42 protein-coding genes and 1 other RNA gene (1 of these 43 only partly in view) are annotated in these 57,671 nt (G+C 43.4%); 25 read left to right on the top strand and 18 right to left on the bottom strand.

The features are described 5' to 3' along the window. The first annotated feature begins 590 nt into the window (after positions 1-590). Positions 591-1,553 (top strand): 6-phosphofructokinase, encoded by a 963-nt coding sequence (pfkA, locus tag ACVFI8_RS20300; RefSeq protein WP_457873837.1) that lies wholly within the window; start codon positions 591-593, stop codon positions 1,551-1,553. Between the two features lie 64 nt (positions 1,554-1,617). Here the strand turns inward: pfkA and ACVFI8_RS20305 are convergent, their stop codons facing one another. Next, positions 1,618-2,346, bottom strand: a complete 729-nt coding sequence (locus tag ACVFI8_RS20305; protein ID WP_457872490.1) for a DUF547 domain-containing protein — start codon at positions 2,344-2,346, stop codon at positions 1,618-1,620. Between the two features lie 122 nt (positions 2,347-2,468). Here ACVFI8_RS20305 and ffs point away from each other — a divergent pair. Then, an RNA gene (gene ffs, locus ACVFI8_RS20310) (signal recognition particle sRNA small type) lies at positions 2,469-2,565 on the top strand. Between the two features lie 467 nt (positions 2,566-3,032). On the opposite strand, the gene fruA is transcribed toward ffs, so the two are convergent. The 3 genes from fruA to fruB are packed head-to-tail and all read right to left on the bottom strand — an operon-like array spanning position 3,033 to position 6,886. Further along, positions 3,033-4,787, bottom strand: coding sequence for a PTS fructose transporter subunit IIBC (gene fruA / locus ACVFI8_RS20315; RefSeq protein WP_457872491.1), 1,755 nt, complete (start codon positions 4,785-4,787; stop codon positions 3,033-3,035). A gap of 19 nt (positions 4,788-4,806) precedes the next feature. Further along, positions 4,807-5,748 (bottom strand): 1-phosphofructokinase, encoded by a 942-nt coding sequence (gene pfkB, locus ACVFI8_RS20320; RefSeq protein WP_248711775.1) that lies wholly within the window; start codon positions 5,746-5,748, stop codon positions 4,807-4,809. Between the two features lies 1 nt (position 5,749). Continuing rightward, complete coding sequence (gene fruB / locus ACVFI8_RS20325) at positions 5,750-6,886, bottom strand: fused PTS fructose transporter subunit IIA/HPr protein (RefSeq protein WP_457872492.1); 1,137 nt, start codon at positions 6,884-6,886, stop codon at positions 5,750-5,752. Positions 6,887-7,123: 237 nt separating this feature from the next. Here fruB and cra point away from each other — a divergent pair, with 237 nt between their 5' ends. Then, complete coding sequence (gene cra / locus ACVFI8_RS20330) at positions 7,124-8,110, top strand: catabolite repressor/activator (RefSeq protein WP_248711773.1); 987 nt, start codon at positions 7,124-7,126, stop codon at positions 8,108-8,110. Between the two features lie 207 nt (positions 8,111-8,317). After that, on the top strand, positions 8,318-9,298 hold the full coding sequence (locus ACVFI8_RS20335; protein ID WP_457872493.1) for a bile acid:sodium symporter family protein: 981 nt from the start codon (positions 8,318-8,320) through the stop codon (positions 9,296-9,298). Between the two features lie 83 nt (positions 9,299-9,381). Here ACVFI8_RS20335 and ACVFI8_RS20340 read toward each other — a convergent pair whose 3' ends face one another. After that, complete coding sequence (locus ACVFI8_RS20340) at positions 9,382-9,825, bottom strand: dCMP deaminase family protein (RefSeq protein WP_248711771.1); 444 nt, start codon at positions 9,823-9,825, stop codon at positions 9,382-9,384. 212 nt (positions 9,826-10,037) lie between these two features. Beyond that, positions 10,038-10,763, bottom strand: coding sequence for a pseudouridine synthase (locus ACVFI8_RS20345; protein ID WP_457872494.1), 726 nt, complete (start codon positions 10,761-10,763; stop codon positions 10,038-10,040). Between the two features lie 236 nt (positions 10,764-10,999). Between ACVFI8_RS20345 and ACVFI8_RS20350 the strand changes: the two genes are divergently transcribed. Continuing rightward, positions 11,000-11,926: a dienelactone hydrolase family protein gene (locus ACVFI8_RS20350; RefSeq protein ID WP_457872495.1), complete on the top strand. Its 927-nt coding sequence runs from the start codon at positions 11,000-11,002 to the stop codon at positions 11,924-11,926. A gap of 68 nt (positions 11,927-11,994) precedes the next feature. On the opposite strand, the gene ACVFI8_RS20355 is transcribed toward ACVFI8_RS20350, so the two are convergent. The 4 genes from ACVFI8_RS20355 to imuA are packed head-to-tail and all read right to left on the bottom strand — an operon-like array spanning position 11,995 to position 17,748. Then, complete coding sequence (locus ACVFI8_RS20355; RefSeq protein WP_248711768.1) at positions 11,995-12,603, bottom strand: CDP-alcohol phosphatidyltransferase family protein; 609 nt, start codon at positions 12,601-12,603, stop codon at positions 11,995-11,997. Positions 12,604-12,651: 48 nt separating this feature from the next. Continuing rightward, positions 12,652-15,711, bottom strand: coding sequence for an error-prone DNA polymerase (locus ACVFI8_RS20360; RefSeq protein ID WP_457872496.1), 3,060 nt, complete (start codon positions 15,709-15,711; stop codon positions 12,652-12,654). Positions 15,712-15,713: 2 nt separating this feature from the next. Continuing rightward, positions 15,714-17,096 carry a Y-family DNA polymerase gene (locus ACVFI8_RS20365; protein WP_457872497.1) on the bottom strand — a complete coding sequence of 461 codons (1,383 nt, stop codon included), beginning with the start codon at positions 17,094-17,096 and terminating at the stop codon, positions 15,714-15,716. Positions 17,097-17,121: 25 nt separating this feature from the next. Next, a complete protein-coding gene (gene imuA / locus ACVFI8_RS20370; RefSeq protein WP_248711765.1) occupies positions 17,122-17,748 on the bottom strand; it encodes a translesion DNA synthesis-associated protein ImuA in 627 nt (208 codons plus the stop codon). A gap of 220 nt (positions 17,749-17,968) precedes the next feature. Here imuA and fbp point away from each other — a divergent pair, with 220 nt between their 5' ends. After that, positions 17,969-18,985 (top strand): class 1 fructose-bisphosphatase, encoded by a 1,017-nt coding sequence (gene fbp / locus ACVFI8_RS20375; protein ID WP_248711764.1) that lies wholly within the window; start codon positions 17,969-17,971, stop codon positions 18,983-18,985. A 13-nt stretch (positions 18,986-18,998) separates the two neighbouring features. Here the strand turns inward: fbp and ACVFI8_RS20380 are convergent, their stop codons facing one another. After that, complete coding sequence (locus ACVFI8_RS20380) at positions 18,999-19,805, bottom strand: DUF1853 family protein (protein ID WP_248711763.1); 807 nt, start codon at positions 19,803-19,805, stop codon at positions 18,999-19,001. 136 nt (positions 19,806-19,941) lie between these two features. Between ACVFI8_RS20380 and ACVFI8_RS20385 the strand changes: the two genes are divergently transcribed. The 3 genes from ACVFI8_RS20385 to ACVFI8_RS20395 all read left to right on the top strand — a co-directional run bounded on the left by ACVFI8_RS20385 (position 19,942) and on the right by ACVFI8_RS20395 (position 21,241). Then, positions 19,942-20,145: a DUF2517 family protein gene (locus tag ACVFI8_RS20385; RefSeq protein WP_248711762.1), complete on the top strand. Its 204-nt coding sequence runs from the start codon at positions 19,942-19,944 to the stop codon at positions 20,143-20,145. 79 nt (positions 20,146-20,224) lie between these two features. Further along, positions 20,225-20,977, top strand: a complete 753-nt coding sequence (locus tag ACVFI8_RS20390) for a Nif3-like dinuclear metal center hexameric protein (RefSeq protein WP_248711761.1) — start codon at positions 20,225-20,227, stop codon at positions 20,975-20,977. A 72-nt stretch (positions 20,978-21,049) separates the two neighbouring features. After that, complete coding sequence (locus tag ACVFI8_RS20395) at positions 21,050-21,241, top strand: bacterioferritin-associated ferredoxin (RefSeq protein WP_248711760.1); 192 nt, start codon at positions 21,050-21,052, stop codon at positions 21,239-21,241. A gap of 12 nt (positions 21,242-21,253) precedes the next feature. Here ACVFI8_RS20395 and ACVFI8_RS20400 read toward each other — a convergent pair whose 3' ends face one another. From ACVFI8_RS20400 to cdd, 3 genes are read right to left on the bottom strand one after another with little or no spacing between them, the layout of a single operon-like run. Continuing rightward, positions 21,254-22,615 (bottom strand): hypothetical protein, encoded by a 1,362-nt coding sequence (locus ACVFI8_RS20400; RefSeq protein WP_457872498.1) that lies wholly within the window; start codon positions 22,613-22,615, stop codon positions 21,254-21,256. A 2-nt stretch (positions 22,616-22,617) separates the two neighbouring features. Further along, positions 22,618-23,793 carry a formate-dependent phosphoribosylglycinamide formyltransferase gene (gene purT, locus ACVFI8_RS20405; protein WP_248711758.1) on the bottom strand — a complete coding sequence of 392 codons (1,176 nt, stop codon included), beginning with the start codon at positions 23,791-23,793 and terminating at the stop codon, positions 22,618-22,620. Positions 23,794-23,803: 10 nt separating this feature from the next. Then, positions 23,804-24,646, bottom strand: a complete 843-nt coding sequence (gene cdd, locus ACVFI8_RS20410; protein ID WP_457872499.1) for a cytidine deaminase — start codon at positions 24,644-24,646, stop codon at positions 23,804-23,806. Positions 24,647-24,807: 161 nt separating this feature from the next. On the opposite strand from cdd, the gene ACVFI8_RS20415 reads away from it, so the two are divergent. Beyond that, a complete protein-coding gene (locus ACVFI8_RS20415; RefSeq protein WP_457872501.1) occupies positions 24,808-26,541 on the top strand; it encodes a glycoside hydrolase family 36 protein in 1,734 nt (577 codons plus the stop codon). 18 nt (positions 26,542-26,559) lie between these two features. Here the strand turns inward: ACVFI8_RS20415 and ACVFI8_RS20420 are convergent, their stop codons facing one another. The 3 genes from ACVFI8_RS20420 to ACVFI8_RS20430 all read right to left on the bottom strand — a co-directional run bounded on the left by ACVFI8_RS20420 (position 26,560) and on the right by ACVFI8_RS20430 (position 29,129). After that, entirely contained in the window at positions 26,560-27,099 is a 540-nt protein-coding gene (locus ACVFI8_RS20420; RefSeq protein WP_248711755.1) for a hypothetical protein, read from the bottom strand. Positions 27,100-27,178: 79 nt separating this feature from the next. Further along, positions 27,179-28,591, bottom strand: coding sequence for an exodeoxyribonuclease I (gene sbcB, locus ACVFI8_RS20425; protein ID WP_457872503.1), 1,413 nt, complete (start codon positions 28,589-28,591; stop codon positions 27,179-27,181). Positions 28,592-28,934: 343 nt separating this feature from the next. Continuing rightward, complete coding sequence (locus tag ACVFI8_RS20430; RefSeq protein ID WP_248711753.1) at positions 28,935-29,129, bottom strand: endo-1,4-beta-xylanase; 195 nt, start codon at positions 29,127-29,129, stop codon at positions 28,935-28,937. A 197-nt stretch (positions 29,130-29,326) separates the two neighbouring features. Here ACVFI8_RS20430 and ACVFI8_RS20435 point away from each other — a divergent pair, with 197 nt between their 5' ends. The 6 genes from ACVFI8_RS20435 (at position 29,327) to ACVFI8_RS20460 (ending at position 42,092) form a co-directional block, all read left to right on the top strand. Continuing rightward, complete coding sequence (locus ACVFI8_RS20435; RefSeq protein WP_457872504.1) at positions 29,327-30,100, top strand: dienelactone hydrolase family protein; 774 nt, start codon at positions 29,327-29,329, stop codon at positions 30,098-30,100. A 224-nt stretch (positions 30,101-30,324) separates the two neighbouring features. Continuing rightward, positions 30,325-35,364: a PAS domain S-box protein gene (locus ACVFI8_RS20440; protein ID WP_457872505.1), complete on the top strand. Its 5,040-nt coding sequence runs from the start codon at positions 30,325-30,327 to the stop codon at positions 35,362-35,364. Between the two features lie 157 nt (positions 35,365-35,521). Further along, a complete protein-coding gene (pyrC, locus tag ACVFI8_RS20445) occupies positions 35,522-36,493 on the top strand; it encodes a dihydroorotase (protein WP_457873838.1) in 972 nt (323 codons plus the stop codon). A 952-nt stretch (positions 36,494-37,445) separates the two neighbouring features. Further along, on the top strand, positions 37,446-37,865 hold the full coding sequence (locus ACVFI8_RS20450; RefSeq protein WP_248711750.1) for a CBS domain-containing protein: 420 nt from the start codon (positions 37,446-37,448) through the stop codon (positions 37,863-37,865). 65 nt (positions 37,866-37,930) lie between these two features. Next, the gene (hrpA, locus tag ACVFI8_RS20455; RefSeq protein WP_457872507.1) at positions 37,931-41,791 is read left to right on the top strand and encodes an ATP-dependent RNA helicase HrpA; all 3,861 of its coding nucleotides are present in this window, start codon (positions 37,931-37,933) and stop codon (positions 41,789-41,791) included. Between the two features lies 1 nt (position 41,792). Continuing rightward, complete coding sequence (locus tag ACVFI8_RS20460; RefSeq protein ID WP_457872508.1) at positions 41,793-42,092, top strand: SelT/SelW/SelH family protein; 300 nt, start codon at positions 41,793-41,795, stop codon at positions 42,090-42,092. A gap of 63 nt (positions 42,093-42,155) precedes the next feature. Here ACVFI8_RS20460 and sodB read toward each other — a convergent pair whose 3' ends face one another. Beyond that, positions 42,156-42,737, bottom strand: a complete 582-nt coding sequence (sodB, locus tag ACVFI8_RS20465; protein WP_248711747.1) for a superoxide dismutase [Fe] — start codon at positions 42,735-42,737, stop codon at positions 42,156-42,158. 212 nt (positions 42,738-42,949) lie between these two features. Here sodB and ACVFI8_RS20470 point away from each other — a divergent pair, with 212 nt between their 5' ends. The 9 genes from ACVFI8_RS20470 to ACVFI8_RS20510 form a co-directional block, all read left to right on the top strand. Further along, positions 42,950-43,288, top strand: coding sequence for a Grx4 family monothiol glutaredoxin (locus ACVFI8_RS20470; protein ID WP_248711746.1), 339 nt, complete (start codon positions 42,950-42,952; stop codon positions 43,286-43,288). A gap of 165 nt (positions 43,289-43,453) precedes the next feature. Next, on the top strand, positions 43,454-45,181 hold the full coding sequence (locus ACVFI8_RS20475; RefSeq protein ID WP_248711745.1) for a DEAD/DEAH box helicase: 1,728 nt from the start codon (positions 43,454-43,456) through the stop codon (positions 45,179-45,181). A gap of 85 nt (positions 45,182-45,266) precedes the next feature. Next, entirely contained in the window at positions 45,267-46,643 is a 1,377-nt protein-coding gene (dacB, locus tag ACVFI8_RS20480) for a D-alanyl-D-alanine carboxypeptidase/D-alanyl-D-alanine endopeptidase (protein ID WP_457872509.1), read from the top strand. A 297-nt stretch (positions 46,644-46,940) separates the two neighbouring features. Next, the gene (locus ACVFI8_RS20485; RefSeq protein WP_457872511.1) at positions 46,941-48,320 is read left to right on the top strand and encodes a sodium-dependent transporter; all 1,380 of its coding nucleotides are present in this window, start codon (positions 46,941-46,943) and stop codon (positions 48,318-48,320) included. A gap of 133 nt (positions 48,321-48,453) precedes the next feature. Then, positions 48,454-51,075, top strand: a complete 2,622-nt coding sequence (gene pepN / locus ACVFI8_RS20490; RefSeq protein WP_457872513.1) for an aminopeptidase N — start codon at positions 48,454-48,456, stop codon at positions 51,073-51,075. Positions 51,076-51,091: 16 nt separating this feature from the next. Then, positions 51,092-51,310, top strand: coding sequence for a DUF2835 domain-containing protein (locus ACVFI8_RS20495; protein WP_457872514.1), 219 nt, complete (start codon positions 51,092-51,094; stop codon positions 51,308-51,310). Positions 51,311-51,469: 159 nt separating this feature from the next. After that, positions 51,470-56,302 carry an NAD-glutamate dehydrogenase gene (locus ACVFI8_RS20500; RefSeq protein ID WP_457872515.1) on the top strand — a complete coding sequence of 1,611 codons (4,833 nt, stop codon included), beginning with the start codon at positions 51,470-51,472 and terminating at the stop codon, positions 56,300-56,302. A 57-nt stretch (positions 56,303-56,359) separates the two neighbouring features. After that, positions 56,360-57,370, top strand: a complete 1,011-nt coding sequence (gene pyrD, locus ACVFI8_RS20505; RefSeq protein WP_248711739.1) for a quinone-dependent dihydroorotate dehydrogenase — start codon at positions 56,360-56,362, stop codon at positions 57,368-57,370. An 89-nt stretch (positions 57,371-57,459) separates the two neighbouring features. Further along, positions 57,460-57,671 carry the 5' end (the start) of a cell division protein ZapC domain-containing protein gene (locus ACVFI8_RS20510; protein WP_256469270.1) on the top strand. It continues 340 nt past the right edge of the window, so the window shows 212 of its 552 coding nt (coding positions 1-212); its start codon is at positions 57,460-57,462; its stop codon lies off the right edge, out of view.

Raw genomic sequence — 57,671 nt, forward strand, 5'->3', positions numbered from 1 at the left:
ACTAAGCCATTGCTTAGGGCTGAGCCTCATCGGAAAGATTACGCTCTTGCTGGCGTAACAAGTTATAGTTGATCACCGCTTGGCGGTTAGTTTTAATGTTACGTACGATTGCATATTGAAGGTCAGACTTCATTGAGTTCCCTTAAAATTCGATGAGCAAACTGTTATACCAAAATACCGGCTCAAGTTTGGAAGGGGGATGTTACATTAATGTGAATGTAAAGTGAAGTATTTGCTATGCTTATTCGCGGTGATTGATGTTTTAGTAGACGATTCTAACAGTTAGCTCATTTCTCTAGGTATTCCAAAGCAACTGTTTTGATTAACTTTGGACAAGGGTGATAATTTGTTTCAGAATGTGTGGGTTATCTGATTAGGGTCATAAAACAGTTATCTTGCGCGTGCCACAATGCGCGCATAAATTGTCAGTGTATATACCGCTATCCAACAGGCGGTCTGTTTATAATATTAAATTTTTTATTTTGAATGGATTGTTTAGCCATTTTGTTTGTAATGGTTCAAATGGTTTTTCAAGGTAATCGCTTAAATTATTTTGTAAGTTTTGGTCAGTTCAGCTTTGTGAGGGAATGATGGTTAAGAAAATTGGTGTTTTAACTAGTGGTGGCGACGCTCCTGGTATGAATGCAGCGGTACGCGCTGTAGTACGTAATGCTTTGTCTCAAGGCATTGAAGTATACGGTGTATACGATGGATACATGGGGTTACATGACGATAATATTAAGAAGTTAGATCGTTACAGTGTGTCTGATGTGATAAATCGTGGCGGTACTTTTCTGGGGTCTGCACGCTTCCCTGAATTTAAAGATCCAGCGGTACGTGAAGTCGCAGTTAAAAACCTAGAAAAACACGGTATTGAAGCCTTAGTGGTGGTAGGTGGTGATGGTTCATACATGGGCGCTAAAAAGCTAACTGAAATGGGCTTCCCCTGCATTGGCCTTCCAGGCACTATTGATAATGATATTGCTGGCACCGATTACACCATCGGTTTTGATACTGCGCTAAATGTAGTGATTGATGCCATTGACCGTATTCGTGATACGTCATCTTCGCATAACCGAATTTCTGTTATTGAAATTATGGGGCGTTACTGTGGTGATCTAGCCATGCAAGCTAGTATTGCTGGCGGTGCAGAATATGTGATTATTCCAGAGAAAGGTTTTAATCGCGAAGAGCTGCTTAACAGCTTACAAGATGGCCAGAAAAAAGGTAAAAAACACGCAATTATTGCTATTACCGAGCACATCACTAACGTGAACGAGTTGGCTGCTGGTATTGAAATGGCCACTGGTCGTGAAACTAGAGCAACCATTCTTGGTCATATTCAACGTGGCGGCACGCCCACTGGTCGTGACCGTGTTATGGCGAGTAGAATGGGTGCTTATGCCGTTGAGTTGTTAATGCAAGGCGAGGGTGGGCGTTGTATTGGTATACAAAATAACACCATGGTTCATCACGATATAATTGATTGTATCGAAAACATGAAACGTCCATTTAACGAAGAGTTATATAACCTATCTAAGTGCTTGTTTTAATAACTAAACAACTCTCAGGTAAAAAGCCCGGCATGCCGGGCTTTTTTGTTTCTGCTTTTAGCTTCTATGGGTAAGCGTTGAGAGACCAATCGTAATCTAAGTAGCTGACAGAAGCCTGCTCGATGATGTTGGCTTCAGCTCTAAAGTCTTCGGCATATTGGCTTAAATAAAGATTTAAGTCATTGCCAAAGTCATCCTTGTACCATTTAAATATCGACGATAACTTAAGCTTTTTGCTCGTCGGATCGTAATAGTTCTTGTTGCTGCGCAAAAATGCCCTAAAAGCTTGGCTGAGTTGCTGTTGAAGTTGTTCACCGGTGTAGGCAACGCTTTGTAAAGGCGGGCAGCTTATAGCCGCACATACTACAGCTGCATGAATTAGCGGGTTGTTATATACCGGTCGGATCAGCTGGTGCTCAATATGGTCTAGGCTGACTTGCTCACCAAACAAGGAAAAACGTTTTTTCTTCCATGGAGACTGAAATAAGTTACCCAAGTCACGTATTGAGTTGATGTTAGGGTAGGCGGTTAAAATGAATTGTACTGTATAGGCGTTATAAGCATTTATTAAAAAAGCCAATTGTTCATCATCACCCCAAGCAGTAAATTGTTGCTGGCGAATCGCGGCGACGGTATCTAAGTATTGCTCTAGCTTGGCTTGGTCAAAGTTCGCGTAATCAACTCGGCTTTCTTGGTTGGCTACTGGCCAATGGACATACTCGTTCAGTAAATTGTCCCAGTTTGAGTGGTCAAACGTTTCAGCAATCGCAACCGGCGAAGAAATTAAACTCATAAGGATTAAAACTTGAGCAAACAAACCTGATGCAGGTCGAAAAAAGCTTTTTAGCGATTGCAAAACATGAAAGCTTAGGCGAGAATGGCCTCGCTTCTTCGGAAGCTCATCTATGGTGGCCCTATTGGTCCTCCCGCATTGATACTCTGTGAACTCGGCCAGGCCCGGAAGGGAGCAACCGCAGCAGACGACTCGAGTGCCGGGATGTGGCTGGTAGGGTTGCCACCCAATCTTATAAGATATTAAATTACCCATACTTTTCATGTTGTTCCTTTTAATACTCTTAAATTATCTACCTTAAGATAACCCTTTTAAGTCTCTATTTATCGATGTTAAAAAATCATCAATGGTAAGCTCGTTATATTCACTTCGCGGCTATTTTAAGTGCATCTCTTAGTTTACATCGATAGTCAGATTCTCAGCCCTTGAGTGTTTTATTTCGCGCCTCGTGATCCTCTCACTCCTGCTTAGTTTACCGCTGATGTTATGCCTAAAGTCTATTATTAAGACAGTGAAACTTGCCAAATAATTTCATGCTGTTGACTTTACCTTCTCTTTTAAAACACCTCGGGTTGCGGGTCTAAGCCAAATGAATTGTATGGCGAGTCAACTATATGATATTCGTGCCTATTTCACATATAAAAAAGCCAACTCCTTGAGTTGGCTTGTTGTAAATAAATGTATAACTAATTGGTCACAGGCACGGCTTTATCAACAGCCTTATCAGACTTTTTGGTCAATGCATAGGCAAAACCGGTTATTGCTGTCCCTGCTGCGATGGCTGCTAGGTATAAAAACACCGGGGAAATCGCATTAGGTATAAATAGTACAAACAGCCCACCGTGCGGTGCCAATAACTCTGCTCCAAACAACATGGATAACGCACCGGTAACCGCACCGCCGGCCATACACGCTGGAATCACCCGCATTGGGTCTTTGGCGGCAAAGGGGATCGCACCTTCAGAAATGAAGCATAAGCCCAGCACAAATGATGCTTTACCAGCCTCTCTCTCACTTTCTATAAACTTGTTGCGCGCAAGGAAGGTTGCCAAGCCCATACCTAAAGCGGGTACCATACCAGCAGCCATTACTGCTGCCATTGGGCCATAAGTTTGAGTAGACAATAAGCCAACACCAAACGTGTATGCGGCTTTGTTTACCGGCCCACCAAGGTCGAAACACATCATACAACCAAGAATAATGCCTAGTAGTACGGCATTAGTAGAGCCCATGTTATTTAAGAAATCTGTTAAGCCACTCATGGCTGCCGCTACAGGGCTACCTACCACATAAATCATTATTAGACCCACTGCCAAGGTTCCTAAAAATGGCACAATGAGGATAGGCTTAAGAGCTTCCATCGAGCTAGGTAGTTTAATGTTATCTAATAACCACTTGGCTAAGTAACCGGCAATAAAACCAGCCAATATACCCCCTAAGAATCCAGCACCTGTTGAGCTGGCTAACATGCCACCAACCAAGCCAGGAGCAAGCCCCGGCCTATCGGCGATTGAATAGGCTATATAACCGGCTAATACGGGGATCATTAGTGCAAATGCAGACCCCCCACCTATGGTCATTAAGGCTGCAGCTAGCGTCCCTTCTTCTTTAAAGGCTTCGATTCCGAATATGAAAGACAACGCAATGCATAGGCCACCCGCCACGACGATAGGTAGCATATGAGAAACGCCAGTCATCAGGTGTTTATAAGCCCCGGTTTTTTCGTTGTTTGCCGCCGATGAGTTATTATTGGCTAAGTGCTGATAAATGGTGGCATCGCTAATAGCAGACTGGTAACAAGCTTTCGTTTTTTTAAGTGCAATACCGGTTGATGTTTTATACAGTTTCTTACCTTGAAATCTGGCCAAATCAACTTCGATATCGGCGGCAATAATCACTAAGTCGGCAGCCGCTATTTCAGCTTCAGTTAGTTGGTTCTTTGCTCCAATAGAGCCGCGAGTTTCAATTTTCACTCTATGACCTAGGCTTTTCCCTATATCTTCAAGGGCTTCAGCGGCCATAAAAGTATGAGCTACGCCAGTGGGGCAAGCAGTAATACCAACAATATTTAGCGACGAATTGGTGGCAGTAGGTGTTGCTGTAGAATGTTGTGGGGCAGAGAACGTAACTGCCTTTTCTTTGGCCAAATTCAAAAAGTTTTTTGGATCCGAGATAACTTCACTCGGTAATGCTTGGTAAACAAGCTTATCGTTAAAGCGCGATAGCCTTAGGTGCTGATAACACTGTGGATCAGCCACAATGATAACCAGTTCGGCGCCATCAATAGCTGTTTGCTTTAAGGGCGTGTTTTCTTTAATCGTAGAATGACATTCAATGACACTGGGCCAAGCGTGTTCTTTAGTGGCCTGTTCTAGTAGACCTGCTGTAATTATGCTGTTGGCAATACCGCTAGGGCAAGCTGTAACAATTACCGTATTCATATGCAATTCCTTGGTCTGTTTAAAGTTGCGTAATGATAGTTTGCTGCTGAACCTTTGCTAAGGCGTCTAAGGCAGGTAAACCAACATTGGTTTGAGCGACAGCCAATGCAGACATCGCACTGGCAAAATTTAGTTGTTGGATGGGGTCAAATTGCTGTATCAGTCCCCAGCAGAAACTTGCGACAAAAGTATCGCCAGCCCCCACGGTGCTTACCACTTTCATGCTCGGCGGCTGGGCTTGCATCCATCGTTCTCGGTGTAACCATAATGCCCCTTTTTCCCCGCGAGAAATGACAACGTGCTCAATGCCCTTGAGTGCTAAGTTAGCGCTAGGTAGTTTGATGTCATCGATGCTATTTAAAGCTTGTTGGCAAAGCTCTTCTAGCTCATCTTGATTGGGTTTTATCATGTGAGGTGCGGCCTCAATTGCTGCTATAAGCGCCTCTCCTGAGGTATCCACAAGTACTTTACAGCCTTTATTTTTGGCCAATTTAATCCATCCGGCTAATTGACTCGCTGGTAAGCCTTTAGGCAGGCTTCCTGCAAACACGACATACGCATAATGCTGACACAGTTGTTCTAGTTTGTTGTTAAACGCAGTAATCGTTTGCTCGGTTATAGAAAAACCAGGGAAATTGAGATCTGTCACTGCGCCACTGCATGCCACCACTTTCACATTGGTGCGAGTGGCTCCTGCAACTCTTACAAATTCGTCTGTAATATTGTGTTGGTCAAACAGGGCTTCAAAGGCCGAGGCGTTCTCGATACCAAGAAAACCAGATACACAGACATTTGCGCCTAGCTCTGCCAGTACTTTGGCCACGTTTACGCCTTTACCGGCAGGGTGTAAGTTGGCATCAGTGATGGCATTGACTTTACCTAACCGTATATTCTGTAAGTTGCCGGTAAGATCTAAAGCTGGATTAAGCGTAATACAAAGTACCGCGTTGTTTTTGTTCATTTTAGTTTTCTCCTAAACCGGCGGCGATGGCGTTGCCTAGCGCTTCTAGGGCGTGGGGGGCGTCGTCTCCGTCGGCAACAAATTGCAGTTTGTCTTTGTATTTCACGCCTAAGGTCATTACCTTCATTAAGCTTTTAGCGTTCACAGTTGCCGATTCGCTACTAATATTCGTGACGTTAATGGAGGATGAAAACTTCTTCGCTTCTGCGACGAGCAAAGCGCCGGGGCGAGCATGTAAACCATGCAGGTTGGTGATTTCGAATACTGCTACATTGTCTCCGCTGCTTGGCGTTGCGCTGGGTGTTTGTTGCTGAGTAAGGCAGTTGACTAAGTCTGTAGTGGTTAATTGAGCGAAACTAACTAACCCGTCCTCGAATAACTGCAGGCTAAGGGCTTCTAAAATCGATGCGTAACAGGGGTTAGCTGCGCTTACCATCAATAGCCCTTTGACCGGAAGGTTCTCGTGTTCAAATTCTTCAGCCACTTTAACTACACAAGCACCGCTGCGCAGAGCCCCTTCAGTTAAACAACTTAGCCAATAACCGTTGGCTAAGTAACCAGGGTTTATCTCAAGAGCTGCAGCAATCGCCTGTTGGTTGATCAGTTGTCTATTTTTTAATGTGCCAGCGGCTACAGCTTTAAGTTGTATTAAACTATTTACTGGAAAGTTATCCAAAACTAACTGGCTGTCGAACTCAACTTCTAGTTGAGTATCGCCGTTTAGTAAATTGATTAAAGTGTCAATGTTAGTCGCATTTCTAATCAGTTCATCTGCACCATCCATAGACAATACTTTGGTGAGTTGTTTTAAAATGACTAGGTGTTCAGCAGATTTCGCGGCGATGCCAATCGCTAAATAGACAGTATTACCATCGCCCCAATCCACACCTAAAGGGTAGTGGTGTACAGATACACCGGTAGACTTTACTAGGCTTCTGGTTTCGGTTGTTCCGTGTGGTATTGCGATACCATTACCTAGGTAAGTTGAATTTACTTGTTCTCTTTCAAGCATACCGTTTACATAATCGGCAGTAACCAGACCGTTCTCAAATAAGGCTTTAGCCAAAAACGTAATGGCTGATTGTTTGTTTTCGGCGCTCTGGTCGAGATGTATATCTTTAGGTACTAGCGTTAACATATTTAAGGTTCCTGTTAAATTACGCCACCTGTCTACCGGAGGTGACTATTGCTGAAACGATTCAGCAAATTGTCTTTAAAAAAAGTTTGAGGGCCTTAATATGGGCTTTATCAAACTATTAATGACATACTGAATCGATTCAGCTAATATTGCAAATGTTCTTATGAAAGTTGTAAACAAAAAGTGATCGCGATCACGAGTGATCCTTTTTAGTGGTGTTATCGGATAGGTGAAAAAATGAAATTGGATGAGATTGCCTTACTCGCTGGGGTATCAAAAACCACGGCAAGTTACGTCATAAACGGTAAAGCAGAGAAGTACCGAATTAGCCAAAAAACCCAGCAGCGTGTACTTGCTGTTGTTAATAAACATGACTATCAGCCTAACCATGCCGCCAGCCTACTAAGAGGTGGAGCCAGTAAAACCTTTGGCTTAGTAATACCCGATCTTGAGAATAGCAGTTATGCCAAATTAGCTAAATTGCTGGAACGTGATGCGCGCAAGCAAGGTTATCATTTCATTATTTGTTGTAGCGATGATGACCCTGCTAATGAGCAGGTGGTGGTGAATAGCTTAATCAGTCGTCACATTGATGTGTTGATTGTTGCGAGTTGCTTGCCTGCGTCTGATGGTTTTTATTTAGGCGTTCAACAACAAGGGATCCCCGTAATAGCGGTGGATAGGATGTTTAACGACGAGCATTTCTGTAGCGTCATTAGTGAAGATTTTGATGGTGCCGCTAGCTTAACTCAGTCTCTGATTGATCGGGGCTGTAATAGTGTTGGTTTGGTCGCTGCCTCCCGCGATTTAATCGTGTCAAAGGAGCGTGAGCAAGGTTATCAAGCAGCCATTGATAAAAGTCCAAGAAAACTCGATAATCGGATCAGTTATGGTGAGCGCTTTTCTCGAGAGCAAGCATCAAAAATAATTAGGCAATGGCTGGCAGACGATTGCCTACCAGAAGGCATCGTCACTACCTCGTATATTTTGTTCGAAGGGGTGATGGATGTTCTCGTTGAATACCCAGAATTGTCAAAACGAATAAGCTTAGCAACCTTTGGTGACCATGCTTTACTCAATATGCTAACCATAAAGGTGCAGTCACTACCTCAACAACTGGATATCATTGCAGATAAATCGTTAGCTCTAGCTTTGGCTGCTGCCAGTGGTAAGTATCAAACTGGGGTGGAGGTTATTCCTCGTAAATTGGTCACTAGAGCATAAACGGTCATTTATGCTTGGCTGGTACCGTTGATTAAGTTCAGGTTCCAACTAAGCAGAGATAACCAAATGCGCTATGTTTGGTTGCAAAAATACTCAGGCTTCGTGAGTTTGGCTTTATCGACCTGTCTCGTTCTTATCGCACTTAGCGACAGACTTAAATTCAGGTAACATGGCATTATTCCGTCAAATAGAAGAGTTTTCTAAATAATGAAGCTGTTAGCTGTTCTGAAAAAAGAATGGTTTTTACTGGGTATGCTGCTCGCCATATTTGCCGCATTATTGCTACCCAATTTAGGGCGTTCTGGGGGGGTATTGCAGCTCGATAGTGTGACTGGGATTGGCATAGCTATTATCTTTTTTCTACATGGTGTAGGTCTCTCTCCACGAGAAATAAGACAGGGCATCCAGAATTGGCGTCTGCACCTATTGGTTCAATCCACGACCTTCTTATTTTACCCGCTGTTATGGTTGTTGCTTGGCGATGCTCTGCATGCCTTAATGCCCAGTGCTTTGGCTTTTGGGTTTTGCTTTTTATTTACGCTACCCAGCACCATTTCATCTTCTGTGGCAATGACCAGCATTGCTAAGGGTAATGTGGCTGGTGCGGTATTCAATGCCTCCTTATCTAGCTTGCTTGGGGTATTAATTACGCCCTTGTTGGTTCAGTTGTTTATGGGCTTTGATGGGGTAAGCATGGATATTGGCGCCACCGTGAGTGCTATTTGCAAAATGTTGTTATTGCCTATGGTGACAGGGCAACTATTGCGTCCGTTTTTGCTTAACTCGTTTCAGCGACACAAAAATGTGGTCAATAAAATTGATAAGTGGGTAATTTTACTGATCGTATACAACGCGTTTTGCGACTCAGTGGTGGAGAATATTTGGGACGGTTTCAGCTTAACGACATTATTACTCGCCTTATTGATGTGTATTCTGGTATTGCTGACAGTGATTAATGGCTTAGTTTATGTGGCTAGAAAACTTCATTTTGCTGTTGAAGACGAAATAGCCGCAGTATTTTGTGGCTCTAAAAAAACCTTAGCGGCGGGGGTGCCGATGGCCAAAGTGATTTTTGGCAGTGACCCTAATTTGGGCATGCTGTTGTTGCCAATCATGCTCTATCACCCGATACAAATATTTTATTGCGCAATATTAGCAAATCGCTACGCCGCTCGAGCTAGCGATTAAACACTAAGCCATAGAACAGCAACGTTTAATGTTCTATGGTCCAGTGAATTAGGGCGCTGAAGGTCAGTGTTTTTGATTGTGGCTTAATGAAGCTCTTCTAACGGTAACCAATCCACAGCTACATCCGCTTGAGCAAACATATCTTGGCTGATTTTTATCTTCTCTCCCCAACGTGAAAGAAAGTCTTCACTTTGTTCTGGGCAGTGCACAGTAGTGATACCGGTTTGAATGATTTTGGCTGCGCAATTAGGGCAGGGGAAGTGAGTAACCCATACTTCGCAACCCGATAAGTCTCGCTTGGCAAATAAAATAGCGTTTTCTTCGGCATGTAAGGTTTTAAGCAATTTCATTTCGCGATTGTCAGTTTCAGCACTGTCTGAAATACCATGCGGGTATCCATTAAATCCGAGAGATACAATACGATTATGCTCGGTAATGACGGCACCTACTTGAGTCGATGGATCTTTACTCCATGAGCCAACTAATTCAGCCATTTGAAAGAAACGTTTTGCCCACTTCGAAATCATTATTTTACCTCTCATCAATAGTCGTCGTATTGTGCGCAACTTAAGCCTTGCTTGCAAGCCGCCTCAGTGTTTATCGTTCAGCATTATCGCGGTCGGCAGCTATACGATGAAAACCCCAAGGTATAGCGTTGTACTGACTCATATAACGTTGGTTGTGGTTAAGCACTTATTGGAACACCGGTACCAGGGTGAATGTTATTTTTCGCGTTGCCTCAAAGCGTGTTTGATTCGGTAAAACCATCTATTTCTTGTTGACTCAACTCTCGCCAAACCCCAGGGGGGATATCTAGTTTTACTTTACCAATTTGCTGCCGATGTAAGGCCTCTACTTTATTACCGATAGCAGCAAACATTCGCTTAACTTGATGAAACTTTCCTTCTGTGATGGTTAGCAGTACTTGTTTAGGAGACAGGAGCTGAATAATTGCAGGGCGGGTAAGCTTATCCTCACCTTGAAGTTTTATTCCCTGTTGTATAGCACTTATTGATTGTTGGCTTATCTGATTACGTAAATTTACCCGATAGACTTTCTGGCAGTGCTGATCTGGCCGAGTAATATTAAATGACCAATGTCCATCGTCGGTGGCGAGCACTAAGCCTGTGGTATCAGCATCTAAACGACCTGCAATATGCATTAGTGCTACATCATATTGGCGATGGTTCTCTTCGCTAGATAAGCCTACTGCAGAGAATACTGATGGGTAAACTTCATCGACATTGGAACAAACAGTGTTGGCCGGTTTGTGAATCATCAAATAGCGAGGTGGCCTCGCTATTAGTATTTGTTTATTCATCGTTACGCAATTATTTGCATGCACCTGAGCATTGGCTTCCTTTATCACTTTTTGGTTTACCATTACTTGCCCTTCGCGAATAAGGGTTTGGGCTTGAAGGCGATTTAAGAGGGTACTTTTACATATAAATTTGTCTAAACGCATTGCCGACTACTAAAGCAAAATCTGATAGGAGGCAGTGTAACATAGCGCGAACAAATCATTTTAGAGCGCGCTCAGAGGTGCTAGCTAGAGGCTCAAACTGCCTTCTTGGTATTCATCATTTAAAAATACAAATAATCAACAAAAGGTGGATTTATTTAACATTAAGCTCTTTAATAGATATCAGCAGCTTTCTTGCTAAAGCTTGATGATTGGCTTATTAAATGGAGATTACGACAATGACATCCCCTACTCAGAATACAGACAAGCAGTACTCTACTCATTCTCCCGAATACTCGATTCCGCAAGAAGCCTTTGACTGGTACGATGAATATGCTCATGGACTTATTGACCGGCGTACTTTCTTAGCCAAGCTGTCTAAATTGGTCGCGTTGGGTTTTTCTATGTCGGTTCTCTCTGCGGCATTGTTACCTAACTATGCTTTAGCTGAGCAGGTGTCGTTTAACGATGCGGACATTAAAGCTGAATACGCTACGTTTGCATCACCCAATGGCTATGGTGAGGGGCGTGGTTATTTGGTTACTCCTGCGAGCTTAAGTGGTCAAGCCCCGGTGGTGTTGGTGGTGCATGAGAATAGAGGATTAAATCCTTATATTAAAGATGTCGCTCGGCGCTTGGCTAAAGCAGGTTTTATCGCTTTTGCCCCAGACGCATTGCATACCTTAGGTGGTTACCCCGGCAACGATGACGAAGGCCGAAGCATGCAGAAGTCCCTCGACAAAGCTAAAATAGAACAAGACTTTCTCGCCGCAGCGTCTTTTTTGAAGGCTCACCCCGCCAGCAATGGTAAATTAGGGGCTGTTGGTTTTTGTTTTGGTGGCTACGTGGTCAATATGTTGGCAGCCAGAATGGGTGAGCAATTAGCGGCAGGTGTTCCTTTTTATGGTACACCTGCGGCAAAAGAGTTGAGAGCAAATATTCAAGCGCCTTTGCTCATTCAACTCGCAGAGTTAGATAAAAGAGTTAATGCAACTTGGCCTGATTATGAGCAAGACCTAAAGGCCAATGATGCCATATTTGAGATGCACATGTATCCCCAAGCTAACCATGGATTTCATAATGACTCTACCGGTCGCTATGATAAAGATAATGCCGAGTTAGCATGGAGCCGCACCTTGAACTTTTTTAAACAGCATTTAGCTTAGGTTATTTCGCGGTGGGCGACGAATGATGTTAGTCGCTCATTGAGTCAAATGGCGGTTAAATTATATTCTTAATCAGTAAATGTCGCTTTGGCTGCAATGATTCGTGTCACCGTTGTAATCGCGCATAAGCCCGCAAAACAAAACGCTATTGCGCTGAAGTATTGCGGGAATAAACAAAATAGTACAAAGGTGGCTATGGTCTCGGTGCCTTCGGTTAATCCCCCCAGGTAATACAAAGATTTGTGGGGATATACCGTGCTATCTATATTGCGCTTGGCCGCCATAATAGCGAAGGTTAAGAAGCTTGAACCAGTGCCCATGAAGGTCCAGATCAGTAGATTGGCCGCTAGGGCATTTTGCTCAGGCGCGGCCAAGGCAAAACCCAACACAATGCCCGAGTAAAAAATAAAGTCACAAACAATGTCTAAGTAGCCACCAAAATCACTACAGCCTTGGCGTCGAGCTAATGCACCATCAAGACCATCAAAGCTGCGATTAAGTAAGATGAGTATAAGTGCAATGGTGTATTGCTGAAATGCTAAGAAGGGGATAGCCGCTAAACCAATAGCAAAGCCGATTAAGGTAATTTGATTAGCGCTAAAACCTGCATTATCGAGTAATTTGGCACTGTAATCTAACGGGGCTTTTATGACTTTTATGGCGTAACGGTCTAACATTCTTGTCCTACTTCTTTTGCTATGTTGTGTAAATTTGCCGCTGGTATACTAGCGAAAATCGCGGGAACGGACCGATAGATCAGCCAGTAACCACGAGCAATCTTCTAACTTCCCCGCAATAATATGTATCACCTGATCACAGCGCTCTAGTCGTCCCGAAACCTTGAGTAGACGAGCTGAAACAAGGGCTTGGCGTTGTGCTTTAGCGGTTGCTGACCAGACTATCACATTGCTGTTGCCTGTTTCATCTTCTAAGGTGACGAAGGTGACATCGGCCGAAGAACCTGGGCGCTGCCGGCCTACCACGAGTCCTGCGACCTTAACTAACTGACCGTGTTTACACTGATGTAATTGCGCCTGCGAATAACAATTTTTTAGCGCTTGGTGTTCACGCAGTATATGTAGCGGGTGGCGACGCAAGCTGACGCGGGTGGCTAGATAGTCTTGCTTAATATCTTCTACTTCACTAGGTGCTGCCAAGTTTACCGTAGCTTCTTCGGGCATCGGAAATAGTGGTAATGGCGCTTCGGTGCCACTCATTTGCCAACGAGTTTGATGGCGGTGTCCAGCCAAACAGGCAAAGGCATCGGCGCTAGCTAGCGATTCTAAGCTGGTTTTATCGAGCTGTTCAGTGAGTTGAGCTAAGTGGTTAAACCCTTGGCTTGGGCGTTTAGCTAACAGTTGGGAAAATTTACTTTTGTTTAAACCTTTTATTTGCTTTAAGCCAAGACGAACAGCACCTTTGGGATCGTGGGTGTAATCGAGTTTGTGCTCCCAGTCACTCTGGTTAATATCAATTGGTAATATGCTTACCCCATGACGTTGAATATCTTGAATTAGCTGACTTGGACTATAAAACCCCATGGGTTGGCTATTTAGTAGAGCACAGCAAAAGGCGGCGGGCTCGTGGCACTTTAACCATGAAGATATATATACCAATAGGGCAAAGCTGGCAGAATGTGACTCAGGGAAACCATATTCACCAAAGCCGAGTATTTGTGAAAATAAGCGTTCAGCAAAAGCGGCAGGGTAACCACGCGCTTGCATACCGTTGACCAACTTATCGCGAAAATAAGACAACTTGCCGTTACGCTTCCAAGCGGCCATCGCACGGCGGAGTTGATCTGCCTCTCCGCCACTAAAACCCGCCGCCACCATGGCGAGTTTTATCACTTGTTCTTGAAAAATAGGCACTCCCAAGGTTCTAGCCAATACCGCTTCAACTTCAGGACTAGGGTAGTCAACAGCTTCTTCACCGTTACGCCGCCGCAAATAGGGATGCACCATTTCACCTTGAATAGGCCCTGGTCGTACGATGGCCACCTCTATCACCAAATCATAATAATTACGCGGTTTTAAGCGGGGCAACATACTCATCTGGGCTCGTGATTCCACTTGAAAAATCCCCACACTATCGCCTTGGCACAACATATCGTAAGTGGCGCTATCGTCTTGTGGAATATCGCAAAGATTAATGGTGCGTTGCTCACGCTCGCTTAAACTGGTCAAGCAGCGGCGAATAGCGCTAAGCATACCCAAGGCCAATATATCCACCTTCATTAAATGCAGGGCTTCTAAGTCGTTTTTATCCCATTGAATAATTGTACGATCGGCCATGGCAGCGTTTTCGATGGGGACTAAATGACACAGTTTATCTTGGGCAATCACAAAACCACCAACATGCTGAGACAGATGTCGAGGGAAGCCGCGAAGTTGCTCCACCAATTGGGCAAAGCTGCGGGCGTTTTTCTCTGGCAATAAGCCGGCTTGGATAATTTTTTGGCAGGTATTACTACTGCCATCTCGCCAATCAATGTTGTGATTTAAACCATGCAGAATATGCGCTGGAATTGCTAATGCTTTGCCTATTTCGTTAATCGCGCTTCGGGTGCGATAGGTAACAATACTGGCAGCGAGGGCTGCACGATGGCGGCCATATTTGTTATAGATGTATTGGATCACTTCTTCGCGGCGTTGGTGCTCAAAATCAACGTCGATATCTGGCGGCTCATCGCGTTCTTTAGAGATAAAACGCTCAAATAGTAAACCCACTTGGCTGGGGTTCACTTCGGTAATGTTCAAGCAATAACATACTACCGAGTTAGCCGCCGAGCCTCGACCCTGACACAAGATTTTTTGTTGCCGAGCATAGGCTACAATATCGTAAATGGTGAGAAAATAATGCTCATAATTAAGCTCGCTAATCAGAGATAATTCATGTTCAATTTGCGTTCGCAACGCTACAGAAAGGTTGTCGCCAAAACGTTGTTTTACGCCGTTTTCCACTAACTGACGTAAATACTGCTGGGCGCTATAACCTTGCGGTACATTATCTTTAGGGTATTGGTAGCGAATTTCATTGAGGCTAAAAGTACATTGTTCTGCCAATTTGGCGCTGCGGCTTAGTTCTTCTGGCTGGTAGCGCTGCTGTAAATGTGGCCATTGTAATAAACGGCGTTCGGCATTACTTGAGAGTAAAAAACCAGCTTGCTGAACGGTGCTATGTTGGCGAATAGCATCTAGAATATCGGCGAGTTTCTTCCTACTGGCAATATGCATACGGGGGTTAAGTGAGGCGACACAGTCAATATTGTGTTGTTTGGCTAGTTGGCGATAGCCATTCAATAAGCTGCTGGGTTGCGATAAATGGTTGTGTAACAGCAAATAAAAGGGCTGTACGAGCTGTGTTTTTAGCTGAGATAGGTGCTCAGCTAGTCGTGTTTGATTGGCTTTCACCAACACTAAACACTGATCTAAGCGCTGGTCAAACTGCGCTAAATTGACTTGGTAACAGCCTTTGCTACTGTCTTTTCTAGCTTCAGTGATAAACTGACACAACTGTTGGTAGGCAACTAAGTTCTTGGCTAATACTACCAGCTGGCACTGTTCATTAGTGGTGAACTGGCTACCTATAATCAGTTTTATGGCTAGTGGTTCAGCAGCTTGATGTGCACGAACAACACCGCTTAATGAGCAATCATCAGTAATAGCGATGGCCTGATAGCCATAAGTTTGGGCTTGCTCAACCATTTCTTCTGGATGCGAAGCCCCATACAAAAAGCTAAAATTGCTTTGGGCATTCAGCTCGGCAAATAGAGTGTTATTCATGTTTAAGCAAACCAACCATGTAAGTACCATTGTTGGTTTTCTTGGCAGATCCAAGCCACGCCTTGTTGCGGGCTTTGCGCCATATAATAGTCGCGATTAATGCTCTGGTCATCCCACCAGCCACTGGCGATACGCTCTGGCGGCGAGAGTAGCGTGTAATGCTGAATATTAATTGGCTTTAATTGCGGTAATAACCAACAGGGGCGAGCAAACAGGCTCGGGTCGTTTAGTACTACATCTTGGTGTAACGAGCGATATTGACTAGCGCGCTCTGGTCGGTAATCGGCTTGGCAGCTTAAACGGCTAATCGCCTGTTCGCCTAGCCGGACACTCAGTTGATCAAACAGTAAACTATCGGATGTTGCTTGTTGGCTTTCAAACAAGCCTCTTACTTCACTACCAAGAGGGTATAACGCGTTGCAACAAAGGCTGAACTCAGTCACTGCTGCTGGTAGACGCAGGGTTGCTAACTTTAAACTAAACAGGGCTAACCAGTCTTGGCTAGTTTGTAACAAACGGGCACTCTTTATAAGCACTTGCTCGTTAGGTTTATCGCGGAAATGTAATTCTAGAATAAGGTTGTTACTGCACAGTTGACGTTGTCTTAACCACTGTTGTAGATGCAGGCAGGCTTGTTTAAGCGGAAACATGAGACCTTGAGTTGTGTGGGTTTCACTGAGTAGGGGAAAACGCTGCTGGTAGTGCGCTTTTTGCTGAATGAATGTCAGCGGGGTATCTTGTAAACCAAGGGCTTGATCTAAAGCGGCTAAGCTGTCTTCACCAAGCCGTTTGCGCAACTCAGGTCTAGGTAGGGCGTTTAGTTGCTTTACCGTATATAAGCCCATGGCTTGTAAACTACTGACCTGGTTAGCGGGAAGATCGCTGGCCGTGAGCGCTAAATCCATCAATTGTTGGCTACCAGAGCCTCGTTGTTTTAAATCTTGTGAACGTACTAGCCAACGTGCTGCTAGGGCGGTATCTGCATGAGCAATGCGCAAGCTAAGTTGTTGTTGCTGATAGTGCTTAGCGAGTTGCTTAAGGTGTCGCTCTGGCTTCTCATAAATGCTGAGCATGCCAGCCCCGCTAATATATAAGCCCTGCTCAGGATGAAGGGCTACTTGGGCTGAATAACGTAAGGCTTGTTGGGCTAAATCGTTGAAATAGGCAGCACACGATAAATCAGTTTGTTCATATAAACGTAATTGTGGCGCAAGTTGGTAGGCGGTGTTAAGTGAGCAACCTAAATAAACACCGAGCTGGTAGGCAAAGTGGTTCAGTTGAATGATTTGTTTGTTGTGATGAATAGCCAAGGCCTGATTGGCAGGATACTCGCGTTGCAATAAGTCCAACGCGAGTTGAGGAAAATCAAGATATATCCAATACATGTGTCACTTGCATAATAAGTACCGGCTAGTTAAGTCGCGGAATGCTTTGCTCGTAGAGTGGAGCACCGCCGCGCCGCTTTAGCAGGTGATAGTTGATATGATTAGGCGCCTTACTTGGATGTAGGGCCATTCGTACACTGGCGCTAGAATTTTGCTGTTGTTGTTGCAGCGGTCGAAATAAATAACTTAGGCAATCGCCTTGTTCTGCAGCAAGTTGCAAGCGTCGACTGGCTTTTAAATCCAAACCGTTTAACCAACCTAGTACCGCACCACATGAGCCACTCTTTAAGGCCTGTTCAATGGTCCAAATTACGTCACTACATTGCTCGGGGCGAATAATAATAACTTTGCTAATGTCTACACCATGTTGTTGTAAGGCTGGCGCGTTAGGCATAAATGGCGGCGCGACCCAAATAATCCATCGAGACTGCTGACTTAACTTAGCTAGCGCTGGAAGCAGTAATTGCAACTCGCCAATACCATGATTTTCATAAAGCACCTCGGTGATGCCACCTTGTGGCCAGCCATGGTTAGGTAGTTGCTGGTCAAGCTGTTCAAAGCCACTTGCATGAACGTCAAGATGACTGCGTTGCCATTGGCTGCCTTGCCATACCTTGTTGCTTTGTAGCAGTTGTTCAATTTGTTGCGCCATTGTTTGCTCCATGCTTTAGTCAATGTCATTAAGTGACTGTGTTTTTATACAGTGTATGGATATACAGTAGTTCTTGATTGAAAGATTTGCAAATGTTTTTTTTCGCCTATATGTATGACAATTAGATCTGAACGCTAGTAATTTTTCGTAAATACTTGCAAAATAACATTGATGACTGAAAAGGTTTTCAAGGAAAGCGTGCTTAAAAATAGGGATAAAAATGATAACTCTTGGTGAATACATAATAGAAAAACAACACCAGTTTCCCGATGCAACAGGGGAGCTAACCCAACTGCTGGGGGCTATTCGCTTAGCCTCTAAAGTGGTCAACCGTGAAATCAACAAAGCCGGCCTAGTTGATATTATTGGTTCGACTGGCGTTGAAAATGTTCAAGGAGAAGTGCAACAAAAGCTAGATTTATATGCTAACGAAAAATTTAAAGCGGCCTTAGAAGCCCGTGGTGAGGTATGTGGTGTAGCCTCCGAAGAAGAAGATGAGTTTGTTAGCTTTGACAGTTCACGGTCTATTGATAGTAAGTATGTGGTGTTAATGGATCCACTCGATGGCTCCTCTAACATTGATGTGAATGTATCAGTAGGTACTATATTTTCCATTTATAAACGTATTAGCCCTTGTGGTAGCCCAGCGGTATTAGAAGATTTTTTGCAGCCAGGTAACCGTCAAGTAGCGGCAGGTTATGTCGTATATGGCTCGTCTACTATGTTGGTATATACCACCGGACATGGTGTACACGGCTTTACGTGTGACCCTTCCTTAGGCGTGTTTTATTTGTCTCATGAGAATATGACCATTCCTGAAGATGGGGTGATTTACTCTATCAATGAAGGAAACTACCTCAAATTTCCAACCGGTGTGAAGAAATACCTAAAATACTGTCAGGAAATTGAACCAAGCACTAAACGTCCTTACACTTCTCGTTACATTGGTTCACTAGTGTCTGATTTTCACCGCAACTTGTTAAAAGGAGGCATTTATATTTATCCTTCTACGGCTTCAGCACCCACAGGTAAGCTGCGTTTGCTCTATGAGTGCAACCCGATGGCTTTCTTAATGGAGCAAGCCGGTGGTAAAGCCAGTGATGGCTTTAATCGAATCATGGATATCGAACCGATAGAGTTACATCAACGTGTTCCGTTCTTCTGTGGGAGTACCCATATGGTAGAAACAGTAGAGGGAATGATGCGCGAGTACTCGTCTGAAGAACAAAATAGTTAGCGGTTAATTCTGTTTATTCGACAGCATTTGCCCTGATGAGCCAATCATCAGGGCAAATAAATATTCGCCGTGGAGCCTGTTGGTTTTGTTTGGGTAAATAAAGCTGAATAGGCCCTCGGGTTAAGGGGATGTTATTCTGCCATTTATTCAGAGAATACCCTTGCGGGTTTAACCACTGCTGCTTACTTAAAGCATACCAATTGCTTTGGTGCATCGCTTGCCATTGGCTTTGGCTGTACCAATGTAAATGTTGCGGTTCAACATGCTCAGGCCTTCCCAATGCAAATAAATACCCCGATAGCAAAATGCGTTGCTTAAAGTGGTAATTAGGATAGCGATTGCATAAAGCTTGAATGTTTGGATGACGGCCCAGCGGAATTTGCTTGAGTATTAATTTACTGAGTTTATTGCTGAGTTGGTCATGTTGGTTAGGACCTACATAGTCACTTGCTTGCGGGCAGTCGTTCTTAGCCAGGTAAAATTTAACCGCAAGTTCCCAGTGCTCTATCTGTTGTAAGCGGTGATTTATCACTAAAAAATCGATGGCACCTAGGGTTTTTCCATTTTGTTGTATCGCTACGTTGTCGGCTAACATATGCCAGTCGGGGTGAAGTGCAATCAGGCTTCGCCATAATTGTTCAAAGTATAAACCTAGCCGCGAGTTGGGTTCAGCGCTGGTAGCGGTATTTAAATGCTGAGTTAGCGCTGTTTGCCATTGTTTTTTCCAGTGCTGATCAACCGCGAAAGGCAGTGAATGCGACAGCAACGTAGGCGCATGCAAGCACCACTCTAAATCACCCAAAAAACTGTCCCGCGGCATAAATGTTGCTCCTTTGTTATTTTTTTACATCTATTTAAACGTTTTGCTTTTTATTTAAACGTTTTTTACGGTTTATGTAGTTTTATTACTAAGTTTTAGCTAGTATTTAGTGGTCTAACCAGTAAGGGTGTTCAACATGAGTAAGCAATTTTCAACTAGCATTATCATCGGTCGTCGTATCGCGCTATTTTTCGTCGGTTTGATTTGTTTTCCATTTGTGGCTTTGGCAGGTTTAAGAGCGCCGTTTTATAGCGCATTGCACCGCCAATGGATAAAATGTAATGACCGTCCAAGTTGGATGCAGCAACTGGAAAAAAATAGTCAATTTGTACTTTTTTAAGTAACGCTAAATAACTATAAGACTTGTTTCTGATCGTGTCTGCTACTTACAATGTGCCAAACCATTGTGAGTTAAGCTAATGAAAAATACCCGATTAGAAAATATATTAAATCAACATCTCGAAAGCTTTAAGTTTAAAGACTATTGCCCAAATGGTTTACAAGTTGAAGGCCGAGAGCAAGTTAAGCGTGTTGTGACAGGTGTTACTGCTTGCCAAGCCTTAATCGACCAAGCTATTGAGTTAAAAGCTGACGCTATCTTAGTGCATCACGGCTTTTTCTGGAAAAATGAAGCCGCGGTAGTAACGGGGATGAAACGTCGCCGATTACAAGCTTTGCTCAATCATGATATCAACCTTTACGCTTATCACTTACCTTTAGATGTTCACCCTCTGTTAGGCAATAACGCCCAATTAGCTCAGCGCCTAGGCATTACCTTAAAACGTGGTTTAGAACCTTGGGACCCTCGCAGCGTTGCAATGGTTGGAAAACTCGCAGAACCGATGTCGGGTGAAGCTTTTGCCGAACGCATTGAACAGGTGCTAAAACGCAAACCACTACATATCTCAAATCATCAAACTATCCATAAAGTAGGGATCTGTACAGGCGGTGGTCAGTCTTATTTAGGCTTAGCAGCAGAACAAGGCTTAGATGCCTTTATTAGCGGTGAAATATCTGAAAATACAGTACATACCGCCAGAGAAATGGGGATAGATTATTTTGCCGCAGGCCACCACGCAACCGAACGCTACGGCGCGCAGGCCCTAGGCGAATGGTTAGCACAAGAGCATCAACTAGATGTTCGCTTCATTGATATAGATAACCCTGTCTAATTATAAAAAAGGTATTGCGAATGATAATGGTTCGCAATATAATTGCGGTATTGTTATTAATGAGGTGAAGCAATGTTTGTATGTCTATGCCACGGCATTACCGAAAAGCAAATTCAAGAAGCTGTACAGCAGGGTTGCGAAAGTTTGACTGATGTGCGAGAAAAGCATGGTGTGGCTTCACAGTGTGGTAAATGTGCAAAAATGGCTAAAGCCATCATTAATAAAGAATTAGACATTACACCCAAATATTACCAAGTAGCCTAATCTTTAGGCTGCTTACTCAGCATCGTCACGATGAATAAGTAAGTCAAAGCCTTTATCTCGCCAATATTGAACCAGCTCTGGTTGCACTCCCAAAATAGCTAATGAAATATTTTTTTCTTGGCAGCGTTGTTTGGTGACTTGCCAAAAGTTGCGGTTATCATTATTTACGTTTAGCAAAATCCACATATCTAATGACACAACCAATACGTCTATCAAATCAAGTACCGTTGGGTGGTTCTTTAGCTGCGCGACTAAATTAGGTTGCCACGCGAGTTTGACTTGCTGTTGCTTAATTCTGATTAAGTTAGACAGATTTTCCATTGGAAATTCAGGGCTAAAAACTAACATCATCTCAGAACCCTGCTCGGCTAAGCGGGTAAGTTCAACATTATTTTTAAGTAGTGTTCGTTCAAAATGATGCCAATATACAGCGTTTAGTGGTGCCTTACATCTCGTCATTGTTTCTATTTTAGCTTCACTGTTTGGCCAGTCCCAATAACCAGCCAATTCATTGCTATAAGTATCTCGAATCAAGTAATGGCTATGTTTTGTGGCATGACCTAATTGGTTTAACTTATGGCGGTAGAGGCGAAAGAACTGACGACTTAAGTAAGCTATTTGCGGTTTGAACTGACTAATATGAATAGATGTGTATAAGTTTAAGCCATAGTGTTTAGCCAGTAAGATAATGCTATTTTTTAGCTTAGAATGTTCTTGGAAAATGAGAATTAGACCGGGGCGATGAAATACTGAGGCGAGGCTTTCAATGACATCGATAATTGCAGGGTCATCATCAAATACAGAGACCAAAACGAGGTTAGCTTGCTGTAACCGTTGAGCAGCATTATCCTGCTTCGGTTGCCAGTACTGGGTTTGGCTAAATTCAAAATTGGTCATTTCTTCGAGTATCTTACTGCGCTCATTTGGGCAATAAAGGTAAACTTTTTTTCGGTTTGCCCAAGCTTGATATTGGCTGTTTATGTGCTTGCACCAGTAGGCAAATTGTTCCGTGAACTCTTGCTGATTCGCGCAATAGGTGAAGTCGGGAAGGTCAAAGGCCATCGTTGGCATTTGGCCCACCAAGAACACTGAAATTTGTGATTGTTCTTCAAGCAAGCCGGCTAACAAAGCGAGTTGTTCGGGGGCAAGCAAAGCACAATTGAAAACAATGCCATCAAACTCGTTAGACTGTTGTAGCTGCAGTTGCAGCTCATCGATTTGATTTACTTCGACATGCTCTATTGAGTATTCAGATGGCGTGGCAGCTTGCTGAAACCATAAAACACGCAATAGTTTTGAAGGGGCAGGGCTTGAACTTGGCGCTAATAATAGCGCCAACTCTTCATCATTCAGCGAGAATGACCCTGCCGTCATAGCTAGTAAGTGACCTTAACTTTACTTGCTACTTGCTTAGCATTTTTCACCGCTTGTTCGATACTCGCACTGCGATTAAGGGCGACACCAAGACGCCTTTGACCATCAATATCGGGTTTAGAAAACAAACGTAGTTGGCTATCAGCAATATCTAATGCCTCTGCTAAGCCGTTAAAACGAATATCTTTAGAGCTGCCATCACCCATAATCACTGCTGAAGCACTGGCGCCATATTGTTGAATTTGTTTGATTGGTAGTCCTAAAATGGCTTTGGCATGTAATGCAAACTCGGATAGATCTTGAGAAATCAAGGTGACCATACCGGTATCATGAGGGCGTGGGGATACTTCACTAAAGAACACCTCATCACCTTTAATAAAGAGTTCTACGCCAAATAAGCCGTAACCCCCCAGCTCTGTGACTACTTTACGAGCAATCTCTTGAGATTTAGCTAAGGCTTGGTCTGACATCGCTTGAGGCTGCCAAGACTCGCGATAATCACCATCTTCTTGGCGGTGACCAATGGGGGCACAAAAGTGAATCCCATCAACGGCACTGACGGTGAGTAGAGTGATCTCGTAATCAAAATCAACAAAGCCTTCAATAATAATACGGCCAGCGCCTGTGCGACCGCCTTCTTGAGAATAATCCCATGCGGTGATGACTTGCTCGTTACTACGTAAGGTTGATTGTCCCTTGCCTGAAGAACTCATCACTGGTTTAAGCACACAAGGTAAACCTACTGCTGAAACTGCTTGTTGGCACTCTTCTAGGCTATCAGCAAATTGATAGGCCGATGTGGGTATCGCAAGCGTCTCTGCGGCCAAACGGCGAATACCTTCACGATTCATCGTCAGTTGAGTGGCTCGCGCAGTAGGAGTAACCGCAAAGCCTTGTTGCTCTAATTCAACTAAGGCTTGGGTTGCGATAGCTTCAATTTCAGGAACAATATGCTGGGGCTTTTCTTTAAGAATGAGTTCTTTTAGTGCTTTTTCATCGGTCATATCAATAACGTAACTACGATGCGCGACATGCATTGCAGGCGCATTGGGGTAGCGATCTACCGCAATGATTTCTACGCCGTAACGTTGTAGTTCGATGGCGACTTCTTTGCCAAGTTCGCCTGCTCCGAGTAATAACACTTTTGTTCCAGAATCGCTTAGCGCAGTTCCTAACATTTAAATACTCCTAAGTTAAAGGGTAGCTATGATGGACCATAGGTTTTCGAGAATGTTCCGCAAAATTTTCCAATTCTTGCCTAAAGCTGAATGGATTGTCGATATGTTCCCATAACTCAAATCGTTCAACTTTGTCTAAGCTCAGGTGATTTAGCGTTAATTGCGATAATAAAGTGAGAAGCGGCGAGAGAGAAGGGTTAAAAGCAACGTTTTCTAAGTAACAGCTCCAAGCGAGCAATTTATCACCGTGATAGGCAAACATTGCGCTCTGAGTTTGGGTATAAGGTGAGTAACTCGCTTTAGCAAAATCGGGGGCTTGCTTGGCGGTGGCTAAATCTAAACGGGCCAAGGGGGCTTTGATGCCCAAATCATTAGGGCCAAATGATTGTGGTAATAATTCAGGAAAGGCAAAATTCTGCTGATTAAAGTGCACCTTAAGGCTTGCTGCGTTGGCTAATTCGTTAATGAATTGGCGACAATAACCACAAGGTGCAGCATTGATGACTAAGTCTGTTAGCTCGTCAGCTTGGTGACTTAATGCATTAAAGATGGCACTTTGTTCAGCGTGTAGGCTTCCGGTCAATGGGCCATATTCTAATTCATAATTGGCCCCCATAAAGAGCTGTTGTTGTTTGTCTAGGGCGATGGCGCCAACATGAAAGTTAGACTTAGGCGCAAATGAAAAACTAGCGGCTAATGGCAGCATTCGCTCGGCGAGTTCTATTAGGCTACAGTGTAATTGTTGGCATATTTCTGTGGTTTGCGCAGTGGTCAGTGAACTGGGAATTAGCTCACTGTTTACCACCGTTTTTAGTGCATTAAGCAGCGGCTGGTCTGGTTGGGTCTCTGACATATTATCGTTCCCTTTATTTTTTATCCAAGCTAGCAATAAATAGTGAATAAATTGCTAAGACTTCGATTATAATCCGCCTTATTCGTGTTTACCCAACATATATCATTTATTTGAGGCTTGGATCCTAGCGCGTAATTTATTGTAACTGAAGGTGTTGATACGTGTTTTCAAATCTAGATTCTGTTCTGCAAACTGTTCGGCAATGGCATTTATCTTCTCCCCAGCACCAGGTGCTATTTACTCCCCAATGGAGTAACCAGCAGTGTGTTGTAAGAATAGATAATCTGTCATCACATAGCTTAGCTTTAGGTCAGATAGACTTATTGGCTGGCCAATTACCAGAAAACGCAATGTTTCATGGTGAAGGTTTTCAAATGTTGGCGCAAAACTATGGTTGCCCCGAACAGGTCATCGCTATTGGTCGTTGCCCCGATGCAGGTGAGTATCGTTTGAGTGAAGATCGTGACCATTTCACCGCATATAACCAGCTACTTATTGAAAGCGGGGGAATATTTACCTTATTAGCCTTTAGTTCTTGTGAGCGATTTAGCGGCTATTTTAAAGTTTACCCCGACGGGCGTTTGATCATCGGTATTGATACCGATACCTTGGCAGTGAACGCACATCAATATATAAACAGTGAGAGCTTGTTTGTTGGGCATAACGCTAGCAGAGAAACATTGTTAGCTGAGTTTGCAGCTACTATTGAGCAACATCATCCACGTTTACCATGGCCAAATAAGCCTAATGGTTGGTGCTCTTGGTATCACTACTATGCAGATGTAACTGCCAATGATATTGAAGAAAATTTACAACAGTTACTGAGCCCGCATGAGCATCTCGAGTACCTATTGATTGATGATGGTTACCAAGAGTTTATGGGCGACTGGCTGTACCCTTCAGAGCGCTTTAGTGGCGGTGTAGAAAGTCTATGTAAACGGATTCGTGAACAAGGAAAAGAACCCGCTATCTGGGTGGCACCTTTTATCGCTCAACCAGAGTCGCGGCTATTCCAGCAACATCCTGATTGGTTTGTAAAAGACCAATCTGGCCAACCACTCGCCGCTGAAGAAGTCACCTATGGTGGTTGGCGCTGTACGCCTTGGTATGTACTAGATACCACTCAGCCAGAGGTAAACCGTTACTTACACGATGTATTTAGTCATATGTATCATCACTGGGGCGTACGTTACTTTAAATTAGATGCCATTTATTGGGGGACCTTGGCAAAGGGGTATCGTGCAGATATTAGTAAAACCCGCATTGAAGCTTATCGCATGGGCATGGAAACCATTAATCACGCCTGTGAAGGTAAGGCTTATATATTAGGCTGTAATGCGCCCATGTGGCCATCTTTAGGTTTGGTTCATGGAATGCGTATTGCCGACGACGTTGAGCGAAATATTCATCGTTTTAAACAGATTGCAAAGGAGACGTTTTTCCGCAACTGGCAAGATCAACGCTTATGGCATAACGACCCTGATTGCGTAACCTTAAATAACATCGCTCATCAGCAAACCAATGAGGCGGCTTATAACTGGCATCGAATTAGTTTGTTGGCCAGCAGCGGTTTGGTATTTTCTGGCGACCGTTTGCAACCGTTACATCCTCAACAGCGAGAAGTATTAAAAGTACTGCAACAAAACCAAGCAGAAGCCGCTCGTTTTGAAGATTTCTCACTACAACACGCTAAACAGTATCAAGGAGGAGAATTGTTACGACAGTATTGGTTTAACTGGAGTGAGCATAAAGACCTTACCATTGAAGTGGGGCTAAATGAGCAACAATGGATGGTGTTGTGGTCGGATGCCAGCTTTGAGTATCAAGCGTGTGGTCAGACAATAACCATGACTTTAGCGCCAAACAGTGCAGTGGTATTTGAAAAGAAAAACTAAAGAAATAGTTAAGTGGGTTTAGTATTTAAACTCTAAGCCCACTGAAAAGTTACTATCGCCATAGCCTGGGATTTCATGACTAGAGACGATGGTTTTCATTAGTAGCTGTTGATTAATCGGCGCTACAAAGCCTAAGCCTACAGCAATATCTGATTTATCAACCAAATAAGACATCTGTCGTTGACCTAAACTATGATAAATAGAGTCTTCGTGTAGCTGGTTGTAGACCGAGTATTTGGGATCATAGACATGGCTAAATAATTCGATACGAAACGAATTAAAGGGGGTTTGAACAATGGGTACTGCTACCATGTCGTATAACTCTGACTTAGCAAAATAACTGTTAGTTAACGTCGGAGAGAAATCGGTATCTTGGTAGGTTTTCTCAAAGATATCGCCTAGCAGTGCAAATTGTTCAGCACTTAAGCGCAATAAAGAAGAAGGGCGAAGTAACAAACTGTCTTCACTGTAGCAAGTAGGGGAATAGCAAATGACGGTAGCGACAGCAAAACTTGCTGCAGTGGCTAACGACAATTGTAATTTGCGTTTAATTCCCATAACTCGACTAAGCTATCCTTATATTTGTAGGACGAATTATACCCTAGCAGCAACAATAAAGTTACTTTTAGCTCACGTTTTAAAGATTTTCTATATAGCTATAGAGACTTTTTAGAATATTTGTCTTATTAGTATCATTTTGATACTCGAACATTAGGTTTTCTAGTTCGGGTAATATCTGGTTAATTTGTTCATTTAAGCTAGATTGCCGATGCGCTTGCCATTGTTGTAATTCAATTTCGTTTAAACATTCAGGATAATTTCGGCCTTTGAAGCGCAGTATTAAACGATTAAGTCGAGGGTCTGAAAACTGAAACTGCTGTTTTGTTACCAGTTGCGGGTCACTACTACGCAATACCTGCATAAGGTTTTTATCTGCATTTCCCACAAAGCCTTTATACAACGAAGTGTCTGGGTTGTCGTCTTCTTCAAATTGACGTTCCATTGCAAATACTTGGCTTAACTTAGCTTCAATTTCCACTTTGTGTTGGGACAATAAATCCAAACTTTGACGACACTGAGTACGATTTAGTCCCAGTTCTTCGGCGCGTTGCGGCGTAAGGGTACTCGCAGGAGCCAGTACAGGGCATTTATTCGTGTGAATAAGCTTAACTGGGATTGGTAGCTCATCAGTCGCTAAATTAGCATGTGCAGTATATAGGCGTTGATGAATCTGTTCAGCGCTGAGTTCGAGTAAGACAGTAGCATCTTTATTCAAATCAACCACTATCATGGCGTTTTTATTCACTGGGTGCCAAGTAATAGGAAGTATCCATGAAGCACAACCTTGGCTTGCACCAAACATACCTGATATATGTACCAGCGGTTTGTTATTAAGCAAATCGAACTGTTGAGCAACGGCTTTTTTTCCGCGTAGCTTGAGCAAATAATCAAATAATTTAGGCTGTTTATCTCTGATTAACTTTGCCATGGCAATGGTGGCGTAAACATCTGATACCGCGTCATGGGCGTTGGCATGGCTTAAACCATTGGCTGCGGTGAGCAATTCTAACCTAAAGCTCACTAAGCCATCATCATTGGTAGGCCATTCTATCCCTTCGGGGCGAAGAGCATAACAGGCGCGAACCATATCTATGAGGTCCCAGCGTGAATTACCATTTTTCCATTCGCGCTCATACGGGTCTAGAAAGTTTCGAAATAGCGTATACCGAGTAACTTCATCATCAAATCTAATGCTGTTATAACCCACTCCACAGGTACCTGGAATGCTAAACTCTTGGTTAACTCGCTCAATAAAGTCACTTTCAATTAAGCCTTTTTGAAGTGCAGTTTGCGGTGTAATGCCGGTCACTAAACAAGCTTGAGGGTGGGGGACGTAATCATTAGGTGGCTGACAAAAAAGCTCGATCGGTTTGCCTATCGGATTTAACTGCCAATCCGTTCGAATTGCAGCAAACTGGCAAGGGCGATCTTTAGCTGGGTGTATGCCAAAAGTTTCGTAGTCGTGAAATAGAAAAGTGTTGTCGCTCATGGCTGTTAGTAATCTTATTTGTCAGCGGGTCTTTAACTTTCATAACAATAGCATAATTTGCTAGCACTTCTGATAGCTGAGCAACTAAGTGTTTAGTTTGCATCCAATTATTACTATGCAGCTTATCGAATGTTCAATTTGATAAGCTGCATCTCAAAAAAGTGACTGCTAGGCTGTTGATGTGTATGCAATAAGATATGAAAGACCGGGTTTTCGACGTTTAAGGCTATCCAATGAGCGGCTATAGCCGAGAATCGAAAGAATAATTGGAGAGCATAAAGGTAAGATATTTAACAACACCGTCAGCATTGTGGCTGGCGGCTTAGGTAATTTTTAGAGTGATCTACTGGCTTGTCTCAAGCGCATCAGCGACACCTTGTAATGCCGGTTTTGCTGTATAGTCATTGAAAAATAAAAGTGGCCACTCTGTCGTTGGGCTAGGCCAACCTTGTAACCAACTATCTCCATCGATGGTTCCCCATATAGTAATACCACCGCGTTGATCAGCGGGCACCGTTTCTAAATATGTATTAACCATGCCGTCATCGTATTGCTTTTGTTAATCAGCAGGCCTTTATCTTCATTAAACCGACTATTCGTTGCAACGTTGAAGGTAGCGCCACATTATGGCGAATTAACGTATAGCGTTATTTTGTTCTTATTTAGTTGAGCGCTAATCTTTTCGACTACACTGTTCGTAGTCTAAGGGTCAGTTTAACTCCATAAGGATATGTAATGAAATATTTCACCTTGCTTGCAAGCGCTATGTTTGCCTTAAACGCCAATGCTGCCATGGTCAGCCAAACAGTCACCCACACTATTGGTGATACATCCTTCGAATCTACTTTAGTGTTCGATGATCAAAAACAAAACTTGCCCGCGGTGTTGATGGTGCCGAATTGGATGGGGCCAACCGAAGGCTCATTAACAAAGGCTAAAAAAATTGCAAAGATGGGTTATGCCGTGATGATGGCCGATGTATACGGGGTGGGTGTTAGACCAAAAAATGCTGATGAAGCCAAAGTGGCGGCAACGGTATTACGTAGTGATCGGGCGTTAATGAGAAGCAGAACCAAAGCTGCTTTAGAAGCGATGAAAGCCAATGTACCCGCCGGGAATGTCGATGCAAATAAGGTCGCAGCAATTGGTTTTTGTTTTGGAGGAGGGGCGGTATTGGAGTTAGCCCGTCACGGAGAACCGCTTAATGGTGTGGTTTCTTTTCATGGTAATTTAGATACCCCAAACCCAAAGGATGCCGAAAACATTAACACCCCAATATTGGTTCTGCACGGTGCGATAGACCCATTTGTACCGGCAAGTCAGGTCGTGGCCTTTGAACAAGAAATGACGGCGGCAAACACTGATTGGCAATTTGTCTCCTTTGGCGGGGCTGTGCACTCATTTACCAATCCTGCGGCTAAGATGGCGGGTAAGGCTGAGTACCACCCGAAAGCGGCTGCACGGTCCTATGTGATGATGGATAGCTTCTTCGCTGAAACCTTAAACTAACGGTTACCATAACATAAAGAGTTGATTTGCCCTCAGTGTTTAACTGAGGGCATTTTCATAGACAGTATCAGTACTATAACTGCATTTAAATTTCAAAAGATGAACGGTAAAACATGGGCTTAGGTCTGTGCTCGCTATATTTAGGCTATCATCAGTAGTAAAGTTATACTTTGACCTTTGATTTTTACCCAAAGGGAATCATTGCCTAGTCACAAGGATGGTTTATGACGGTTGAGCAGTTGGTATTGGTATTATTAGCTTTACTACTCACTATCGTATTTTTATTGCTGAAGTTACGCAAAATTACGATTGAGAACTTCAGTCTATTGCTGAATTCTCGAAAGAGCGTATTGGTTCTTTTTGCCATCTTTTCGCTGGCATTTGGTGTCATTGCTGCAATTACCAGTATCGGTTTGAATCAGCTGAAACAAACCCAGTTTGCCCAACTTGAAAATGTGATTGAATCGGTACTAGATACCACTGACGCGGGCCTTGTTGAATGGAAACAAAGTTGGCAATCCAAAGTTAATGCGATTTTATTGGATACGGCATTTCAGCACTTTTCATCGGTCTTACTTGAATCAGAGCATACACAATCGGGGCTTTTGGCCAACCCTGCTTTAGCCGGTTTACGTAAATCGGTAGAAAACTATCGGGTTATCTTTGACGATTTGGGATTCTTTATTATTTCCCAAGAACGGATCAATATCGCCTCAATGCGTGACAAAAATCTTGGTGAGATTAATGTGATTACTCGCCATTACCCGCATTTACTTAATCGAGCCTTTAAGGGGGAAACGGTCATTATTCCTCCCATTCGGGCTGACATAAATTTAGGTGGTTATAGTAACACGACCATGTTTATTGCCGCCCCCATCAAGAATGGTGATGGTCAAGTTGTTGCGATATTTACCTTGCGAATGAATCCTGAAATTGAATTTAGCCAGTTATTGAAAGGCGCAAGAATTGGTGATTCCGGAGAAACCTACCTCGTAAACCGTTCCGGTTTTATGATTTCGCCGAGTAAGTTTGAACATCAATTGGTGGCTAATGGCTTACTTGAGCCCCATCAATCTTCGGTCCTTAATGTCAAACTTAAAAACCCTAATACTCTAGATCAGCATGATTGGACCGAAAGTGGCTATTCGATCATTAGTAAGCAAAGTGGCGAAAATTTTGAGGGCTATATTGATTACCGCGGTGAGAAGGTGGTGGGTTCTTGGCGTTGGGATGAAGAGCTGGAGATTGGTCTAGTTTCAGAGATTGACCATCAGGAAATAATGCAAGGCTACCTGCATTTTCGCAACATTGTTTTGTTGGTGCTGGGGGCCGCCGTTGCCTTCTGTATGTTTTTGTTTGCTTTAGTTTTTGCTTTAGCCAGAAAAGTAAATGTTCGTTTAAATCGCTCTAAAAAAGATCTCGAACGTCAAGTTGAAGAACGAACAATCAAACTGAAAGAACGAGAAGCGTCCCTGTGGGACTTATATGAAAATGCGCCTATTGCTTATGCCTCTCTTAGTGCTTCTGGTGCGTTTCTAAAACATAATTTGAGTCTAGCCGAAGCCTTAGATATTGAGCGAGATGCCTTTGATAATCTGAGCTGGCAAGATATTGCTAGTGAGCAACAACACGCCAAAGCTAAACAGTTATTTAATGATGCGCTCAATGGGCTAAGTCACCATGATGAAAGCTTAGAAGTCGTTGTTAAAGGGGGAGAAGAAAAAACCTTCAGCGTGAATATTCAACCTGGTCGACGACTTAATAATGAAGTGGTAGAAGTGAAAGTGTCATTAATGGACATTACCGAACGTTATCAAGCGCGCCTAGCTCTAGCTGACAATGAAGAGCGGATCCGAACCATTGTGGATACCATTGCAGACGGTATTGTGCTTATCGAACAATCTGGCATTGTTCGTAGCTTCAGTCCAGCAGCAGAGCAAATATTTGGCTATTGCGAAGCAGAAGTCGTGGGTAAAAACGTTAAAATACTGATGCCAACAGACATCGCTGAGCAGCACGATCAAATATTGGCCGATTATCAACCCAAAGTTGAATCAACCGTTATAGGTAATGAGCGAGAGGTGTTTGGTAGACGTAAAAATGGTGAATTATTCCCTATGGAATTAGCAGTAAAAGAAGTGATTTTGAAAGGGAAACGCCATTTTACAGGAATCATCAGAGACATCACCGCACGTAAACAAGCGCAGCAAAAAATAGCCGATAGCGAGCGTCAATTTAGGACCTTAACCAATAATTTACAGTGTGTAGTCTATCGCGTTCGCCTCACTGAGAACGGCTCACCCGAGTGGCTCTATTTAAGCGATCAAATTGAGCAGCAAACGGGTTATCCAGTTGCAGATTTCTTAGGGCCGACCCCTACTCGCCGATATCAAGATTTAGTACACCCAGAAGATGTAGAACAAAGTATTGCCCGTTCTCGTGCTTTGAACAAAGAGGGGGGGGCGATTTCTCAAGAGTTTCGAATTATAGATGCCTTTGGTCAGACAAAATATATGCTGCAAAAAGCCTATGTTTCTTTGGATGACCATGGTGTTCCGGCATATTCAGACGGCGCTATTTTTGATATTTCAGAAATAAAGCAAGTAGAGCAACAACTTCGAGAAAGTGAAGAGCGGCTGGACTCTGCCGCCTCAGGTGCTGGCTTGGGTATGTGGGACTATTATCCTCAAGAAGACCGCGTAGAGGTGAATAAGATTTATGAAACTATGCTGGGCTATCACGTGGGCGAATTGCGTGATGGTAATGGCTTATGGGCACGTTTGCGCGGTGACTCAACAACTTGGAGTGATTTGATTCATCCCGATGATGTAGTACCAAACAGTGAAAAGTTAGTTGAGCATTTAGCACATCAAAGCGAAGTGCTACGTAATGAGATTCGCTTGTTGTGCAAGGATGGGCACTATCGTTGGATCCTCTCGATTGGTCGGGTTTCTGAGCTTGACGAACAAGGCAAACCGCAGCGTATTAGTGGTATTCACGTTGACATACATGAGATTAAGCAGTTAGAAGCCGCTCTCAACGAAGCGCGAACCCAAGCAGATACGGCGAATCAGGCTAAAAGTGATTTCTTAGCGAATATGTCTCATGAAATTAGAACGCCAATGAACGCCATTATAGGGATGTCTTATCTCGCTTTAGAAACAGACTTAAACAATAAGCAGCGTAACTATATTGACAAGGTTCATCGCTCAGCAGAGGCGTTGCTTGGAATTATTAATGACGTTTTAGATTTCTCTAAAATTGAAGCCGGTAAGCTAGATATAGAGGTTATCGATTTTCGTTTAGAGGATGTATTAGATAATTTGGCCAATCTGGTGGGGTTAAGAGCTGAGCAGAAAAGCTTGGAGTTATTGTTTGATATTGACCCTAATACTCCAACAGCGTTGATTGGCGATCCTCTTCGTTTAACTCAGGTGTTAGTTAATCTGTGTAATAACGCTGTCAAATTCACAACCGAAGGGGTTGTGGTGGTCAAAATAGCGGTGTTGTCACAGTTAGATGAACAGGTACATCTGAAATTTTCCATCAGTGATACTGGTATCGGCATGACGCCAGAGCAACAGACCAAATTATTCAAGCCTTTCTCTCAGGCCGATAGTTCAACCACCCGTAAGCATGGTGGTACAGGTTTAGGTTTAGCCATTTGTTTGAAGCTGACCGAGTTGATGGGCGGAAAAATAGCATTAGAAAGCGAAATCGACAAAGGAAGCTGTTTCTATTTTGACTTGCCGATGATGATTCAAAAAAATGCCAAGCCACTCAATGAGAGTAAGCAGATACAACTAACAAACTTAAAGGCTTTGGTTGTTGACGACAATTTTAATGCTAGAGAGATAAATGTTCAGGTTCTAGAAAGTTTTGGGTTAATCGTCACTGCCGCTAGCAGCGGCAGTGACGCCTTAGCATTAATTGAGCAAGCTAAGGATACTAATGCTTTCGACATGGTATTTATGGACTGGAAAATGCCGGAAATGGACGGGGTAGAAACGGTTCGTCAAATGCAACAACAAGGTGTATCAGCAGATATTATAATGGTCACCGCTTTTGGGCGAGACGAACTTAGTTCTGAGGCCGCAGATATTCACTTAAAAGCGATTTTGACCAAACCTGTCACTCCTTCTCATTTATTCGACACTATCGTAGAAGTGAGAAAAATCGAAGTATTTGAACAAACGCGTAGAGAAGTTAAGCGGCAGGGGTCTAATCAAGACATTATTCAACTGGCGGGCGCTAATATACTAGTCGCCGAAGACAACGATATTAATCAAGAGTTAATTATCGAATTATTAAACTCGAACGGGCTTACGTGTCACGTTTGTGATGATGGTGCTCAAGCAGTTGAATACTTAAAACACCACCAAGTTGATGGGGTATTGATGGATTGCCAGATGCCAGTTATGGACGGTTATACCGCCACTAAGGTTATTCGCGACCAGCTAGCTTTAAAGCAACTACCCATCATCGCTTTAACGGCTAACGCTTTGGCTGGCGATAGAGAAAAAGCAGTGGATGCCGGTATGAATGATCACGTTTCTAAGCCGATTAATGTTAACAATTTGTTTGCGGTAATGGCGCAGTGGATTACCCCTAAATGCCCTCTGCAAAATACCCGTTCTCTGACACATTCAATGACGCTTGATGAGCCAGTTTTACCCGTTGTTGACGGGCTGAATACCGTGGTTGGCTTGGCTAATGCTAACGGTAATCACACACTGTATTTGAAACTGTTAGCTAAGTTTTCGGATACGGAAAACCAATCCTTCCAAGCCTTACGGAGTGCTAAATCGCAAAACCAACTTATCGAAGCGCAGCGTATTGCTCATACCATTAAAGGTATTGCTGCCACTTTAGGTGCGGAGCGAGTGTCACCGTTGGCTATGGTTATTGAGCAGCAAGCAGAGCTCGCCGACGTCAACGATGATGATCTGGACAAATTGTCCGCTGAGTTGCTGCGGGTTCAGCAGCCCTTGAGACAGTTCTTTTCGTCTGCAGATCTACCCTCAGCGGAAAGTAAATCTAGCGAAGTGGCCACACTTGATGAAACAGCGATAGCGCTTCACCTTCAACAATTACAGGGGCTATTAGACGATTTCGATAGTGCTAGTAATGATTATATCGAGCAGCATGCAGATATCTTAATGCGCTTCCCCAAACAAGCGAAGCAATTGCAAATTTTGATCGACGAGTATGATTATGAAGCGGCTAGTCACTTGCTGGTCGAAATGAGTGAACAGTTAACATAGTTTTGCTGTCATATCCTGAGCCAAGGGCGAGACTTGCTGGTTTAGTTCGGGTAGACTTCCAGCCCATCGTTAATATCGACTTTAGGGGATAGTTGTGACTCAAACGCTTACCATTACCAGACCTGATGATTGGCACTTACATTTACGCGACGGCGCGATGCTGAATGTAGCTGCAAATGCGACCGCTCAGCATTTTTCTCGTGCGATCATTATGCCTAATTTAACACCTCCTGTAACTCAGTTAAGCGACGCCAAAGCTTATTATCAACGTATTAAGCAAGCCTTGTCAGAACAAAGCGAGTTTGAACCCTTAATGACGCTCTATTTGACTGATGCAACTACGCCAGCGATGATTGCAGAAGCTGCTGCCAGTGGGATTGTTAAGGCGTGTAAACTATACCCAGCCAATGCGACTACCAACTCAGCGCACGGTGTTACTGATGTCACTGCATTACGTCCAGTATTTGAAGCGATGGCTGAGCATGGCCTATTGCTATTAGTACATGGTGAAGTGACACACGCTGATATTGATATTTTTGACCGTGAAGCGGCATTTATTGATGCGCATATGCGTGATTTGGTTAATTCACTTCCTAATCTTAAAATTGTCTTTGAGCATATCACCACCGCAGAAGCGGCTGATTTTGTTCTAAATGCACCCGATAATGTGGCGGCAACAATTACTCCACAACACTTGATGTATAACCGGAATCATTTATTAGCCGGCGGTTTACGCCCACATAACTATTGTTTGCCAGTGTTGAAGCGTCAAACTCACCAGCAAGCACTGCAAAAAGCGGTTGCCAGCGGCACTAAAAAAATATTTTTAGGGACCGACTCTGCACCACATCTACAGGGAGCAAAAGAAAGTGCTTGTGGGTGTGCGGGATGCTATAGCGCGCCTGCGGCCATAGAGCTTTACGCTGAAATATTTGAGCAACTAGGCATACTGGACAAGCTAGAAGCTTTTGCTAGCTTCAATGGTCCTGATTTTTATGGTTTGCCACGTAACAATGAAACCATCACCTTAACTAAAGATGCTTGGCAAGTGCCAGAGAGCGTAATGGTTGAAGAGCAAGCGTTAGTGCCATTTTTCGCCGGTGAAACTCTGCAATGGCAGGTGAAATAAGCAAAAAAAAGCCCCTTGTTAGTTAAAACAAGGGGCTGCGTAAATTGTGTAAAGGTGTACACAGCAATAGGTAACTAAACGCGATGATTGAGTTAGCGACTCAATCGAGACAAATCATATAACGTAGCCGCCGATCTCTCTATTACCCAAATGGGTGATATTGGAATTTTGTTGGGGGGTATTTGCTATATTTATTGGTGTATTCTTGGTTCAGCCAAACCTTACCAACAAAAAAAGCCCCGTGTCGGTGAGGACAAGGGGCCTGCATAATTTGTGTAAAGGTGTACACTGCAATAGGTAACTAAACGCGATGATTGAGTTAGCGACTCAATCGAGATAAATCATATAACGTAGCCGCCGATCTCTCTATTACCCAAATGGGTGATATTGGTGTTTTGTTTGGGGTATTTGCTATATTTATTGGTGTATTCTTGGTTCAGCCAAACCTTACCAACAAAAAAAAGCCCCGTGTCGGTGAGGACAAGGGACCTGCATAATTTGTGTAAAGGTGTACACAGCAATAGGTAACTAAACGCGATGATTGAGTTAGCGACTCAATCGAGATAAATCATATTACGTAGCCGCCGATCTCTCTATTACCCAAATGGGTGATATTGGTGTTTTGTTAGGGGTATTTGCTATATTTATTGGTGTATTCTTGGTTCAGCTAAACCTTACCAACAAAAAAAGCCCCGTGTCGGTGAGGACAAGGGGCCTGCATAATTTGTGTAAAAACTTACACCGCAATAGGTAACTAAACGCGATGATTGAGTTAGCGACTCAATCGAGACAAATCATATAACGTAGCCACCGATCTCTCTATTACCCAAATGGGTGATATTGTTAGAGATGCTCTAAATATTGGTGTTGAAGGCCTAATTAGCCGCAATACTGGTGCAAATCATAGCTGCCAGCTAAGCTAAAAGTAGATGTGTTGAAGGGAGGTATGGTTATGCCTGAAAACTTGAAGGTTCGTGACTATATGTTAACGAGGCCGGTTTGCTTTACAGCCAAACAACCTATTGCTCAGGTGGTTCATACCTTACTAGAGCATAAGCAACTTGGGGCGCCGGTTGTTGATCAACAAAAAAACTTAATTGGCTGGATCTCACAACAAGATTGTCTAAAAAGTTTATTAGAGGCGATGTATCACTGTGAAACGGTCTCTCTGGTTGAAGATATTATGCGTAGTGATGTCTTAAGTGTAGACCCTGAAACTAGCATATTAGAGTTAGCTCAAAGTATGTTGGAGCAAAAGCCAAAGATGTACCCAGTGATTGAGCAAAATAAGTTATTGGGAATGATTACCCGTGAGCAAATACTGGGCGGTATCGATAAACATTTGAACAGTTGCTATAAACATGTGAGTTAGACTTGTTTTCTTAGCCATTGTTGTTAGCATTTGCGCCTCGTATGCAACCCTACGAGGCTTTTTTCTTGCAGTCGGCTCTCTCAAACTTAAAAAAACAGATTTCTTTAGCGTTGTCAAAAGATCGATATCGTCTTCAGCGTCAGCTAGCGGCGCTAAAATCCGAGGACATAGCTAAAGAGACGCCACGCTTTACCAAATTTAATCAGGCTCTGGCTAAATCAACCGATATTGCCAGCCGAAGACGTGCTTCGATCCCGAGCATCGATTATCCGCAGCATTTACCGGTTGCTGAACAAAAGAAACCCATCTACGAAGCTATTCGTGATAACCAGGTGGTGATCATTGCTGGGGAAACAGGCTCGGGTAAAACCACTCAGATCCCCAAAATATGTTTAGAACTGGGTTTGGGAAGCCGCGGTTATATTGGCCACACTCAACCACGGCGCTTGGCGGCAAGAACCGTAGCAGCGCGAATTGCCGAAGAGATAGCCACCCCCGTAGGTGAGCTAGTGGGTTATAAAATCCGTTTTAACGACCAAATTAAAAACGATAGTCTAGTCAAGTTGATGACCGACGGTATGTTGTTGGCCGAGATGCAGCAGGACCGCTTTCTTTCCCAGTATGAAGTGTTGATTATCGATGAGGCACACGAGCGGAGTCTAAATATTGATTTCATCTTGGGGGTACTTAAAAAACTATTACCGAAACGCCCTGATTTTAAAGTCATCATCACTTCTGCAACCATTGATCCGCAGCGCTTTTCGAAACATTTTAATGATGCGCCTATTATTGAAGTGTCTGGTCGTACTTATCCAGTAGAAACACGTTATCGCCCGTTAAATGAGGGAGAACAAACTAAAGATGTATTAGAAGGCTTGGCTGAAGCGGTGGATGAGTTATACCGAGAAAAACCTGGCGATATCCTTATCTTCATGAACGGTGAGCGTGAAATCAGAGACGCTACCGATTATCTGCAAAAGCGCAATCTCCGTGATACCGAAGTTCTGCCATTATATTCTCGCTTATCGAATGCCGAGCAAAATAGAATATTCTCATCGCATCGTGGACGGCGCATCGTACTGGCCACTAACGTGGCTGAAACCAGTTTAACGGTACCTGGTATTCGCTATGTCATTGACCCTGGCACAGCCCGTATTAGCCGCTATAGTTATCGCTCTAAAGTGCAGCGTTTGCCGATTGAAGCTATTTCTCAAGCTAGTGCTAATCAACGAAAAGGTCGCTGTGGTCGTGTCGCAGAGGGTATTTGTATTCGGCTATACAGTGAAGAAGATTTTGACGGACGCACAGAGTTCACCGACCCTGAAATATTACGAACCAACTTAGCCTCGGTAATATTACAGATGTTGGGCTTGAAGCTGGGTAAGCTAGAAGAGTTCCCGTTTATTGATATGCCCGATCAGCGCAATATTAAAGATGGCTTAAACTTGCTTGAAGAAATTGGCGCTTTACAGCAGGGTATCACTAAACCCAGCCTAAGTGCTTTGGGGCGAGAGGTGATTAAGTTTCCCATTGATCCTCGCTTAGCCAGAATGATGGTTGCAGCCAAGCAATTTGGCTGTGTGCAAGAGATGATGGTTATTTGTGCAGCGTTATCGATACAAGATCCACGTGAGCGGCCTAATGATCGCAAACAAGCCGCCGATCAGCAGCACGCTCGTTTCGTTGACAAAGATTCTGATTTTTCCAGTTACTTATTGCTATGGCGTTACTTGCAACAACAGCAAAAAGACTTATCGAGCAATCAATTTCGCAAACAGTGTAAAAAAGAGTTCTTGGCTTACATGCGTATTCGCGAGTGGCAAGACTTGGTTTTTCAGCTCTCTACTGTAGTGAAAGAGCTCGATTACCCGCTTAATCAACATGAAGCGAGTTACGATGCGATACACCAAGCGATTACTGCAGGCTTACTGAGTCATCTGGGTTTTAAAGACAAAGAACGTGAGTTCCTCGGGGCGCGAAATGCGCGTTTTGTGGTGTTTCCTGGTTCTAGCCAAGCCAAAAAACCACCTAAATGGGTAGTCGCAGCGGAATTGGTGGAAACCTCGCGTTTGTTTGCCCGTGGCGTGGCCAAGATTCAGCCTGCTTGGTTAGAAGACCAAGCCAAACACTTAATTAAAAAGTCTTACAGTGAGCCACATTGGTCGATTAAGCAACAAGCGGTAATGGCCTACGAAAGTGTGCGGCTGTATGGCGTAAGCTTGGTTAACAAGCGTTTAGTAAATTATGGCCCCATTGACCCTCTGGTGTCGCGTGAAGTGTTTATTCGTTCAGCGTTAGTGGAAGGGCAGTGGACTTCGAAGCATGCGTTTTTCAAACTGAATCAACAGTTGCTTGATGATGCTGAAGCGTTAGAACAAAAGCAGCGTCGCCGTGACGTGCGGGTTGATGATCAGGTACTGTTTGATTTCTATGCGCAGCGCCTTCCTGAAGATATTGTATCGGCCGGTCATTTTAATCGCTGGTGGAAGCAAGCCAGCCAACAACAGCCCGATTTACTTAGCTTCTCTAAACAGATGTTATATCAGCATGATGCTAGTCATATTACTGAGCAACAATATCCAGAGCAATGGCAATTTGAACAAGTGTCGGTTGCCTTAAGTTATGTGTTTGAACCTTCAGAGCCCGATGATGGGGTGAGTGCATATATTCCTTTGGCACTGCTGAATCAGTTAGACTTCTCCCGCTTTGAATGGCAAATTCCGGCATTTCGCGAAGCGCTAATTAGCGCGTTAATTAAATCATTACCCAAGCCGCTGCGCCGAAACTTTGTTCCGGTGCCAAACTATGTTCAGGCGTTTGTACAGGCGGTGCCTAACGCAGACGGCCAACTACTCGACGTGTTAACTAAGCAGCTATTAAGAATGACCGGGGTAAAAATACCCGAAGATGCTTGGAATTTGGATTCGGTGGCCGATCACCTAAAAGTTAATTTTAAAGTGATTGATGATCAAGGCAAAATGGTGGCACAAGGGCGAAGTTACCAAGCGCTGCAACATAAATTGCAAGATGAGGTAGAGCAAAGCATCGCTGAAATTGCGCCTAGCTCTTTTGCTGAACAACTTAAAGTCACGGAGTGGAGTTTTGGAGAACTACCGTCAGTGATCGAGGAGCAACGCCAAGGCTATCAAATCACCGCTTTTCCTGCCTTAGTTGACGAAGGTAAAACCGTTGCGTTGAAGTTGTTTGATAAGCAAGAGGAAGCCCACTGGAGTCAAACCCGCGGCTTAAGTAAATTGCTGCAACTCAATATTCCATCTCCCTTAAGTTATTTGCAGCAGCATTTACCTAATAAAGCGAAGTTAGGCTTATATTTTAATCCTTTTGGCCGAGTGGACGTATTGCTTGATGATTGTAGTTTGGCGGTTATCGACAATTATTCTCGGGTACAGCAAGTAGATAATCCTGCAGCCTTTAAGGCTTTGTGTGACGAGGTTCGGGCTGAACTGGCAACCGAAACGCTAGCTGCAGTAGTACAAGTAGAGCAAATTCTAAGTTTGCATTATCAAATCAATAAGCAACTAAAGGGAAAGGTTGGCTTTGACCGCGTGTTGGCGCATGCCGATATTAAAGCGCAGCTAGCTGCACTGGTGCATAAAGGTTTTGTGCGAGAGGTTGGGCTGCAGCGTCTAAGTGATGTTCTCCGCTACTTAAAAGCCATTGAGCGCCGAATTGAGAAGTTGGCTATCGATACGCATAAAGATAGATTAGCGATGAGCCAAATAGACACGGCTGCTGAGCGCTACAAAGAATTAGCCTTACCCATTTATAGTCAAGAAGGCGAAGAGCTACGCTGGATGATTGAAGAGCTGCGGGTTTCGCTTTTCGCTCAGCAGTTAGGGACTAAATTCCCGATATCCTTAAAGCGTGTACTTAGCCACATTAGTGATTTACAAAAAAGGAAGTGAAATGTCAGCCGAGCAAGCAGAGTCAGATTTACCTAAGGTTGAGATTTATTATTGCAGTTTATGCGGATGGTTATTACGAGCATCTTGGTTAAGCCAAGAACTGCTGACGACGTTTTCTCAAGAATTAGCAGAGGTAGCCTTAAAACCCGCAACTAAAGGCCGTTTTCAGATTTACTTAGATGGTGAGTTAATTTGGTGTCGAGTAAAAGACTCAGGCTTTCCAGAGGCGAAGATCCTTAAACGTCGAGTGAGAGACAAAATTGCCCCAGATATGAGCCTTGGGCATAGCGACGTTAAGTAAACAGGCAAAAGAAAGGGCGCTTAAAGCGCCCATTTTTTTATCCGCTAATCGTTTGCCTGTAGCTTAGGCAAAGTTTGCAGAAGCAAATTCCCAGTTAACTAATGCCCAGAAAGCATTTAAGTAGTCAGGACGAACGTTGCGGTAATCGATGTAGTAAGCGTGTTCCCATAAATCACATGTAAGAACCGGTGTTACGCTATCATCAGTAAGCGGAGTCGCCGCGTTACTGGTGTTAACGATAGCTAGACTACCATCTGCGTTCTTAACTAACCAAGTCCAGCTAGAGCCGAAGTTGTTGATCGCACTATCAGTGAACTTAGCTTTAAATTCATCAAACGAACCGAAGCTAGCGTCAATTGCCGCTGCTAGAGCACCAGTAGGCTGGCCGCCAGCGTTAGGTGCCAAACAGTTCCAGTAAAAAGTGTGGTTCCAAACTTGCGCTGCGTTGTTGAAAACGCCGCCAGTAGAGGTCTTTACAATTTCCTCTAGGCTTTTATCTGCTAAGTCAGTACCTTCAACTAAACCGTTTAATTTTACGACGTAGGTATTGTGATGCTTGCCGTAGTGGAAAGACAAGGTTTCAGCTGAAATATGAGGCTCAAGAGCGTCTTGTGCGTAAGGTAGGGCTGGTAGTGTAAATGCCATGTATTTCTCTCCTTGTTATAATTGGCTAAGTTAGCGCAATCTTTTATATAGTAAATACTTTACAAAATAGTTTAGCATTACTACTTTGAGCAGCAAAGCAAAAAAACTAAAAAAAATTGATCTAGAGCAAAGTAGTGAAATGGACGATTATTTTTGCTAGGGTACGCCCAACACCTAGAATAGACTTAGTGTAAAAAATAGAGAAGTTTAAAATGGAAACGATTGATAAAATAAAACAGCAAATTGCTGAAAACCCAATCCTACTTTATATGAAAGGTTCTCCTAAATTTCCTAGCTGTGGCTTTTCTGCGCAAACCGTAGAAGCATTAATGCAGTGCGGAGAGCGTTTTGCGTTTGTAGATATCTTACAGAATCCAGATATTCGTGCTGAATTGCCCAATTACGCTGATTGGCCAACCTTTCCACAATTGTGGGTAGAGGGCGAGTTAATTGGCGGTTGTGATATCGTCATGGAAATGTTCCGCAGTGGCGAACTACAGCCTCTAATTAAAGAAACCGCTGAAAAACATCCTACCGAAGAGTCAGAATAACGGTTCGGGCCTATAATCAAAGGTGTAAACCGCTCATTAATTGAGCGGTTTTTTGATGTCACATAGCAAGATGGTCAATGTTTTTCCATAAAAAGGTAAAATCAATGAGACTTTTTGTGATCAAAAGCGTATAGTGCGCATCCTTAAATTAATTGTAGGCCAAATATGACAGAATCCAGCAGTTCAAGTTTTGAGCAATTCGCTCTACCTGAAACGATTTTAAAAGCGATTTCCGAGATTGGATTTGAGACACCGTCTCCGATTCAGGAAAAGACCATTCCATTACTGCTGGAAGGACATGATGTACTTGGCTTAGCACAGACCGGAACCGGCAAAACAGCAGCGTTCTCTTTGCCTTTGATTGCAAAGTTAGACCCTAAACTCAACGTGCCTCAGATGTTAGTTCTAGCGCCAACTCGTGAACTAGCTAATCAAGTAGCTGACGCGATTAAAGACTTTAGCCGTCATATTCCAGGGCTACGTGTTCTGGCCATATACGGTGGGGCAGATTACGGTCAACAAATTAAAGAACTACGTCGTGGTCCACAAATTATCGTGGGTACTCCAGGCCGTACAATTGACCACTTAGATCGTGGCAAGCTTAAGCTTGATCAACTTAAAGCTTTAGTACTAGACGAAGCAGACGAAATGCTACGTATGGGCTTTATTGATGATGTAGAACGTATCATGCGTGATATGCCAAAAGAGCGTCAAACCGCTTTGTTCTCAGCGACCATGCCGCCGGCAATTAAAAACATCACAAAAAATTACATGTCTGAGCCAAAAGAAGTAAAAATTGCGGCTAAGACACAAACAGTCTCTAACATTGAGCAACATTACTGGCATGTAGCTGGCATTAATAAGATAGAAGCGCTAGCCCGCATTCTTGAAGTTAATAGTGATGGCGCATCAATCATTTTCGCTCGAACTAAAACCTCTACCACAGAAATTGCTGAGCGTTTAGAAGCTAAAGGTTTCAGTGTTGCCGCATTAAACGGTGATATGAACCAAACGATGCGCGAACGCACTATTACGCGTTTGAAGTCTGGTAAATTAGACATCGTTGTTGCAACTGATGTAGCGGCCCGTGGCTTAGACGTTGAGCGTATTGGCTTGGTGGTTAACTTCGACATTCCTTATGACGCTGAAGCTTATGTTCACCGTATTGGTCGTACTGGCCGTGCTGGTCGTAGCGGTAAAGCGGTCATGTTTGTAGGCTACCGTGAGCAACGTTTGTTGCGTAACATTGAGCGCGTAACTCGCCAGCAAATAACCCAAATGCAACTACCTACTCGTGAAGAGATGGAGAAAAAGCGTGTAGAGAGCTTCCAAGAGAAACTTTCTTCAGCTGTTGCAAACGTCGAGTTGGCTGATTACCAGAAGATAGCTTCTGAGTTAGCCGAAAGTATGGGTATGACAGAGCTTGAATTAGCGACTGCATTATTATTCCAAGCGCAAACTGCGCGACCGTTTAAAATGCCTGCCGATCCTGAAGTTCGATCTCCTCGATTCGCTGGAAATAACGAGCGCAACCCACGTGGTGATCGCAATTCTCGCGGTGACAGAGGTCGCGGTGAACGTTCTGAACGCGGTGGCGATCGTCCAAGTCGCAACGAAGCGGGTGCCGCTAAGCGCAAACGCCGTACTGCAGATGTTGAAATGAATACTTACCGTGTTGATGCTGGTAAAGAGCACGGTGTTCAGACTAAACATATTGTTGGTGCTATTGCGAATGAAGCAAACATCAGCAGTGATTACATTGGTAGTGTAAAGTTGTTTGATGACTACTCTACGGTTGAATTACCGAGTGGTATGCCAGAAAAGACATTTAATCACTTAAAACGTAGCTTTGTTCGTCAACGTGCGATGCGTTTAGAATTGATTGCCCAATAGGCCGTTAATTTCGAAAGGAAAAGGTGAACTTCGGTTCGCCTTTTTTTATATAATCTGTTTACTGATTATATAAATGCTGACAAACATGCGCCTTCTTATTCGTTTACTGTTTATTACCCTTTCTGTTTATTCTCCGTTCTCTCAAGCCGCGTTAAGCTCTCCACGAGGTGCAGTTGTTAGCTTCATTGGCCCAACTGGAACGCAAAATAGCCAACTGCTGTTAACGCCAGCAAGCACCTTGAAGCTCGTCACTGCAACTGCTGCACTTAAGCAACTTGGCGCTGACTATCGCTATCGTACTCAATTGAGTGTTAAGCCCAACCCTCAAGGCTTGCATTTACGCTTGCATATGCGGGGAGACCCAAGCTTTAGCTCAAAGGACCTGAAATCGTTAATCGCTCAAGCGACTCAAGTGTATGGGAAAAAGATCGCGTCAATAGACATCGAAAGCGGTGCCTTTAGCGGTCACCATCGCAGTCAAGGTCAAGTATGGAATGACATTGGTATTTGTTTTGCTTCGCCAGTCAGTGCGTTAAATATTGACCAAAACTGTGTCAATGGAAACTTAAAGCCTGGCAAGTTAGGGCAGCTGAGTAAGTTACACATAAGTGACCCTAGCTTATTACGTATAGATAACCAGATTGTTACAGTGAGTCCCGAACATACCGATTGTGAGCAAAGCCTAGTAGTGGGTGATAATAACCATTATCACTTAAAAGGCTGTGTTAGGGCTGATGCTAAGATGATGCCGTTGCGTTTTTCTATTAGCGATGAACAACAATATTTTACCACTAAACTGCGTCGAGTATTGAGCCAGTTAGGTCTGACATACCGTGGCGAGTTCAACTTTCAAAACCGCCTAAGTATGTTCGATAGCCGATATACGCATCAATCTGCGCCATTAATAAAACTGCTTGAATACATGCTGGTGGAGTCAGACAATTTGACCGCAGACAGCCTATTTAAAACACTGGCCTTTGAGCAGCAACGCACAGCGAGTTATAAGGTCGCAGGCGAGCTAGTTAAGCAGCAGCTAGACGCGTTGGGCTTGGACGTCACTCAACTGGTTATTCGAGATGGCTCGGGCTTATCTCGCGAAAATCTCGTTAGTGCTGAAATGCTCTATCAATTACTACAGTTATGGCAACAAGACGCCGCGCTGGCACCGCTAATCAATAAACTCCCCATTGCTGGCGTCAGTGGTACTTTGAAATATCGTCGCAGTGTTACTCGAAAGCCACTCAAGCAACATATTTACGCCAAAAGTGGCTATGTAAATGGGGTGATTAATCTTGCCGGCTTTATCGAAAAGCAAGGTAAGTTGACACCATTTGTGCTGATGAGTAATGGGGTCTCGTTAACTGCAGAGCAAGCTAAAACGGTGAAAATGAGACAAACATTACATCCAATGCTCGCCTATGAGCGTGCATGGCTAGAAACCCAACTAGAAGCTATCAAGTAAGGGCTGTTGTTGTGTGACGTTGGCGTTGTAATCTCATCGCTTGGCCACGAAACCCGATAAGGCCATGAATAATGGCCGTAGTAATTCAACCGTTGCTAATAATACATGCAATATTTTAGAATGTTTATTCAGTGGATAATATACCTTATTGATGACTTAGTCTGTTTTATATAGTGAGCTAGGGTGTTATATCAGCATAAAAAAGCATTTTTTCTGTAAATTTCTTTTGGTTTATGCTTAGATCGGCGCCCTATAACACGGACGCATTTAGCAAACACAAAAATATAAGAGAAAATCATGAGCAATAACACTTCAGTGAGTAATCGCTGGTCTAGTAATTTCGCCTACATTCTAGCTGCGACAGGCGCGGCCGTAGGTTTAGGTAACATTTGGAAATTCCCTTACATTATGGGTGAGAATGGCGGCGGTGCCTTTGTTCTTGTCTATCTGTTATGTATTTTGTTTATCGGTATCCCGGTAATGATGGCTGAAGTTTACTTAGGTAAACAAGGCCGTTCGACACCCGCCAATGCGGTTGCCAAAGTAGCAATTGAAAATGGTCGTTCTAAAAACTGGGCCTTTATTGGAGGTATGGGTGTATTAGCTGGCTTCTTAGTTCTCAGCTTCTATATTGTCATCGCTGGCTGGGCCGTTGCGTATGTATTCAAATCTGCTGCTGGTGATATTACAGCCGCCGAGGGGAGTGCAGAGCAAATCGGAGCTATGTTTGGTGCACTAACTTCTGATCCGCAACAACTTATCTTATGGGCAACGTTAGTGATTGTTGGTACGGTTGTGGTACTAGCTAAAGGTGTGACCAAAGGTCTGGAGCGTATTGTTACCTTACTAATGCCTGCACTCTTCATTTTACTGACAGTGATCATGATTTATGCAGCCGTTACAGGCGATTTTGCAGCAGCTGTTGACTTCATGTTTAGCCCTGATTTTTCTAAGTTGACCATTAACGGCGTGCTAATGGCTTTAGGTCATGCGTTCTTCACCTTAAGTTTATCATCGGGCATCATGATGGTTTACGGTGCCTACTTACCTGAAGGCGCTTCTATTGCCAAAACCTCTATTTATATTGCGATAGCCGATACAGTGGTTGCGTTAATGGCCGGTTTAGCCATTTACCCCATCGTGTTTGCCAATGGTATTGAACCAAGTGCGGGTCCAGGCCTATTGTTTGTATCATTGCCTATTGCCTTTGGGACAATGCCTTTCGGTGGACTTGTATCAACGGTATTCTTTGTCATGGTGACAGTCGCAGCCTTTACTTCTGCCTTGGCTTTGCTTGAGTCTACGTCAGCTTACTTAGTTGAGCGTAAAGGTTTCCGTCGCAATGTTGCAGCCATAGTATCTGGCGGGGCAGTGTGGTTGCTTAGCTTAGGAACTATTGGTTCATTTGCTGGTTGGGAAATTTTCCAGTTTGAAGAAAGCCCAATGGGAGCCAACTTTTTTGAAGTATTAGATTACATTACAGCGAATATTCTTCTGCCTCTAGGCGGTTTGTTTATTGCGGTATTTGTAGGTTGGATTATCCAAGCTGATAAAGTGAAAGAAGGTATGGGCTTAGAAAGCCAAGCGTTCCAAATGTTCTCAAAGAGCGTTCGCTTTATCTCTCCTATCGCCATTGCGGTAGTCTTTTTGAATGCTGTAGGCTTATTGTCTTTGTAAGCATTTAAACAGTAAAAAGTCGGCTTCGGCCGGCTTTTTTGCTTTTGGCTAGGGTTGAAAAGCGTTAGCCGCTCTCAGAAATATCTTTTACAATAAGCCCCTCGTTTCGACATTCTATTACCAAGGACGTTTCATGGCCGAATTATCAGCTCAACCTATCGCCAAATATCGCTCAGATTACCAAGCTCCCAGCTACAGCATAGAAACCGTTGCTTTAGAATTCGATTTAGAACCAAATTCAACCCGAGTGACCGCTAAATCAACCTTGCTTAGAAAAGCTGCGCAGGCTTGTGATTTAGTCCTCGATGGCGAAAAGCTTGAGTTAATTAGTTTGAAAGTCAATCAAAATGTGCACTCAGCTTATCAAGTTACCGAGTCACAGTTAGTGATTAGCGAGCTACCCGAACGCTTTGAACTAGAAATAGTGACCCATATCAACCCAGCTGAAAATAAAGCTTTTGAAGGTTTATACCAATCGGGTGATGCGTTTTGTACTCAATGTGAAGCTGAAGGCTTTCGTCGCATTACTTATTATCTTGATCGCCCTGATGTATTAGCCACTTACACCACCAAGATTATTGCTGATAAAGCTCAATATCCCTACCTACTATCGAACGGTAACAAGGTAGGCCAAGGGGACTTGGCTAATGGTAAACATTGGGTAACATGGCAAGACCCTTTCCCAAAACCTAGCTATTTATTCGCCTTAGTCGCCGGTGACTTTGATTTGTTGTCAGACAGTTTTGTGACTCAGTCAGGCCGAAAAATCGCTCTAGAGCTATTTGTTGATAAAGGTAACCTCGGTAGGACCGAACATGCTATGGCGTCTCTAAAAGCCTCTATGGAATGGGACGAGCAACGGTTTAACTTAGAGTACGATCTAGACATTTATATGATTGTTGCCGTCGATTTCTTCAATATGGGCGCGATGGAGAATAAGGGCTTAAACGTATTTAACTCAAAATACGTATTGGCTAACAAACAAAGTGCTACCGACAATGACTTTTTGGGCATTGAAGCGGTAATTGGTCATGAGTATTTCCATAATTGGACCGGCAACCGTATTACTTGCCGTGATTGGTTTCAGTTATCGTTAAAAGAAGGTCTTACCGTTTTTCGCGATCAAGAGTTTAGCTCGGATTTAGGCTCTCGTGCAGTCAATAGAATTAAGAATGTTCGCTTGTTGCGTAGTCATCAATTTGCAGAAGATGGCGGCCCGATGGCGCACCCAATTCGCCCTGACAAAGTTATAGAAATGAATAACTTTTATACCTTAACAGTCTATGAAAAGGGCGCAGAAGTGATTCGTATGTTGCACACCTTATTAGGTGAGAAGGCCTTTCAAGCTGGTATGCAAACCTACGTAGACCGGCATGACGGCCAGGCTGTAACCTGTGATGATTTTGTCAATGCTATGCAAGATGCTAGTGCTAAAGATCTAAGCCTATTTAAGCGCTGGTATAGTCAATCAGGTACACCGATTCTTAATGTTGATAGCTCATACGACGCATCAAATAAACAATATAGCCTAACCATCAGTCAGCATACCCCTGCTACTGCAGAGCAAACAGAAAAATTACCATTGCATATACCCGTTTCAATTGAATTACTGGCCAGTAACGGCAATGCGTTGCCTTTGCAGATAAAAGGACAAGCGGTATCTGAGGTCTTAGAACTGGTCGAAGACCAGCAAACTTGGGTGTTTGATGGCATTTCTGACATTCCTACTTTGGTGATGCTGCAGGAGTTTTCAGCGCCGGTTAAGTTAGATTTATCTTATTCTACCGAGCAGTTACTGCTGATTATCAATCATGCGTCTAACACCTTTGCTCGCTGGGATGGGATGCAAAAACTTGTCACTGCTTGGATGGTGCAAGCTGTCGCCGCCTTACAACAAGGAAAATCACTGTTATTAGATGAAGCCATTGTTGCTACCTTCAGACAGTTATTAGAAGACCCATCTATTGATAAAGGCTTACTGGCTGAGTTGCTAACCATTAGTAGTGAGAACGAGATAGCAGACAGCTTTACTCACGTTGATATCGATGCCATTGCTAGCGCTCGCGACTTTTTCATTAAAGGTTTAGCCGAGGCATTAGCCGAGCAGTTTTGTCAGCTTGAGCAGCGCTGTGCCATGCATGATCAACGCACTCTAGCGCATTCAGATATTGCTTTACGTTCGTTACGTGCAGCTTGTTTGCAATACGTGGCTTACACTAAACCAGAATTGGTTTCAGCCGCTTATTTTGATAGTGCCCTAATGACCAATAAATTGGCCGCGATGTCAGCAGCTAATAACGCCGCGATAGCCCAACGCAGTGCCATGTTTAAAGATTATGAGCAACAGTGGCAACATGATGGTTTGGTCATGGATAAATGGTTCGCACTAGAAGCCAGTTACGGCGAAGGGAATAGTTTAGAAAGAGTAAAGGCTTTAACCGAGCATCCAAGTTTTAGTATGGAAAACCCGAATAGAGTGCGTTCGTTAATTGGCAGTTTTGCGAACAATACTCGACACTTTCACGCAAAAGACGGCTCGGGTTATCAGTACCTTACCGACATTTTGTGCATCTTAAATACCCAGAATCCGCAGGTGGCATCACGTCTAATTACGCCATTAATCCAAACCGTTAAATTGGATGAAAAACGAAAGTCTATGATTATAAAGCAATTAGAACGCTTGGCAGCCTTAGAGGACCTAAGTAAAGACCTGTTTGAGAAAGTGACTAACGGTTTACAGCAACTAAAGGCCTAAATAGCTAACCATTGCCATGAAGCAGTATTACTTTAGTTTACATATTTCTTACTTAGAGTTTGAGCGGGTCTACAAAGGTAGTGCCCGCTCAGTCATCGCTACCGACGAAACGGGTAAGCGGATCCAAATACCCGCCTTACGTTTTTTGCCTTTTTTAAACTCTGGCGGGGTGAGTGGTCGTTTCGTTTTAACCACAAATAACCAAAATAAATTCCTATCACTTCAAAAAACCTAGTTAACAATGTTGTATAAGTGTAAAAAACTGGTTTAATTGTTTGTAATCTTTTGAGCTGAGTCACATCGATAATTCTCTAAAGCCAACTACACTAAAAAGAACAATAAGCCGTTGTTTTACACAATAATAATATTACTCTACTAGGATAAGGAATGCGTTATGACAAGAGCGCAGCAACACGCCTCCGTACTACTAAAAAAAGTCTATCAAATTGTTAATAAGAAACTTGATAAAAATGCTGCTCCATTAGCTGAAGAGTTTCTCTCTCGGCTGTTTTCTGGCATGGGTAGCGATGATTTAGCCAACCGAAGCGACAGTGATTTATATGGTGTTGGCGTGGGTTTATGGAATGCCCTAAACCTCACCAACACTTGTGACCGACACATCAAAGTATACAATCCCGAGTTAAGTCGACATGGTTGGCAGTCCACCCACACAATTATAGAAATTGTGGTTCCGGACTCGCCGTTTTTGGTTGACTCTATGCGGATGGCGCTGAGCCGCTGTGGCATAAATACCCATTTGTTGATGCACCAACCGATGCGATTAGATAGAGATAAAAATAATCAAATCTGTGGTGTAAGTGATGTTCAGCATGCAGAGTTGGGCAACCAAACTGTTTTTATGATTGAGATTGATCGACAAAGCGATGAAACGGCGTTAGTTCGCCTAAATAAAGAGCTGAACACGGTACTTGATGAAGTCAATGCAGTGGTAAACGATTGGCAGTTGATGTTGGATAAACTGCGCACGGTGAGTGCTGAGCTCGCAGGCAGCGAGGGTTTACTTGATGATCAATCGTTAGCGCAAAGCACCGCTTTTTTAGAGTGGATGTCAGATAACAATTTTACCTTAATGGGTTATCGCCACTACAGCCTTAAAAAAACTAAAGGTGATTTACACCTAGTTCCAGACGAGAGCGGTAGTTTAGGTTTATACCGTGAGTATGTGACGAGCCAAATTGTATCACTGTCTAGTTATACCAGCGCAGGCCGAGAATTAGCGACTAACAACACTCCCTTAGTGTTAAACAAAAGCAATCATAAATCGAGAGTGCATCGCCCGGCATATATTGACCATGTTGGTGTCAAAATTTTCGATAAAAAAGGCAAGGTAATAGGAGAGCACCGCTTTATTGGTTTATATGCGTCTTCTATCTACAATCGCAGCGCTTTAGAAATTCCACTAATTAATCAGAAGCTTGCCAGGATTATGGTCAATTCAGCCTTACCCGCTGGTTCACATGCCTATAAGTCACTGCTGAATATCATGGAGACTTATCCTCGGGATGAATTGATTCAAGCGACTGAGCATGAGTTATTGGATATAGGCTTAGGGGTAGAGCAAATCCAAGAACGGGACTTGGTGAAGTTATTTGTGCGAAAAGATATCTATGGGCGTTTTTACTCGTGTTTGATCTATACCACCAAAGAGCGTTATAACACCGCTTTACGTATCGACAGCCAGCAGATCCTTAAACAGCACTTTAACTCCAAGGAAGACGTAGAGTTTTCTACCTATTTCACCGAAGGTTCTATGGCGCGTACTCACTACTTAGTGAGAGTAGAAAACAATGATCAGGAGTTTGATTTGAGAGAGTTACAAACCAATCTCACTGAAGCCGCTAGAACGTGGGAAGATAGATTAGTAGATTCGCTTATTTCTAACTTTGGCGAAGAACGTGCTATTCGCCTCAGTGATAAATATCAAGCAGCGTTTCCCCGCTCTTATAAAGAGAATGTGTTACCGGGTTCAGCGGTCGCTGACATCATGCAATTTGAAGAGTTAAATGATGAACATCAATTGGGCATGTTGTTTTACAGGCCTCAAGAAGAAAACATTAATAGTAATCATGTACGCTTAAAGCTCTTTCATCTCAATGAGCCTCTGCACTTATCTGATGTACTGCCTATGCTAGAAAACATGGGTTTACGGGTCATTGGTGAAACACCGTATCGGTTCACTACCAGTGACAATAAGGTGTATTGGGTACTCGATTTTTCAATGATGTACGTAGCAACAACAGAGCTAGATATTGAAAAACATCGAGACAACTTCCAGCAGGCTTTAGCCGATATTTGGTTAGGTCAGTTGGAAGACGATGGCTTTAACCGCTTAGTACTGGCCGCCCAAGCTTCTGGAAGAGACGTGGCATTATTGCGTGCATATGCCAAGTATATGCGTCAAATTGGCAGTAACTTTAGCCAAAGTTATATCGAGGAAACATTTGCCAATTATCCTGATATATCAATGTTATTGATGGAACTCTTTAGGCGTCGTTTTAATCCAGCCCTGAAACGCTCTGAAAAAACCGAAGAGAAAATTGAGGCCAAGTTAATTGGTTTATTAGATGGCGTTGAAAACTTAGACGACGACCGCATTATTCGCCGTTATCTTGAGATGATTAAGGCCACCTTAAGAACCAATTTTTATCAATTAAATAGCGCTAAGCAAATTAAAGACTACATTTCTTTTAAAATAAGTCCCCATCAGATTTCAGATATGCCGCAGCCGGTCCCTATGTTTGAAATATTTGTTTACTCACCCAAAGTCGAAGGCGTTCATTTACGTGGCGGCAAGGTGGCTCGTGGTGGCTTACGTTGGTCTGATCGCCGTGAAGATTTTAGAACTGAAGTATTAGGTTTAGTTAAAGCCCAACAAGTAAAAAATACGGTGATTGTTCCGGTGGGTGCTAAAGGCGGCTTTGTCTGTAAACGCCTACCAAGCCCTAGTGATAGAGATGCTTGGCTAGAAGCAGGAAAAGAATGTTACCGTACCTTTATTCGCGGGCTATTAGATATCACTGATAACAACATTAAAGGTGAAATTGTCCCGCCCAATCAGGTTGTGCGACGTGACGAAGACGACCCCTATTTAGTGGTGGCCGCCGATAAGGGAACGGCTACGTTCTCAGACATTGCCAATCAATTGAGCCAAGAATATCAATTCTGGATGGGCGATGCTTTTGCTTCTGGCGGAAGCAATGGTTACGACCATAAAGGAATGGGAATTACCGCTCGAGGTGCTTGGGAGTCGGTTAAACGTCACTTCAGAGAAATAGGCGTGGATTGTCAAACCACTGATTTCACCTGTATTGCTGTTGGTGATATGGCCGGTGATGTATTTGGAAACGGCATGCTGTTATCTGAGCATACCTGCTTGGTGGCGGCGTTTAATCATCAGCATATTATCATTGACCCTAAACCAGATGCCGCTAGCTCCTACAAAGAACGGCAACGCCTATTTGAATTACCTCGTTCTTCTTGGCAAGACTACAACACCAGTCTAATCAGCGAAGGGGGGGGAATATTCCTGCGCAGTGCTAAGTCAATTAAACTAACACCGCAAATCCAACAGCTGTTAGCGACCAAAGAAACCAGCCTGACGCCTAATGCATTGATTAAAATGCTCCTTTGCTCGTCGGTAGATCTGTTTTGGAACGGCGGAATCGGCACATATATCAAATCTAGCAGCGAATCTGATACCGATGTGGGTGATCGCGCCAACGACAGTTTACGGATCAACGGTAAGCAGCTCGGCGCTAAAATTGTGGGAGAGGGCGGTAACTTAGGGATTACCCAGTTAGGCCGTATTGAAATTGCCGCTCACGGTGGGCGTATAAATACTGATTTCACCGACAACGTAGGCGGAGTCGATTGCTCGGACAACGAAGTTAACATTAAAATCTTGCTTAATGGGCTAGTAACTAATGGTGATTTAACCGAAAAACAACGCAATAAGTTATTGGTTGATATGACCGAAAACGTATCAGAGATTGTGCTAGAAAACGCTTACCGACAAGGTCAGTCTATTAGTATCACTGAACAGCTAGGTACTAGTACGGTTAAAGAAATCATTCGTTTCATGCATGCCTTAGAGCGTGACGGTTTATTAGATCGCAATCTCGAGTTTCTGCCCAGTGATGAGGAGCTTATTGAGCGTCAATCTAAGGGATTAGGTCTCACTCGGCCAGAGCTTGCGGTATTAGTGGCTTATGGCAAGATGGTGCTGAAAGAATGGTTTAATGTTCCTGAAGTCACCGAAGACAGCTACTTAAGCCAAACCCTCATTAAGTCGTTCCCTGTGCTGTTGCAAAAACGCTACGCAGAACAGATGAACCATCACCCTTTACGTCACGAAATTGTAGCGACTCGACTCGCTAACAAAGTGGTAGATAATGCCGGTTTTAATTTTGTAACGCGTTTAGTTGAAGAAACGGGCGCTAACCCTGCTGAAATATGTACCTGCTATGTAACGGCCTGTGAAGTGTTCGGCGTTTGGGATCTATTTGAGAAAATTGAAGCTTTAGATAATAAAGTGAGTGCCCAGCTGCAGTTGAAAATGATGGACAACATGCGTCGTATTATACGCCGAGCTACACGTCGTTTCTTAACCCTTAGGGACCGGTCACTAACTATCACTCAACAAATAGCACGTTATCAGCCAAGTTACCTGCAATTGCAAAAAAACTTGATGGACGTTCTCGCAGCGGAAGAAGTAAAACTGGTCAATGCAGAGTCGCAAGAGTTGCAACAGCAGCACGTACCGGCAGATATTGCTTGTGCGATGGCTAAAATGAATTCACTTTACTCCGTGCTCGATCTCACTGAAGTGGCAGAGCAAGCTGAGCAAGATATCGTGCAAGTGGCCAAGCTTTATTTCAACTTGGGAACCAACATCGGATTACACTGGTTCTTAGAGCAAATCGATTTACAAAGTGTTGATAACCATTGGCAAGCCCTAGCGCGCTCTTCCTTTAGAGAAGATCTCGATTGGCAACAGCGTCAGTTAACGGTGAGCGCTTTAAAATGGGCTGCAAAAATGGAAAGTGAGACTCCGTTGGATGATTGGTTATTAGCACATGAAGCCCTGTTAGACCGATGGAACCACATGTTAGCGGACTTTAAGACCGGAAATACCCACGAGTTTGCAAAATTTTCGGTATTATTGAGGGAATTAAACCTATTAAATTTAAATTGCTCCGTAAATTAGTATAAAATACTGCCCCCGAAGCCCTGCATCTTCGGGGGTCTTATACTAGGAGTCTACATGTACTACCCACTCGCTCGAAAACTTATTTTCCAACTTGATCCTGAGCGTGCTCATGATCTTACTATTGAAATGTTTAAACGTACTGGTGGCACCCTATTAGATCGGGTTTATCGCCAGAATGTTCCATCGAACCCGGTTGAGCTGATGGGCTTAACTTTTCCTAATCCGGTTGGTTTAGCGGCGGGATTAGATAAAAATGGCGAGTGTATTCAAGCGTTTGACGCAATGGGTTTTGGCTTTGTTGAAGTTGGTACTGTTACTCCTCGTGCTCAATCAGGTAACGATAAGCCGCGCATTTTCCGAGTATTAGAGGCCGAAGGTTTAATTAACCGAATGGGCTTTAATAACTTAGGGATCGATAATTTAATTAATAATGTCGAACAAAGTCAATTCAAGGGGATCCTAGGGATCAACATTGGTAAAAACTTTGATACGCCGGTAGAAAAGGGTAAAGATGATTATTTAATAGGCATGAATAAAGCATTTCAACATGCTTCTTATATTGCTGTTAATATTTCTAGCCCGAATACGCCTGGTTTAAGATCTTTACAATACGGAGAAGCATTGGAAGATCTATTAAAGGATCTGACTGAGCGTAAAGATCAATTAAGTCAGCAATATAATAAACATGTCCCTTTATTGATCAAAATAGCACCAGATTTATCAGAAGAAGAGATTGAACAAATAAGTGATTCACTGCTTAAATATAAATTGGACGGTGTTATTGCAACTAATACAACCCTAGAACGCTCAATGGTAGAGGGGATGCCTCATGCTGGAGAGGCCGGTGGTTTAAGTGGACGCCCATTGCAACTTAAATCTACCGAAGTTATTCGAAAATTAGATCATTATTTAAAATCTGAGATCCCTATTATTGGTGTAGGTGGAATAGATTCTGCTATGGCTGCTAAAGAAAAAATGGATGCCGGCGCTAAATTGGTCCAAATATACAGCGGTTTTATTTATAAAGGCCCAGAATTAATTAAACAAATATCTAAAGCTATATAAAAATTAGTAAATATATTTGTTATTGTAGAGCTCTCGTAGTACATTTGTTTATTAAGTGAGCTCTACACGGATAGTTTTGTCTTTATAAAATGTTAATTCAACCAAATAAACACTGGCACTGGGTATTCGATTCTAATAAGGGAGTTATGACTCTTGAGTTAGGGCCTGAAATGCTGTTTGTGTCAAAGCTGTGTAAAAAGCGTTGTGTGCAACATGCCCAAGAAGACAGTCCGTTTACTGCAGAGCACACTCAACTTTATTATCAATTTTTAGAGCAATTAGATTCATGTAATTGGTCTGA

The sequence above is a fragment of the Agarivorans sp. MS3-6 genome, from assembly GCF_054112545.1.

Coding starts and splice junctions, on each gene's coding strand:
- ACVFI8_RS20365 (WP_457872497.1), bottom strand. CDS start 17,096: ATGTATTGGATATATCTTGATTTTCCTCAACTCGCGTTGGACTTATTG.
- ACVFI8_RS20470 (WP_248711746.1), top strand. CDS start 42,950: ATGGAAACGATTGATAAAATAAAACAGCAAATTGCTGAAAACCCAATC.
- ACVFI8_RS20440 (WP_457872505.1), top strand. CDS start 30,325: ATGACGGTTGAGCAGTTGGTATTGGTATTATTAGCTTTACTACTCACT.
- ACVFI8_RS20460 (WP_457872508.1), top strand. CDS start 41,793: ATGTCAGCCGAGCAAGCAGAGTCAGATTTACCTAAGGTTGAGATTTAT.
- ACVFI8_RS20495 (WP_457872514.1), top strand. CDS start 51,092: ATGAAGCAGTATTACTTTAGTTTACATATTTCTTACTTAGAGTTTGAG.
- ACVFI8_RS20350 (WP_457872495.1), top strand. CDS start 11,000: ATGACATCCCCTACTCAGAATACAGACAAGCAGTACTCTACTCATTCT.
- pyrC (WP_457873838.1), top strand. CDS start 35,522: ATGCTGAATGTAGCTGCAAATGCGACCGCTCAGCATTTTTCTCGTGCG.
- fruB (WP_457872492.1), bottom strand. CDS start 6,886: ATGTTAACGCTAGTACCTAAAGATATACATCTCGACCAGAGCGCCGAA.
- fbp (WP_248711764.1), top strand. CDS start 17,969: ATGATAACTCTTGGTGAATACATAATAGAAAAACAACACCAGTTTCCC.
- ACVFI8_RS20340 (WP_248711771.1), bottom strand. CDS start 9,825: ATGATTTCGAAGTGGGCAAAACGTTTCTTTCAAATGGCTGAATTAGTT.
- cdd (WP_457872499.1), bottom strand. CDS start 24,646: ATGTCAGAGACCCAACCAGACCAGCCGCTGCTTAATGCACTAAAAACG.
- imuA (WP_248711765.1), bottom strand. CDS start 17,748: ATGGCGCAACAAATTGAACAACTGCTACAAAGCAACAAGGTATGGCAA.
- dacB (WP_457872509.1), top strand. CDS start 45,267: ATGCGCCTTCTTATTCGTTTACTGTTTATTACCCTTTCTGTTTATTCT.
- ACVFI8_RS20355 (WP_248711768.1), bottom strand. CDS start 12,603: ATGTTAGACCGTTACGCCATAAAAGTCATAAAAGCCCCGTTAGATTAC.
- ACVFI8_RS20360 (WP_457872496.1), bottom strand. CDS start 15,711: ATGAATAACACTCTATTTGCCGAGCTGAATGCCCAAAGCAATTTTAGC.
- ACVFI8_RS20420 (WP_248711755.1), bottom strand. CDS start 27,099: ATGGGAATTAAACGCAAATTACAATTGTCGTTAGCCACTGCAGCAAGT.
- ACVFI8_RS20475 (WP_248711745.1), top strand. CDS start 43,454: ATGACAGAATCCAGCAGTTCAAGTTTTGAGCAATTCGCTCTACCTGAA.
- ACVFI8_RS20345 (WP_457872494.1), bottom strand. CDS start 10,763: ATGCGTTTAGACAAATTTATATGTAAAAGTACCCTCTTAAATCGCCTT.
- pyrD (WP_248711739.1), top strand. CDS start 56,360: ATGTACTACCCACTCGCTCGAAAACTTATTTTCCAACTTGATCCTGAG.
- ACVFI8_RS20430 (WP_248711753.1), bottom strand. CDS start 29,129: ATGGTTAATACATATTTAGAAACGGTGCCCGCTGATCAACGCGGTGGT.
- pfkA (WP_457873837.1), top strand. CDS start 591: ATGGTTAAGAAAATTGGTGTTTTAACTAGTGGTGGCGACGCTCCTGGT.
- ACVFI8_RS20305 (WP_457872490.1), bottom strand. CDS start 2,346: ATGAGTTTAATTTCTTCGCCGGTTGCGATTGCTGAAACGTTTGACCAC.
- ACVFI8_RS20485 (WP_457872511.1), top strand. CDS start 46,941: ATGAGCAATAACACTTCAGTGAGTAATCGCTGGTCTAGTAATTTCGCC.
- ACVFI8_RS20380 (WP_248711763.1), bottom strand. CDS start 19,805: ATGCCGCGGGACAGTTTTTTGGGTGATTTAGAGTGGTGCTTGCATGCG.
- ACVFI8_RS20400 (WP_457872498.1), bottom strand. CDS start 22,615: ATGACGGCAGGGTCATTCTCGCTGAATGATGAAGAGTTGGCGCTATTA.
- pfkB (WP_248711775.1), bottom strand. CDS start 5,748: ATGAACAAAAACAACGCGGTACTTTGTATTACGCTTAATCCAGCTTTA.
- ACVFI8_RS20435 (WP_457872504.1), top strand. CDS start 29,327: ATGAAATATTTCACCTTGCTTGCAAGCGCTATGTTTGCCTTAAACGCC.
- sodB (WP_248711747.1), bottom strand. CDS start 42,737: ATGGCATTTACACTACCAGCCCTACCTTACGCACAAGACGCTCTTGAG.
- ACVFI8_RS20395 (WP_248711760.1), top strand. CDS start 21,050: ATGTTTGTATGTCTATGCCACGGCATTACCGAAAAGCAAATTCAAGAA.
- ACVFI8_RS20385 (WP_248711762.1), top strand. CDS start 19,942: ATGAGTAAGCAATTTTCAACTAGCATTATCATCGGTCGTCGTATCGCG.
- sbcB (WP_457872503.1), bottom strand. CDS start 28,591: ATGAGCGACAACACTTTTCTATTTCACGACTACGAAACTTTTGGCATA.
- ACVFI8_RS20335 (WP_457872493.1), top strand. CDS start 8,318: ATGAAGCTGTTAGCTGTTCTGAAAAAAGAATGGTTTTTACTGGGTATG.
- cra (WP_248711773.1), top strand. CDS start 7,124: ATGAAATTGGATGAGATTGCCTTACTCGCTGGGGTATCAAAAACCACG.
- pepN (WP_457872513.1), top strand. CDS start 48,454: ATGGCCGAATTATCAGCTCAACCTATCGCCAAATATCGCTCAGATTAC.
- ACVFI8_RS20500 (WP_457872515.1), top strand. CDS start 51,470: ATGACAAGAGCGCAGCAACACGCCTCCGTACTACTAAAAAAAGTCTAT.
- ACVFI8_RS20450 (WP_248711750.1), top strand. CDS start 37,446: ATGCCTGAAAACTTGAAGGTTCGTGACTATATGTTAACGAGGCCGGTT.
- ACVFI8_RS20390 (WP_248711761.1), top strand. CDS start 20,225: ATGAAAAATACCCGATTAGAAAATATATTAAATCAACATCTCGAAAGC.
- purT (WP_248711758.1), bottom strand. CDS start 23,793: ATGTTAGGAACTGCGCTAAGCGATTCTGGAACAAAAGTGTTATTACTC.
- fruA (WP_457872491.1), bottom strand. CDS start 4,787: ATGAATACGGTAATTGTTACAGCTTGCCCTAGCGGTATTGCCAACAGC.